This window comes from Streptomyces sp. NPDC101166, assembly GCF_044768125.1.
GTDB lineage: Bacteria > Actinomycetota > Actinomycetes > Streptomycetales > Streptomycetaceae > Streptomyces.
Genome location: NZ_JBIWPF010000031.1, coordinates 1 through 57,088, shown reverse-complemented (window position 1 = coordinate 57,088; position 57,088 = coordinate 1). Strand labels below are relative to the sequence as shown.

Sequence of the window (57,088 nt, the reverse complement as noted above, 5' to 3'; positions counted from 1 at the left end):
CTCTCAGGCTTTCCTCCGGGCGCTTCCCTTCGGTCTTGCGTTTCCGACTCTATCAGATCTTTTCTCGATCCGATTTCCTCGGTGCTTTCCGGTTCTCCGCTCTCGCGGTTTTCCCTTCCGGCGTTTCCGACTCTATCAGATCCTTTCGGCCCTGATTCCCAGTCAGAGGGGGTTTGCCTTCCCGGCTGTTGGGCCGTTCCGACGTCTCAAACCTTAGCGGATCCGCCCCGGCGAGTGCTAATCGAGTCGATCGAACCGATCAAGCTGCCGAATGCCCCATCGAATGGAATTCGGGCGCGCCGAATTAGATCCCGATGGGAGATCTTGCTGTGGTGTGAGGTGTCGCTTCTGCGACGGAGGTGCTACCGAAGAACCGTTACGGCTCCGTGGCAACCCGAAGAACTTTACGGATCGGCCAGGGGGATGTCAAGCGCCCCTGTCAAGGTCTTTTCGGCGAGGTCAGTCGAGGTCGCTGAGACGCCCGCCGGCGTCGGGCTGGGCGTGCTCCACCCGGCGCAGGAGCCTGGTCAGCACCTCGCCGAGGGCGGTGCGGTCCGATGGGGTGAGGTCCTGGAGCAGGTCCTCCTCGAAGACCGTCGCCGATCTCATCGCCTCCAGCCACTTCTCCCGTCCCTCCTGCGTCAGCTCCACGATCACGCGGACCCGGTTGGTCTCGTCCCGTTCCCGGGTCACCAGTCCTTCGGAGACCATGCGGTCGATCCGGTGGGTCATCGCGGCCGGCGTCAGACCGAGCCGCTTGGCGAGGTCGCTGGGGCCGAGGCGGTACGGGGCGCCGGAGAGGACGAGGGCCTTGAGGACCTCCCAGTCCGTGTTGCTCATGCCGAGCGCGGCGGTCTGGCGGCCGTAGGCGACGTTCATACGGCGGTTCAGGCGGGACAACGCCGACACGATCTTCTCGACCTGGGGGTCGAGGTCCTGGAACTCACGCTGGTAGGCGGCGATCTGCTCCTCGAGCGTCGGTTCGCCGTCGAGGTCTGCGCTGCCGTCGGGGGTGTCGCCCATGGCCGTCAGTATCGCACGGGACTCGTTCGCGTCGAAGTTCTTGTGGCTGTACTGTTTAGCTTCGAAATTTATCTTCGAAGTCTTCGGTTGTAAGTCCTTGGGTCAGCCATCTACCGGCTGACCCCTGTCTTGAGAGAGGTGAACGTGACCAGGGCGATGGGCGCAGCGATGCGCCGGATCCACGTGGGCAACGCACTCAGCGCGTTCGGGCTGGGCTTCACGGTCCCGTATCTGTACGTCTATGTGGCGCAGGTGCGGGGCCTGGGGTCCATGACGGCGGGGCTGGTGCTCGCCGTGTTCGCCGTGGCCGCGCTGATCGTGCTGCCGTTCGCCGGTCGGGCGATCGTGCGGCGCGGCCCGCTGCCGGTGCTGATCGCCGCCCTGGTCACCGCCGCCGTGGGCGCGCTGAGCCTGGGGCTCGCGGGCGACGCCGCCGCTGTGCTGGCCGCCGCGGGCGCGCTCGGGGCGGGGCAGGCCGTGATGCAGCCGGCTCTCGCCACGATGATCGTGGACTGTTCGAGCGCGGAGACCCGGTCGCGGGCGTTCGCCATGCAGTTCTTCCTGCAGAACCTCGGGCTGGGCGTCGGCGGGCTGATCGGCGGGCATCTCGTGGACGCCACGCGCGTGTCGTCGTTCACGCTGCTGTTCTCGATCGAGGCGGCGATGTTCCTGCTGCTGGTCGTGGTGATGGCGACGGTGCGGATGCCGCGCGCGCCGCGGGTCGAGGACGCTCCGCGGGGAGCGGCGAAGGGGAGCTGGAAGCAGCTGCTCGGGAACCGGGCCATGGTGCAGCTGTGCGTGCTCGGGTTCGTGCTGTTCTTCGCCTGCTACGGGCAGTTCGAGTCGGGGCTGAGCGCGTACGGCGTGGAGGCCGCCGGGATCTCGACGTCCGCGCTGGGGACGGCCCTGGCCGCCAACACGGCGATGATCGTGGTCGCGCAGTTCGCCGTGCTGAAGTTCGTCGAGCGGCGCAGGCGGTCGCGGGTGATCGCGGGCGTGGGATTGATCTGGGCCGTGGCGTGGGTCACGGCCGGGTTCGCCGGGCTCGGGCACGGCAGCCAGGAGATGGCGACGGCCGCGTTCGTGTCGACGTACGCGCTGTTCGGGCTGGGTGAGGCGATGTTGTCGCCGACCGTCGCGCCACTGGTCGCCGATCTGGCGCCGTCCGGGATGGCGGGTCAGTACAACTCGGCGTTCGCCCTGGTGAAGCAGTTGGCGCTGGCGGTGGGGCCGGCCGTGGGCGGGCCGATGGGCGCCTCGCTGCACGCGCCCTACGTCGTGACGTTTCTGCTGTTCTCGCTGGGGATCAGCGTGCTGGCGCTGCGGTTGGGGCGACGGCTCACCGTGGCGCAGGACCAGCCGTGGCAGGCGCGCAACCGGGTGGTCGCCCGGGGCGGGGCCGCAGCGGAGCCGGTGGCCGCCGAGGCGTGAGGCAGGGCGGCAGCAGGGCAGGGGCGGCCGTCGTCATGGGCGACGGCCGCCCTTTCGTCTGCGCGGCGGCGGTCCGGACGGTATCGGCCGGTGTCGGCATCCGGCGTCAGTCGGCGGCTTTGGGGAGCAGGAACTCGCACCACACCGCCTTGCCCCCGCCCGGGGTACGTCTGCTGCCCCAGTGGGTGGCGATGGCCGCCACGATGGCGATGCCCCGGCCCGTCTCGTCGCCGGGCTCGGCCAGGCGGCGGAGCGGGAGGTGGTCGTCCCCGTCGGTGACCTCGATGATCAGGCGGCGGTCCGTGCGGCGCAGACGCAGGCGCATCGGCGGGGTGCCGTGCTGCAGGGAATTGGCGACCAGTTCGCTGGCGGCGAGGACGCCGAGGTCGTGCAGTTCGGTGGGGAAGCGCCAGCTGGTGAGGACGCCGGAGGCGAAGGCACGCGCGCGTGGGGCCGCTTCGACTCCGCCGAGGAGTTCCAGGGCCGCGTTGCGGAAGAGTTCGCCGTCGGCGCCGGTGCGGTGGGGGTGCTGGAGGACCAGGACGGCGACGTCGTCGTCGTGGTCCGCGGTGACGCCCGCGGAGCGGACCAGACGGTCGCAGACCACCTGGGGGGTGCCGGTGGCGCCGGCCAGGGCGCGCTCCAGAGCCGCGATGCCGTCGTCCAGGTCCTCGTCGCGTCGTTCGACCAGGCCGTCGGTGTAGAGGACGGCGGTGGATCCGGGTCCGAGGGGGACGGTGCCGGAGGCGTGCATCCAGCCGCCGGTGCCGAGCGGGGGGCCGGTGGGTTCGTCGGCGCGCCGGACGGCGCCGTTCTCGTCGCGGACCAGGATGGGCAGATGGCCGGCGGAGGCGTAGAGCAGCCGCCCCTCGTTCGGGTCGTGGACGGCGTAGACGCAGGTGGCGATCTGGTTGGCGTCGATCTCCATGGCGAGGCCGTCGAGGAGCTGGAGGACCTCGTGCGGCGGGAGGTCGAGACGGGCGTAGGCGCGGACGGCGGTGCGGAGCTGGCCCATGACGGCCGCCGCGCGTACTCCTCGGCCCATGACGTCGCCGATGACGAGGGCGGTGCGGCCGCCGCCGAGGGTGATGACGTCGTACCAGTCGCCGCCGACGGCTGCCTCGGTGCCGCCGGGGTGGTAGGTGGCGGCGATGCGCAGGTCGTCCGGTTGTTCGAGTTCCTGGGGGAGGAGGGAGCGCTGGAGGGTGACGGCGGTCTCGCGCTGGCGGCGTTCGCTGGCTCTGAGGCGGTCGGCGGCCTCGGCGTGGTCGGTGACGTCGGTGGCGAAGACGAGTACGGCGGACTTGCCGCCGTCCTGGGTGACGGGGGTGCAGGTGAAGGTGTAATGGCGGCCGTCGGGGGCCTTGCGGGACTTCAGGGTGCGGGGTTTGCCGCTGCGCTGGGCCTGGTCGAGGAGGGGCATGAGGCCGAGGTCGCGCAGTTCGGGGAGGGCTTCGGCGGCCGGTGCGCCGGGGTGGCGTACGCCGAATGCCGCCGCGTAGGCGTCGTTGACGTAGGCGAGGCGGTGGTCGGGGCCGTGGACGAGGGCGACGAGGGCCGGGACGCGGTCGAGGACCTCACGGACCGGGAGTTCGTCGACGGCGGGGGCCGGGGGCGGTTCGTCGGTGAGTCGTTCGGCGCGGGCCGCGGGCACGGAGCCCTCGCCCCGGCGGTCCGGGGTGGTGACCGTGTGCTCGGCTCGCGCGGCGGCGCGGCGCTGCGTTCCGGGGAGCCGGGCGCTCCAGCGCGTGAAGTTCACGAATCCTTGCCTCGTGTAGTCGTCGACGGCCGGCTCCGGGCCCGCCCTGGGCTCCGGGGCCGCGCGGCGGTGCGCGTTGTCGCAGCACCCGGGTGTTGCAGCGGTGAGGACGGCCTGGTGGTCGGGGGGTGGGCGGTGGTCCGCCGGGGCTCGGGAAGCAGGATGCAGTCTGGCAGTGCGGCCGCCGTCCGGGCCGGCATTCGTCAGACGTGGGGGTGGTCGGTGGAGTTCCTGATTCGGCTCAGGACGACCCCTTCGGGTCGCCGGACGACTCGTCGGAAGGCTTTCCCCCGGCAGCGAGTTCGAACTCCGCGCGCGGGTGTTCGAGTGAGCCGAGGGAGACGATCTCCCTCTTGAAGAGTCCCGCCAGCGTCCACTCGGCGAGCACGCGCGCCTTGCGGTTGAAGGTGGGGACGCGGCTGAGGTGGTAGGCGCGGTGCATGAACCAGGCGGGGTAGCCCTTGAGTTTGCGTCCGTAGACGTGGGCGACGCCCTTGTGCAGGCCCAGTGAGGCGACCGAGCCGACGTACTTGTGGGAGTACGTGCGCAGGGGTTCGCCGCGCAGGGAGCGCGCGATGTTCTCGCCGAGGAGCTTGGCCTGCCGCAGGGCGTGCTGGGCGTTGGGGGCGGTGACCTTGCCGGGTTCGGCGGTGACGTCGGGGACGGCGGCGGCGTCTCCCGCGGCCCACGCGTGCGTGACGCCGTCGATCCTCAGCTCGGGGGTGCACTTGAGGCGGCCCTGCGCGTTCAGGGGGAGGTCGGTGGCGGCCAGGAGCGGGGCGGGTTTGACGCCGGCCGTCCACACGACGGTGCGGGTGGGGAAGCGGGCGCCGTCGCTGAGAACGGCGACGCGGTCGGTGCAGGACTCCAGCCGGGTGCCGAGACGGACGTCGATGTTGCGGCGGCGCAGTTCGCTGACCGTGTAGCGGCCCATGTCCTCGCCGACCTCCGGCAGGATCCGGTCGGAGGCCTCGACGAGGATCCACTTCATGTCCTCAGGCGTGACGTTGTGGTAGTAGCGCGTGGTGTAGCGGGCCATGTCCTCCAGTTCGGCGAGCGCCTCGACGCCGGCGTAGCCGCCGCCGACGAAGACGAAGGTGAGGGCGGCGTCGCGGATCGCGGGGTCGCGGGTGGAGGAGGCGATGTCCATCTGTTCGATGACGTGGTTGCGCAGGCCGATGGCTTCTTCGACGGTCTTGAAGCCGATGGCGTGGTCGGCGAGCCCCGGCACGGGGAGCGTGCGGGAGACGGATCCGGGCGCGAGGACGAGCTCGTCGTACGTCAGCCGCAGCGCGCCGGTCCTGTCCTCCTCGCTCGCGAGGGTGCGCACGGTGGCGGTGCGCGCGGCGTGGTCGACGGCGGTGGCCTCGCCGACGATGATCCGGCAGTGCGGCAGGACGCGGCGCAGCGGGACGACGACGTGGCGGGGTGAGACGGCGCCGGCGGCCGCCTCGGGCAGGAACGGCTGGTAGGTCATGTACGGGTCGGGTGTGACGACGGTGATCTCGGCCTCGCCGCGGCCGAGTTCCTGTTTCAGCTTCTGCTGGAGCCGCAGGGCCGTGTACATCCCGACGTAGCCGCCGCCGACAACGAGAATGCGCGCACGTTCCTTCACCATCCCATGACGCACCCGTCGCCGGAGTTTGTCCACAGGCCCGACAATTTGTGTGACCGGTTCCGTGGCGCGCGCCGGGTTGGCCGAAACACCGGCGTCCTCGGAAGATGTGCAGGTCAGCGTGGGTGCGCTGGGGGGCGGGAAAGGGCGCAATCGGGACTTATACGACCCGTGCTCCGATCGGGGGGCGCTCCGTGCGGAACCTGCCCCTTCTGAATTGACTGCCTCTCAACTATGTTCGTGTGTCGACGGGGTGTCAGGGGGAAGCGCTCGTCGGGTCCGCGGCGAGCGGGTCCGCCGGTCGCGGTCCCCTCTTCGCGCACCCCGGCTTTCGATGGCGGGGAGTGTCTCCGGGGGGAGACGTCATTACCGGGGGATCATTCATGCACATTCAGGACACGCATTGGTCGTCCGCGTCCGCCCTTGCACCCGGCGGCGCGGTGAGCGCGGCGGTGGGCAACGGACGCGGGGACGGCCCGCGGACCACGCCGCTGCGCGTGGACGCACAGCGCAATCTCGAGCACGTACTGCGCGCGGCTCGTGAGGTGTTCGGCGAGCTGGGCTACGGCGCGCCGATGGAGGACGTGGCGCGCCGCGCGCGCGTCGGTGTCGGCACGGTCTACCGGCGCTTTCCCAGCAAGGACGTGCTGGTCCGGCGGATAGCCGAGGAGGAGACCTCCCGGCTGACGGACCAGGCGCGGGCGGCGCTGGGGCAGGAGGACGAGCCGTGGTCGGCGCTGTCGCGCTTCCTGCGGACGTCGGTGGCGTCGGGCGCCGGGCGGCTGCTGCCGCCGCAGGTGCTGCGGGTCGGGGTCGCCGAGGACGGCGACGACGCTCCCGCCGCGGATCTGGCGCGGGTGCCGCAGCAGCGGTCCCAGTCGGCCGGCGGCGAGCTGCGGCTGGTGTCCGAGCCGACCGCGTCCTCCGTCCTGGACGACGCCGGGTCGGCGGCGCTGCTCGACGTGGTGGGCCAGCTCGTGGAGCGGGCCCGGGCGGCGGGCGAACTGCGGCCGGACGTGTCGGTGTCGGACGTGCTGCTGGTGATCGCGACGGCGGCGCCCTCGCTGCCGGACGCGGCACAGCAGGCGGCGGCGTCGGCACGGCTGCTGGACATCCTGCTGGAGGGGCTGAGGTCGCGGCCCTCTTCCTGACGGGTTGCTCCGAACGGGTGATTGTGGGGCGGGGACGTTTCGGCGTTCCCGCCCCGACCCGCACTTTCGTGTTTTCGCGCGGCCGGCACGTCGGCTCCGATGTGGCACTCTGACGCCGTGATCGGGACCGGTTGTGCGGGCGGCGGGGGCTGTGCGCGATGAGCGTTGGCGGGCGGGACGCCTCACAGGACGACGGTGAGGTACGGGCCGGGGGCCGGATCTCACCGCAGGCGCCGGGCCGGGGCGGACGTGCGGAGTTTCTCTCCGGCGGTGTACCGCCCCAGCGTGAGCGGCGCGAGGGCGACATTCTGCCGCCGCGGGAGATCCCGTCGGCCGACGGCGACCTGGTCGCCCGGATGAGCTCGGGCGACGACACGGCGTACGAGGAGCTGTACCGGCGTCACGCCGACGCCGTACGCCGTTACGCGCGTACGTGCTGCCGGGACGCCCACACCGCCGACGACCTCACCGCCGAGGTCTTCGCGCGGATGCTCCAGGCGGTGCGCGGCGGTTCGGGCCCCCGGCACGCCGTCCGCGCCTATCTGCTGACCTGCGTCCGGCGCGTCGCCGCGGGGTGGACGCAGTCGGCCAGGCGGGAGCAACTCGTCGACGACTTCGCGGTGTTCGCGGAGCGCGCCGCCCGCTCCGCCGAGACCGCCGGGCACGACACCCTCGACGAGGGCGCCGACGTGAGCGCGATGCACCAGGCGGAGCGGTCCATGGCGATGCATGCCTTCCGCTCGCTGCCGGAGCGCTGGCAGGCCGTGCTGTGGCACACCGAGGTCGAGGACGAGTCGCCGAGCGAGATCGCCACGCTCTTCGGCCTCGACGCCAACGGCACGCGCGTCCTGGCCAGCCGGGCCCGCGAGGGCCTCAAGCAGGCGTATCTCCAGGCCCACGTCAACGCCACCCTCATGGGCGACGAAGAGTGCGCCCGCTACGCCGACCAGCTCGGCGCCTACGCCCGTCGCCGCCTGCGCACCCGGGCCGAACGGGGCCTGCGCAGGCACCTGGACGAGTGCGCGAGGTGCCGGCTGGCGGCCCTGCAGATCGAGGAGGTCGCCGGCACCATCCCCGCGGTCGTCCCCCTGGCCGTACTCGGCTGGCTCGGCGCACCGGGCTACGCCAAGGCGGCGGCGATCCTGGCGGGAGGCTCGGCAGCGGGCGGCGTGGCCACGGGGGCCACGGGGGTGGCAGGCAGCGGGGCGGCCGGCGTCACGGCTGCGGGCACCGGGGCAACGGGAGCCGCAGGGGGCGCGGCTGGCAGCGCGACAGGCGCGGGCACCGCAACTGCCGGTGGGGCGACGGCAACCAGCGGAACGGCCGGAGCCACAAGTGCGGGCATCACGGCAGGCAGCGGCGCCGGCGGCGCTACCGGCGGCGTCAGCGGCGCGGCGGGCGGTGTCAGCGGCGCTGCCAGCGGTGTCAGCGGGACTGCCGGGGCTGCCGGCGGGGCTGCCGTAGGAGGTGGGGGTTCTTCGGTGGCGGGTGTCGGGGGAAGCGGCGGGGCGGCCTGGGACGCGGGGGGCTTCGCGAACGGCGGCGTGGGAGCCGGTGCCTCCGGCGGGGCGGTCAAGGCCGGTGTCGCCGCCGGGGTGGTGGCCGTGGCCGCCGTCGCGGTGGTCGCTCTCGCGCTCGCCGGTGACGACAGTCCCGGTGAGCGGCCCGAGGCAACGCCCTCCGTCTCGGCGCCGGTCGTCCTGCCGGAAGAGGCGACGCCCAGCCCGGCGCAGCCGCCGATCACGCCGTCGCCGGCGTCCGGCCGCCCGTCGGCGGCGCTGGAAGAACCCCTTTCCGGACCTGCGCAGATCCTTCCCGTCCATGCAGTCGAGCCCGCGCCCACGCCGACCGCCGCCGAGCCTTCGGCGGCTCCGGCGGCCGCGCCGGCGTCCTCTGCGCCCGCCCCGGACCCGACGCCCACCCCTGCACCGCCTCCGCCCGCCCCGGCTCCCTCCGTCTTCCGGTTCGGCGAGCTCGACTTCGACGTCGTGGGCGACGGTTCCCGTCCCGAGATCCGGCTCGCCCGGAGCAGCTGGGTGTGGCAGCACGACCGTGCGGCCGTCGCCGACCGGCGCTTCAGCTCAGGCGTGACCGTGCACGGCGACTCCTCGGTCACCGTCGAGCTGAACCGCGCCTGCACGGCGTTCGACGCCCTGGTGGGCGTGGACGGCCTGACGCGAGGACTCGGCGACGTCTCCTTCGTCGTCCACGCCGACGGAGTCCCGCTGTGGACGTCCGGCGCGCTGGAGGGCGGCGACCCCGCCGTGCCCGTCCATGTGGACCTCGCCGGCCGCAGGACCGTCCGGCTGGACGTGGAGGCGCGCGGCCGCCTCGGTACGGTGGCTCTGGCCGACTGGGCGGAGTCGCGGTTCACCTGTTCCTGAGGGTCACCCGCCGGAGGACACCGCCCGCCGCTGCGGAGCGATCCCCGCGGGGACCGCGCGGGAGCGGGCCGGGGTGCCCGTCCAGCAGGTGCCCCTGCGGGCGAGGAGGCGGCGCAGCCACAGTTCGAGGGAGACGAGGTCGGCGAGGCCGTCCAGCGGAAGGGGTTCGCCGGCGGCCGCCCCGCGCAGCGCCTTGCGGACGACGCGGGCCTCCACCAGGCCGGCCTCGGCGAGGAGGGGTGCGTCGAAGAGGGCGAGCAGCGGGTCCGTGGCCATGCGCAGGCCCGCTCGGGCCGCCGCCGCGGTGGAGGCCTGGGAGGGCGCGCCCCAGCCGGTCGGCAGCTCGGCCACGCCGGCCCCCTTCAGCACGGTGCGCAGGATCGCGGCCCGCGCCCCCGGCTGCACGCGCAGCGTCTCCGGCAGGGCGCGGCAGGCGCGGACGACCTGGTTGTCGAGGAACGGGGCGTGCAGCCGCTGGGAGCGGAGCTCGGCGGCCTGCTCCAGGATGCGCAGGTCCGCCGCGTACCGGGCCAGTGCCGCACGCGCGCGATAGTCGCCGGGGCGCTGGCCGGGCCCCACCCCGGCCCGGTGGGCCGTGCCCTGGAGACGAACCGATACTTCAGCGAGCGCCTCGCCGGTCAGCCAGCGTGCGGCGGGCCCCGGCCCGCCCCAGGCGAGGGCCGCCAGCGAGGCCCCGACGGCTCCCGCCGCGTCCCCGGGGTCGTCGAAACGGCGGTGCAGGAGCCGGTCGGCGAGGTTCTCCACGCCCGCCCGGTAGGGCGTGCGGGCGAGTCTTCGGGCGGCGCCGTACACGCGCGCGGGGACCAGCACGGAGCCGTCCGCCTTGGTGAGGGCGGCGACGGGGCGCACGAGGTGGCGTCTCTTGCGGTCCATCAGCAGGTCGGCCAGGCGCGCCGGGTGGGCGTCGAGGACCTGCCGGGCGCCGTACCCGGTGAAGTGGTCGGCGCTGCCCGCGGCGAGACGGGCGCGGTGCCGGGCGGCGGTCACCAGGCTCGCGCCGGGCTCGTCGGTCAGCGGCCCGTCGAGATCGGCGTACGGCAGCGTCTCCTCGCCCCCGGGGACGACGACGTGGTGCAGGCGCGGGCCGGCCGCGAGGGCGCCGGCCCGCTCCAGTTCCGCTTCGTGGCCGCCGACGGCCAGGTCGTTGAAGGTGACGGCCAGCAGGCGTTCACCGGCGCCCGTGCCGTGGCCCAGGACGGTGCCCGGCATGCCGGGCAGGCCGGCGGCGAGCAGCGCGAGGGTGGTGGAGGCTGGGCCGCCGGAGAGGTCGGCGCCGATGCCGGGCACGGGCATCCCGCGCGCGGCCCGGCGTTCGGCGGGCCCCATTCCGGGCACCGGCCCGGGATCGATGTCGGGGACGTGGCGCGGCGCGGACAGACGCGCGCGTACCGCTTCTACGAGCGCGTCGCGTACGGCGTCCACCGCGCTGTCGGGGTCGACGGGGGCCGCAGCCACGGCGAGCGAGGCGACCTGCTCGTACCCGGCGATCTCGCGCGCCCCGGCGCGCAGGATCAGCGCGTGCCCCGGCGGAATCCGTCGCACGCCGTCGTAGGGGGTGGAGTCGTGGACCGCGGCCGGGACGTCGGGGGCGGCGAGCAGGGCGGCCAGGTGGCCGAAGTCGAGGTTGGCCTCGATGAGGTCGGCCAGCGGCAGGGCGGCCGTCGCGTAGGCGGTGCCGCCGGCCCAGGGGGTGTGGAACACCGGGCGCGCGCCCGCCAGATCACCGCAGACGGTGATGCGGCGTCCGACCTGGACGACCGCGGTGTAGCTGCCCGGCCAGGCCGTCAGATGCCGAAGTGCCCCTCCGCGCGCGGCGAACAGGCCCACGCGCAGCTGTTCGTCGGTGGCGCCGCAGGTGCCGAGGACGGCGACGCGGGTCTGGGCGTCGGCGCGGACGACGCGGACCTCGTCGGGGCGCCAGTCGCCGACCGCCCACAGCGGGTCGGGGTCGCCCCACAGGAGCCGGGAGCCCACGGGGTGGAGGGTCTCGCCGTCGTGACCGATCCGTCCGCCGTCCTCGCCGGCGTAGACCTCCGGGCCGCCGTAGCCGTCATGACGTCCCGTTCCGGGGCCGCCGAGGCCGCCCATGCTCCCCGTCCCGGGGGCGCCAGGGCCGGTGACTCCCGTGGCGGCGCTGCTCCATCCCACCAACCACCGCATCGACGCCTCCACAGGCTGTGGACAACCAGTGCACCGTACGAACGGTTCACATGCTGCCACGAAGAGCGCGCCGCAGAAGGAGGTGACGCCGCTTGCGATCCCCGCAGTGCGCCCCTGGAGCGCCCCCACGCCGACCGGGAGCGTTGCGCGAACTCCCGCACGGGGAGCGCCGGCAGTCGCACACGCCCCGGCGTGCGCGACACGAATGCGCCCCCTGTACGCTCCCTCAAACCGCCTCGTGCGCCGTCGATTTCCATGGTGAGAAGCGCGAACGCCAGCGGAACACAGGGTCGATTTTCGGCCAAATCCGGCACGCGCGACGGCCGTTGACGCAGCCTCGCACACGCTCCGTACACAACCGCGCCCTCGGCCGGGCGCGTCGATCCGGGAGGCGGAGAACGCCCCCCGGACCGCTCCGCCGCCCGCGGGGATTGTGGCGGCGGCATCCCCCAGCCCACTGGATCCAGTACAGCGGGCCGACCCACGCCCGACCATGGAACCGCTCTCCCCAGGGCCGCAGAAGAGCGCACGGGCGGGCGCACGGCCACATGGCGGGAGCACGCCGCAACCGTCCGTGCCGACGCCCGCACTCGCGTACGGACCACAATCCCGCCAACCGGAAGAATGCCCCTTAACGCTTGGGATGCGGCGAACTACGCTGGGTTTACGAATGCCGCGTGGTTATGCCAGCGCGGCAGCCGTCTGTGTCGAGGGGTGGCGCAATGTCCAGGGAGCAACGCGGGCCGAACGAAAAGCTCGGCGCCGTTCTCGCCCTCGCGGGAATCAGCAACGCCGGACTCGCCCGACGTGTCAACGATCTCGGAGCTCAGCGCGGGTTGACGCTCCGCTACGACAAGACGTCCGTCGCGCGCTGGGTGTCGAAGGGCATGGTGCCGCAGGGCGCCGCACCGCACCTCATCGCGGCCGCGATCGGGCAGAAACTCGGCCGCCCGGTGCCCCTGCACGAGATCGGCCTCGCGGACGCGGACCCCGCGCCCGAAGTCGGCCTCGCCTTCCCCAGAGACGTCGGCCAGGCGGTGCGCTCGGCGACCGACCTGTACCGCCTCGACCTCGCCGGCCGACGGGCCGGCGCCGGGGGCATCTGGCAGTCACTGGCCGGTTCGTTCGCAGTAAGCGCGTACGCCACGCCCGCCTCACGGTGGCTGATAACCCCGGCCGACAGTTCGGTGGCGCGGGAGGCGAACTCCGGCGACGGCTCCGGCGCACCGCTCAAGGTCGGCCACAGCGACGTGCAGAAACTGCGCGAGGCCGCCGAGGATGCCCGCCGCTGGGACTCCAAGTACGGCGGCGGCGACTGGCGTTCGTCGATGGTGCCGGAGTGCCTGCGGGTGGAGGCGGCCCCGCTGCTGCTCGGTTCCTACTCCGACGAGGTCGGCCGGGCCCTGTTCGGCGCCTCCGCCGAACTCACCCGCCTCGCCGGCTGGATGGCCTTCGACACCGGTCAACAGGAAGCCGCGCAGCGCTACTACATCCAGGCGCTGCGCCTCGCGCGTGCCGCCGCCGACGTCCCCCTCGGGGGCTACGTCCTGGCGTCCATGTCCCTGCAGGCGACCTACCGCGGCTTCGGCGACGAGGGCGTCGACCTCGCGCAGGCCGCTCTGGAGCGCAACCGGGGACTGGCCACGGCCCGCACGATGAGCTTCTTCCGCCTCGTCGAGGCACGCGCCCACGCGCGCGCGGGAGACGCCCTGGCCGCCGGCGCGGCCCTCAAAGCCGCCGAGAGCTGGCTGGAGCGCGCCCGCGACGGCGACCAGGACCCGTCGTGGCTCGGCTTCTACTCCTACGACCGCTTCGCCGCCGACGCCGCCGAGTGCTACCGCGACCTGAAGGCGCCGCGCCAGGTGCGCCGCTTCACCGAGCAGGCGCTGTCGAAGCCGACGGAGGAGTTCGTGCGCTCGCACGGGCTCAGGCTCGTCGTCTCGGCCGTCGCCGAGCTGGAGTCCGGCAACCTCGACGCGGCCTGCGAGCAGGGGGTGCGCGCGGTGGAGGTGGCCGGGCGGATCTCCTCGGCGCGCACCACCGAGTACGTCAAGGACCTCCTGCACCGCCTGGAGCCGTACGGCGACGAACCGCGCGTGGTGGAGCTGCGGGAGAGGGCTCGGCCCCTGCTGATGACTCCGGCATAGCGCCCATCGCGCAGTTCTCCGCGCCCCCTCAAGGCGCTGTACCTCCCGGCGTTTGAAGTGACTGTCAGTGGCGCAGGGCACTATCGGAGGCGGAGGTGGTGCAGGTGGTGGCGTACGACTGCGATGTGCTCGTCATCGGGGGCGGCATCGTCGGGCTGTCGACGGCGCACGCGATCACGCGTGCCGCGCCGGGGACACGGGTGACGGTGCTGGAGAAGGAGCCCGGACCGGCCCGGCACCAGACGGGGCGCAACAGCGGGGTCGTCCACAGCGGGATCTACTACCGGCCCGGCTCGCTCAAGGCACGCTACGCGGTGCGCGGCGCCGCCGAGATGATCAAGTTCTGCGCCGAGTACGGCATTCCGCACGCCGTCACCGGCAAGCTGATCGTCGCCACCGATCGGGCCGAGCTGCCCAGGCTCCACGCGCTCGTGCAGCGCGGCCGGGAGAACGGCATCCCGGTGCGCGAGCTGGGCCCCGCCCAGATCACGGAGTACGAGCCGGAGGTGCGCGGGCTCGCCGCCATCCATGTACGCACGACCGGCGTCTGCGACTACACCGCGGTCGCCCGGCAACTGGGCGAGGCGTCGGAGGCGGAGATCCGCTACGGCGCGCAGGTCGTGCGGATCGACCGCCGTCCGGAGCGGGGCGTCGCCGTGCGCACCTCGCGCGGGGACGTCGTGCGCGGGCGGGTGCTGGTGAACTGCGCCGGCCTGTACTGCGACGAGGTCGCCCGGCTCGCCGGGGACGAGCCCGGAGTGCGGATCGTGCCGTTCCGGGGGGAGTACTACGAGCTGGCGCGGCCCTCTCTGGTGCGGGGGCTGGTGTATCCCGTGCCGGATCCGGCGTTCCCGTTCCTCGGCGTGCACCTCACGCGCGGGATCGACGGCGAGGTGCACGTCGGCCCCAACGCGGTGCCCGCGCTGGCCCGGGAGGGGTACGACTGGGGGGTCGTCCGCCCCCGGGAGGCGGCGGCCACGGCGGCCTGGCCGGGGGTGTGGCGGATGGGCCGGCGGCACTGGCGCTACGGGGTGGGCGAGCTGCGGCGGTCGGTGTCGAAGGGCGCGTTCGTCGACGCGGTACGGCGGCTGCTGCCGGCGGTGGAGGAAGAGGACCTGGTGCGCGCGCCGGCCGGCGTCCGCGCCCAAGCGGTGCTGCGGGACGGCGCCCTGGTCGACGACTTCCTGATCCGCGAGGCCCCCCGCACGATCCACGTGCTGAACGCCCCCTCCCCCGCGGCAACGGCCTCCCTCCCGATCGGCCGCGAGGTGGCCCGCAGAGCACTCGGTGCGCTGGGGGCACTGTGAGGGGGTCCGCTGGAGGCTCGAGGACCGGACCCGCGGAGTCCCCTGTAAGGGGGCCTGCCCGGGGCCTCGGCTGAGCGGGCCTACCGGAGGCCTCGGTGAGCGGGCGGGCCGGAAGCCTCGGTGAGCGGGCCTGCCGGAGGTCTCGGTGCGCCGGCGGGCCGGCCCCTGTAAAGCGGGCCCGCGCTGCCCGGGCGGGCCGCTGCCGCGGCGCGTACCCCGCCGTGCCGCCGCAGGTGGCGCAGTCCCGTCGCCGCCGGGCCGGCCGCCCCCTGAGCGGGCCGCGCTGCCCGGGCGGGCCGCTGCCGCGGCGCGTACCCCGCCGTGCCGCCACGGGTGGCGCGGTCCGGTCGCCGTCGGGCCCCGCCTCCCTCGCGGGGGCACGTAAAATCGACCCACTGTGTCTGATTTCCTGAGCTCCGAGTCCTCCGCCCACGGTCATGCCCCGGGTGAGTCCGTCCGGTACACGCGGGCCAAGGGCGAGCCCCGTTTCCCCGACGGGCCCAAGGCCGATCCCGCCGGTTCGCACTTCGAGCGGCGGATCCGCAGTTTCCAGCCCCGGCGGAGCCGGGTGACCGCCGGTCAGGCCGACGCGCTGCAGCGGCTGTGGTCCAAGTGGGGCCTCGACATCGACGGCCGCCCCCTCGACCTGGCCGAGCTGTTCGGCGACGACGGCCCCGTCGTCCTGGAGATCGGCTTCGGGATGGGCGAGGCCACCGCGCAGATGGCCGCCGCCGACCCGGACACCAACGTCCTCGCGGTGGACGTGCACACCCCGGGCCAGGGAAACCTGCTCGCCCTCGCGGACCGCAACGGCCTGGCCAACGTGCGCGTCGGCAACGGCGACGCGATCATCCTGCTGCGCGAGATGCTCGCCCCGGACTCCCTCGGCGGGCTGCGCGTGTACTTCCCCGACCCGTGGCCCAAGAAGCGGCACCACAAGCGGCGCCTCATCCAGCCGGAGTTCCTCGACCTCGCCGCGACGCGGCTGAGGCCGGGCGCGCTCCTGCACTGCGCGACCGACTGGGAGCCGTACGCGGAGCAGATGCTCGAGGTCCTCACCGCGCACCCCGAGTTCGAGAACACCAGCCCGGACGGTGGTTTCGCGCCACGTCCCGACTTCCGTCCGCTCACCCGTTTCGAGGGACAGGGGCTGGACAAGGGTCATGTGGTGAACGATCTGCTCTTCCGCCGCGTACAGCACGGGGAGCGCGGGGATCACTGACCGGCCGAAATCCCCTACACCGCCGTCCTCTCGCTCGTTAGGGTCGATGCCGTGGCCATCAGTCCGCCGTTTCCGCCGTACCCGCCGGACCCCGGCACCGCAGCCGAGGGCGTTGGGCTCCGGCACGCGCACTGGTGGCAGCACAAGTGGGTCCGCTACGGCGCCCTGATCATGCTGCTCGCGCTGTCCGGACTGGTCATCCTGGCCCTCGTCCGGGAACAGACCGGCACGCAGGGGTTCCTGGTGGGCCTCGGGCTCGCGGTCCTGCCCGTGCCGCTGCTCATAGCCGCGTTCCGCTGGCTGGACCGGGTCGAGCCCGGCCCCTGGCGGAACCTGATCTTCGCGTTCGCGTGGGGGGCGTGCGCGGCGGCGCTGATAGCGATCGTCGCCAACAGCTTCGCGACGAGATGGATCGCGACCTCGACCGCCGACCCCTCCAGCGCGGACACCCTCGGCGCGACGGTGATAGCCCCGGTCGTCGAGGAGTCCGCGAAGGCGGCGGCCGTGCTCCTCGTCTTCCTGTTCCGCAGGCGGGACTTCACCGGGCTGGTGGACGGCGTCGTGATCGCCGGCGTCACCGCCACCGGCTTCGCGTTCACCGAGAACATCCTCTACCTCGGCACCGCGTTCGGCACCGACCAGCTCAGCGGCGACAGCGGCATCGCCTCGGTGACAGCGGCGACCTTCTTCGTACGCGTCATCATGTCGCCGTTCGCGCACCCCCTGTTCACCGTCCTGACCGGCATCGGCTTCGGCATCGCGGCGCTCTCCGGAGAGGGCCGGCGGGTGCGCCGTGTCCTCCTCCCGCTGGGCGGACTGCTGCTCGCTATGGGCATGCACGCCTTCTGGAACGGCTCGTCGGTCCTGGGCGCGTGGGGGTTCTTCGCGGTGTACGGGGCGTTCATGGTGCCCGCGTTCGGCGTGCTGACCTGGCTGGTGGTGTGGACGCGGCAGCGCGAGCTGGGCACGGTCCGCGAGGAGCTGCCCGTGTACGCGGCGGCCGGCTGGATCACCCCGGCGGAGCCGTACGCGCTCGGCTCGATGCGGGCGCGCCTGCTGGCCCGCAAGTACGCCCGGCAGCACCTGGGCAAGCCCGCCGCGCGGACGGTCACGCAGTACGAGGCCTACGCGACGTCGCTGGCGTTCCTGCGGCACCGGGGGCGGCTCGGCCGGGCCGGCGCCGACTTCGTCTCCCGCGAAAGGGAACTGCTCGACGAGCTGTGGCGGCGCAAGGACGTGGCCCGGCCGGCGCTGGAGCACGCGGCCCGTATGACGGCCCCTCCGGTACCGGTGACCGTGCCGCCCTGGCCGGTCCACGGGATGTACGGGCACCCGGCGCCGGGGCCCTTCCCGCAGCCCGGCCCCGGCGGCCCGGGGTCGTACGGGGGCTACGGGGCGCCCGGGGCTTACGGGTCGCACGGGGCACCCGGCGCCTACGGGTCGCATGGCGTGCCCGGCGCCTACGGGTCGTACGGGGGGCACCCGCACGCCGCCGGGCCCACGGGACAGCCGGAGCACGCCGGGCAGCCCGGGTACGCGGGGCAGCCCGCACCCGTGGCCGGACCCGGATACACCGGGCACACGGGGCTTCCGACCTACCCGGGCCACACCCCCTACGGGTGAACCCGAGGAACGGCACCCGCCCTCAGGCGTCCTGACACTCGTGCAAGGCCCACGGCACTCCGGCGCCGCTCACGCGGACGCCTCCGTCAGCCGCGCGACCTCCGCCTCCGTCAGTTCGAGTCCGCCCACCGCGAGCAGCGCCGGCAGCTGGTCCACCGTCCGCGCGGAGGCGATCGGCGCGGCCACCGTCGGCTGGGCGGCGAGCCAGGCCAGGGCCACCGTGGCGACCTCGGCGTCGTGCGCTCGGGCGACCTCGTCCAGGGCGACCAGGACCCGCCGGCCCCGCTCGGTCTGAAGGTGCTTGGCCGCGCCCTCGGCCCGCGCGCTGTCGACCGTCGCGCCGGGCCGGTACTTGCCGGTGAGGAAGCCGGAGGCGAGCGAGAAGTAGGGGACGGCGGCGAGTCCGGCCTCGGCGGCGGCGTCCTGCAGCGCGCCCTCGTAGGTGTCGCGGGAGACCAGGTTGTAGTGCGGCTGGAGGGCCACGTACCGGGCTAGCCCCTCACGGTCGGAGAACTCCAGGGAGGCGCGCAGGCGATCGGGCGAGATGTTGGAGGCGGCGATGTGCCGCACCTTGCCCGCCTTCACCAGCTCGTCGAGCGCGCCGACGATCTCCTCGACGGGGACCTCGGGCTTGTCGAAGTGGGTGTAGTAGAGGTCGATGTGGTCGGTGCCGAGGCGGCGGAGGGAGGCGTCGGCGGCGGCCTTGATGTTGGCGGCGGTCAGCCCCTGGTAGTCGGGGTGCTGACTGACCTTCGTCGCGACGACGACGTCGTCGCGGTTGCCGCGCGCCTTGAGCCACTTGCCGATGAGGGTCTCGGACTCACCGCCGCTGTTGCCCTCGACCCAGGCGGAGTAGGAGTCGGCGGTGTCGACGAAGTTGCCGCCGGCGGCCGTGTAGGCGTCCAGGACGGCGAAGGTGGCCGCCTCGTCGGCGGTCCAGCCGAAGACGTTGCCCCCGAGGGCCAGCGGGAAGACCTCGAGGTCGGAGGAACCTAGCTTGCGCAGAGAAGTCATGCCTCACTTCAACGCGACGGCCGGAGGCGCGCATTCCGCACCTCCGGCCAAGAGTTCGCAAACGTCAGGGCAACCTCAGGGGTTGAGCCCCTTGTCCCGCAGCCAGGCCGCCGGGTCGATGCCGGAGCTGCCGCCGCCGGGGTGCACCTCCAGGTGGAGGTGGGCGCCGGTGACGTTGCCGGTGGCGCCGACGCGGCCGATGACCTCGCCGGTGGTGACCTTCTGGCCGACGCTGACGCTGATGGAGGACTGGTGGGCGAACCAGATCTCGGTGCCGTCGTCCAGGGTGAGCTCGGTCTTGTACCCGTACGACCCGTCCCAGCCGGCCGAGGTGATCGTGCCGCTGTGCACGGCCTTGATCAGGGTGCCGGTGGGGGCGGCGAAGTCGAGCCCGGTGTGGTGCCCGGAGGACCAGTAGGCGCCGGCCTCACCGAACGTCGAGGTGAGGGTGTACGAGGAGGTCGGCAGCGTGTACTGGCCGGCGAGCTTGGCCAGGCGCGCGGCCTCGGCCTTCTCCGCGGCTTCCTCGGCGGCCTTCTCCTTCGCGGCGGCGGCCTTGGCCTCCGCCTCCTGCTTGGCCTTCGCGGCCGCGTCGGCCTCGGCCTTGACGGCGGCCGCCTGGGCTGCCGCGGCCGCCTTGGCCTCGATCTGGGTCTGCTGCGACTCGGCCTGCGCCATGATCCGGCTGCGGAGCACCTCGCCGGCGTCGGTGGTGCTCTCGGCGACGGTCTGGTCCACGGCCGCGGCGGCCACCGGCTCGGCGGCGACGCTGCCGAAGGCGGCGAGGGCCGGCGCGCTCTCCTGGGGGGTGTCATCGTCGGAGATGAGGGAACCCACGGAGGGGAGGTCCGGCATGGAGATGGAGACCGGCGGCTTGCCGGTGTTGGCGCTGGCCATGCCGGCGCCGCCGACGGCGGCTATGACGCCGACGCCGAGAACGGTGGAGCTACGGGCGAGGCCGCCGCGCTGCTTGGCGACACGATGCCGGCCGCGAACCGGGCGAACGGACTCCGCGGTGGGGTTCCATTCCTCCCAGGGGCCCTCGTCGGTGCGGTAGCTGCCATAGCCGAACGTCTGGCTGGGCACGGAGGGGGCTTCTGCGGCAGGCCGGTTGGACGCCACGCGGGCGTACTCCTTTCCTTCCGTCGCCTACCGGGTTAGCTGACGGGTTCGGAGCGGGAAGGTCTCCTACGCGCGTAAACCGGCCGTTGTCATACGGCGGCTACGCGTGATTCACCCCATGGTGGTGGTTCCCCGGTTCCCTTGCGGGATTCGGCGCGTGCGCACGGAGCCGACTCTTGTGTCGGCTGGGACGACCGCGCTGCGTTATCGAACGTTAATAGACTCCGGGGCATGTTTCCAAGCCGTTCTTCTTGATCAACAACATTTCTGGCCTGGACGTTCTCCCCAGGAGCGGTGAAAAACGGGCGAGTTGACCGCCCCCTCCACCCCCACGGGTCACCCCTGAACCGGACACCGCAGGTGACGGGCGCTCAGGCGTCGTGCACAGGGCGCTCGCCCGATCACTGGACGTGATGATGATCAAGGAAGGCCACTCCTCCCGGGCGGTACACGCCGTAGCTCTCCGGAGGGAGACGCACCGAGGGCCGGAACCCAATGGGTTCCGGCCCTCGGCCTTCAGTAGCGGGGACAGGATTTGAACCTGCGACCTCTGGGTTATGAGCCCAGCGAGCTACCGAGCTGCTCCACCCCGCGTCGGTATGACACCAGTGTAGACCATGCGCGGGACCCCGATTGACCACCGGCCTGTCAGGGGCGCTCAGGGCCCCGGACAGGCCGGACACCGGGGTGCGCTCAGGGCGCCGACAGGTGGCTGTTGGGAGCTTTGGCGCGCTCCTCGTACTCGGGCAGCACCAGCACCTCCACACCCGCGGACGCCAGTCGCCCGCTGCCGTCGGCCTCGCGGACGAAGGTGTCCGGCTCCCGCCAGGCCGTCACCACACGGCGGACGCCCGCGTCCAGGATCAGACGGGCGCAGGGGGCCGGCCGGGAGGAGCGCTGGGCGCAGGGCTCCAGGCTGCTGTACACGGTCGCCGTGGCCAGCCGGGGATCTGCGGGGTCGATCTTCGCGAGGGCCGCCTCCTCAGCGTGGACGACCGGATCGCCGGCCTCCCGCGAATGACCGCGCGCCAGCTCCGTCCCGTCGGCGGCCACCACCACCGCGCCGACGCTGAACGCGGTCCGCGACGGCGGGCAGGCGGCCGCCAGCTCGCAGGCGAGGGCCAGCCAGTGCCGGTCGGCTGCGACGGGCAGCGGGCCGGCGCCGGGCGCGGTGGGCTCGTAGCGGGTGAGGACGACGTCCTCGATGCGCCGCGTCTCGACCAGCCGCAGCCGTCCGCCCTGGTAGCCGCCGGGGCCGAAGAGGCGGGGCGCGTCGGCGTCGCCCACGAAGAGGGGGGCCAGGACGAGCTGGATCTCGTCGGCGAGGCCTTGCTGGAGGAGCTGGGTGTGGATCGTCCCGCCGCCCTCGACCATGAGGCGCCGCACACCCCGGACGTCATGCAGGTGTTCGAGGAGCCGGCGCCAGTCCAGGGCCGGGCCGAGCGGGACGACGTCGGAGGCGATGCCGAGCGAGCGGGCGCGCCCGGTGCCCTCGTCGGTGGTGTAGACGACCTTCTCGCCGCCCGTGTGCCAGAAGTTCGCCGCCGGGTCCAGCTCGCCGGTGCCGCTGACCGTGACCTTGAGCGGGTACTCCGGGCGGCCCGCGGCGACCCGGGAGGCCCTGCGGTCCGGGGAGTTGACCAGGAGCCGGGGGTTGTCCGCGCGGATGGTGCCGGCGCCGACCAGGATGGCGTCCACCGAGGCGCGCACCTCGTCGACCCGGTCGAAGTCGGCGGGGCTGGAGAGCAGCAGGCGGTCGGGGCCGGTGTCGTCCAGGTAGCCGTCGAGGGAGACGGCGGCGGACAGCAGGACGTACGGGTACGGCATCGCGCGACCTCTCCCTTGGTTCAAGTTTGAAACAAACTTACACTGGTGGCATGACGACCCGCTGGCTCACCCCCGAGGAGCAGCGCGCCTGGCGCGCTTACGTCGCCGGCTACCTCCTCCTGGAGGACGCCATCGACCGGCAGCTCCAGCAGGAGGCCGGCATGCCGCATCTCTACTACTCCATCCTCGCGAACCTCTCCGAGTCGCCGAAACGCCGGCTGCGGATGACGGACCTCGCCGAGCGGCTGAAGATCACCCGCAGCCGGCTGACGTACGCGGTCACGCGACTGGAGAAGGACGGGCTGCTGCGGCGCGAGGACTGCCGCTGGGACCGGCGGGGGAGCGTCGCGGTCCTGACCGACGAGGGCATGACGGTCCTGGAGAACACGGCGCCCGGCCATGTCGACACGGTCCGGGCCTTCCTGTTCGACCGGCTCACCCCCGAGCAGGTGGGGCAACTGGAGGAGATTTTCACGCAGGTCACGCGGGGACTCCAGGGCGACGGCGCAGAGAGCGCGCCGGAGGACCTCCCCTGGCGTCGCCGGTCGTCGCCGTGCTCCGGGAACGAGTGAGGCCGGCCGCCCGCACCCGCGCGCCGCATGGCCCACGTCACAACCGACGGCAGTTGCTTCAAACTTAAAGCATGGGATAGCGTCAGGCTCGGTCGATCTGCTTCAAAACTGAAGCATCCGTTCCCGGACCGGGAGGACCCTCATGCCCGACACCCCTGCCGCCACCCCGCGAGCCCGAGTCCGGGTGCCGCTGCGCTTCGGCGACGGATACTCCGTCGACGCCGAACTGGTCACCTTCCACGGCCTGGCCGACGGCCAGGAGCACGTCGCCGTGGTCCTCGGCGACCCCGGCCCCGTCCCCCTGGTCCGACTGCACTCCGAGTGCCTGACCGGCGACGTCTTCGGCTCCGCCCGCTGCGACTGCGGTCCCCAGCTGCGCGAGGCGGTCGAACGCATCGCCGACCGCGGTGGCGTGCTGCTCTATCTGCGCCAGGAGGGCCGCGGCATCGGCCTCTACAACAAGCTCGACGCGTACGCCCTCCAGGACCAGGGCCTGGACACCTACGAGGCGAACGCCGCGCTCGGCCTGCCGGAGGACGACCGCGACTACACGGCCGCCGCCCAGATGCTGCGCGCCCTGGGCATCTCCGGGCTCGACCTGCTCTCCAACAACCCTGACAAGGCAGGCCAGTTGCGGGCGCTGGGCATCGACGTCCTCGACCGGGTGCCGACGGGCGTCTTCACCACCGAGCACAACGTCCGCTACCTGCGGGCGAAGGTCCTCCAGACCCAGCACACGCTGCCGCTGGCGAGTCTCACCGAACTGAGCGTCGGCTGAACCCCCCTGACGCCGCGGGACTAGACCGTCTCCACGACCCGGAACGCCAGGCACACCACGGGCGTGTCGTCCTCCACCGGCGCACCCTCGGAATCCCAGAAGCGGCGGTGTCCCGCCCGCCACTCCTCCAGGTCGGCGTCGCCTTCCCCCTCGGCCGCCGCGTGCGCCCAGGTCACCTCGGCGAAGGCGGTCCGCTCGACGCCGGTGACCTCGACGGTCGCGACGCGCACACCGTCGACGTCGACCAGAGCGAGACGCTCACCGACGTACTCCAGCCCCTCGGTCTCCTCCACGTACTCCGCGAGCAGCCCGGTCGTGGCCCTCTTCGCCCCGTCGAGGACGAGGGAGTTGAGCCTCACCCGCATCTCGTCCGGGCTGCCGAGCTCCAACGCCCGCATACCGTCGACCCGTGGCCACATCGTCGTCTCCTTGCCCGTAGGGGTCCGGCTCAGGGCCCGCCTGCACCGGCCGGCGGGCCGCCGAACGCGGCCACCCGAGCAGCATGATGGTCCCCGCACCGACGATCACACCACTGCATATCGCCTACACGCCGTGCGCCCGCGCCACCAGATAAGGGTCACGCCCCAGCGCCTCCCGACTGCCGAGCAGAGTGCCGACCGCGAGCCCGAGGGCGGGCAGCACCAGAGCGGACGCGGCCCAGCCGATCCCCGGCAGAGCGTCGAGGGGGGCGATGGGGAGCCCCAGCAGGCCGCTGAGCGGACGAGCCAGCGCCGACGACGTCCCGGCCCCGACGAGCACACCGGCAAAGCCTGCCGCCCCGCCGGTCAGCACGGCCTCACCGAGCAGGATCCACCGCAGCTCGCCCCGCCCGGATCCGAGAATCCGCAACACAGCGAACTGCCCGATCCGCCCCCGGACGCTGTCCCCGGCCCGCACCGCGCCCAGCACCACGGCGCCCACCGCGAGAACCAGCACGCCGGCGCGCATGGCGAGGTCCGCTGCCCCGAAGAGCCCCGGCAGGTGCCGCACCCTGTCGGACACGGGAGACGCCGAGAACCCGTCCCGCCGCAGGGCCGCGACGGCGGCCGCCACATCCCGCTGGTGACGGACCACGACGACGGCGGACCGCGCCCCCTCCGTGTCCCGGAAGACCTCCGCCGTCTGCCCGGCCCGCGCGGCCGCCAGGAAGGCCGCCGTTCCCTCGGTGAGATAGGCCGTCCCCGGCCCGTCGACCTGCCAGCCGGGGTCGTACAGCCCGACGACCTTCAGCCGCAGCACCTCCGTCTCTCCGGAGGCGCTCCCGGTCGCCCTGGTGTATCCGAAGGCGAGGGACCGTCCGAGGAACGGCCGGAAGTCGGTCCCCTGCGCGGACGCGGGCAGGACCACCTCTCCCTCCGAGAGCGGTCCGGAGGGCGCCGCGCCCTCGACGTAGGGCAGATCATCGCCCGGCGTCAGCGTGTGACTGGGCAGGTCGTAGGTGCCGTCTTCCTCGGCGTACAGCACGGAGACATAGTCGGCGACGACCTCGCGGACGCCGGACACGCCTTCGGCGTCCCGCAGGGCGGAGGCGGTCAGGGGCCGCACCGACGCATCCCCCTCGAACGCGGACAGCTCGATCTGCGTCAGGCCGCCCGACCCCAGCACGTCCCGCTCCACTGCCCCTGCGGCGCCGCCGGCCACACCGGCGGCCGTGGTCAGGAGGGCGGCGAGCACGGCGAGGGCGGGCAGCCCCCGACGCAGGGACCGCGGCTCACGCACCCATGTGTACAGACACCACCGACTCATCCCAGAGCTCCCTCGTCCGCCGTCCCATGTGCACCGGCACCGGTTTCGGCGCCGACCTTGTCGAGCACACCGGCGTCGAGCACATAGCGCTCGTCGCACGCCTGCGCGACGGCGCCCGCGTGCGTGACGAGCAGCACCGCGGCGCCCCGCTCGGCGCAGGCGCGGAGGGCACGCATGACGGAGTCCGCGTTGTCGGGATCCAGTCCGGAGGTCGGCTCGTCGGCCAGTACGAGCGCCGGCTTCTTCACGGCGGCGCGTGCGACGGCGACCCGCTGCCGCTGCCCCCCGGACAGCTCGGCCACCGGCGAGCCGGTCAACTCCCCCATCCCCAGGTCGGCGAGCAGCTGTTGGGCCACGGCCCGGTGCCGGCCCAACCGGGGCCCGAAGGCGGCGGCGACGTTCTCCCACGCGTTGAGGAAACCGAGCAGCCCCAGATCCTGGAGAACGATGCCGACCGAACGCCGCCGCAGCAGATCCCGCTCGATCCCGGCAAGGCGCGCGGTGTCCGTCCCGGCGATGCGCAAAGTCCCGGCGTCCGGCGAGAGGATCAGCCCGAGCAGAGCCAGCAGCGTGCTCTTCCCCGACCCCGAGGGCCCTTCGACGGCTGCCATGACCCCGGCGTCGAGCCGTAGATCCGCGGATACGAGACCGCCGCCCGACCCGCCGTACCGGAAGGCGAGGCCTTCGGCCAGGACGGGTGGAGCTGAGTCGGTGCACATGGGGGAGGCGTCCTTCCGAGAGGGGCCCCGGGCGTGGGGCCGGAGTTCGGCGTCAGGCGAGGAGGTAGTAAGCGGCTCGGGTCGCCTCGGCGGACGCGGCACCGCCCGGCGCGTCGGCGTACAGATCGGGGTACTTCGCGTCGCGGTAGCGGTCGAGCAGACGGGGGAGCCCGTCCCACCACGTTTGCGGGATGCTCCGGTCGGAGGCGAGCGCCGCCTGGACCGCGTCGGAGGCGGTCGCCAACTTCCCCTCACGCAGGGCCCGCTGGGCCTGCCCGATGAGATCGGCGTGCGCGGAGAGCTGCCGCGCCCGGCTCGCGCAGCCCGCGTCGGCGAGGACGACCACGATGCGCAGCGAGGCGTCGGACAGTACGGCGTCCTCGCCGGCGGGCAGGTCGACGGCGGTGCGCGGGCATCCCAGCCCGAACTCCGCACGCGCCGCCATGGTTCCGTACCAACTCCGCTGGTTCGCCTCGGTGAGGCGGGTCGGAACCGCCAGCGCGGCGGCCTCCTTCACGCCCTTGTCCGCCTGCGGTCCGCAGGCCAGGGACAGCCGGTGGCACGTCATCGCCAGCAGAAGCCGGTCCGAGGCCTCGAGTGCGGGATCGGAACCCATCTGCCGGAGACGCTTCTTGAGCCAGTGTGGGGTGTGCGCCTGCCGGGCGCTGGCGGTGAGGGCACGGGCGGCTTCGTAGGTGGCGGTGAGGGTGCCGAGCTGCGTCGGCGCCTTGGCGACGAGGCCGTCGGGACGGACGTCGCCGACAGCGGTGGGCAGCGAGGACGCCGGGCGGTCGGCCGCCAGCATGAGCGCACGCCTGGCCAGCCACCGGGTCTGCGTGTCCGGATCATGCAGGACCGGCAGCAGACAGGTCTGCGTCTGCCGCGTCACCTGCCGACGCAACAGAGCCAGCGCGGCACGCTGAACAGGTTCTACGGCCGTGCAGTCGGCTGCCGCGGCGGTGTCGGCGTCCCTCAGTGCCCGCGTGGCACGGGCCTTCACTCCTACGTCCCGCAACGCCTCGACGGCGTAGAGCGCCGGCGCAGGCTGCTCGGCCCGAGCGGTGTCGGCCGCGAGGCGGTCGAGCGTCGCGCGGGGCACCTCGTCGTCGACGCCCAGACAGGTCACCGTACGGAGGAAGGCGGCACGGGTGGCGAGCGAAGTCAGGGCGTCGTCCCCGCGGTCCGGTGCCCGCAGGTAGGCGAGAGCCTCGCTCACCGCCCGGCGCCGGAGCCCGGCCCGCTCCAGAACCTCTCCCACACCCAGGCTGTTCGAATCCGCCAGCGCCAGGCACACGTAGTGCGCCTGCCACGCGGGAGTGTCCAGCATGTCGGTGCGGACGAGGTCCGCCAACGCCTCCCCGTCGAGCGCCGGGACCTCACCGCCGGCGAGGGCCGCCTCCAGCCGTCCGAACGCGGTCGGATACAGGGCGGGGTCCCGCCCCACGTCGGTACGGCCCGCGCGCACCAGATCGTTGGCGCCGCGCAGCGCGTCGAGCTGCGCGGCCAGGTGGCTGCCCGGAGGTTCCGGACGTTCGACCACTCCGCCGCCGGTCATCGAGACGGCGAGCGCCCCGGCGGCCACCGCCATCGCTCCCGCGGCGAGCGCATGACGACGGCTCGGACGGCGCGCCCCGCCCGGAAGAAGACTGCTCCTCACGCGGCCGCTCCGCTTCACCTCGTCGCTCAGTCGTTGGCGCAAGCGGAAGCGAACGCTTTGACACCGGATTTGAAGGCGCCGCCGTCGGAGCAGGTGGTGATGCTCGTGTTCAACGAACCGCCCGGGTCGGCGATGCCGTTGATGTCGGCGATCCAGGTGTTCTCGTTGGTCCAGCTGACCTGCCGGGTGTTCTCACTCACCTGCGTCCCGCTGGGACTCAGCGCAAGGGTGGCCTGCCAGCCGTTCGCCTTGACGGTGGCCATGTTGGTGATCTTGCTGACGTTGTACTTCACGCCGCCCTTCTTGGCCTTGGTGGAGGTCTTGAAGGAGCACTTGTCGGCGTAGGCGCTGCACTGCCAGGCGTTCACCTCAAGCTTGGCGCCGGTGCCGGGCAGAGCCGTCGAGGCGGAGTCGGAGATGGCCACGCTCGGCGTGACGTACCCCATGACCAGCGCCGAGACGAGCCCCGTGGTCAGCAACGTCCTCTTCATCGTCGATCCCCCGTGTTCATGCGTCACCGTCCACACGTCCTTGATTCAGACGCCGCACAGTACATGCCGCACATTCCAGAACATGTGCCTGAAAACGGCACAGCAACGCGCCCGTCCCCGACACCGCCAACCCGGCGACGAGAGCACCCCACCCGAGGCCAGGGCGCGTTTCCGGCCCGAAAGACAGCACCACGCCCAGCCACCCCGAACCCCCGGCATCGACCGCCGAAGGCCGGCGCTGATTCACCCGCGAGAGGTAAGCCGACTGACGAAGCGGTCGTGGCGCTGTCTCACCTGCCCGCGGACCTCGGCCCAGCCGTCCAGGGAGCAGCGGAGGAGATGACGCATACGACGAACTCAGTGCCGTCCCAAGGGCACAGGCCCGGAAACGAAGCGGCGCCCGGATCAGCCGAGGCTGGTCCGGGCGCCGCTTGGCAGGTCGGGGAGAGTGCCCCTCTCCCCTGCGTCCGTAGGCCCTGTGGGACTCGAACCCACAACCAATGGATTAAAAGTCCACTGCTCTGCCAATTGAGCTAAGGGCCCAGGCGATGTTGCCTCCCCGAGCATAGCGGGACGTGGCCGTGTCTCCGATCGGGTATCGGGGACACGGCCCTGTCAGCGGTCGGGAAGGGGAAGGAAACGGGCGCTTCGGGCGTCGTTTTCGCGCGTGGTGAATGCGGAAGGGCCCCGTGACATCTCGTGTCACGGGGCCCTTCGCTGCCTCAGCCGGCCTCAGTCGGCCTCAGCGCTGCTCAGCCGTTGCGCTTCCAGCGCGGCTTGTCCTCGCGGCGGCCGATGGAGCCGCCCCCGCGGTGGTCGTCGCGGCGGCCGTACGGGCGGTCGTGGCCGCCGGTGCGGAAGCCCGGGCGGTCGTCGCGGCGGTCGCGGTTGAACGGACGGTCGCTGCCACGGTGCCCGCCGCGCTCGTCCCGCCCGCGGAAGCCACCACGGTCGTCACGGCGCTCGAAGGAACGGCCGCCACGGTCACCGCTGCGGTCGCGGTCGCGGTTGAAGCCACCACGGTCGTCACGACGCTCGAAGGAACGGCCACCGCGGTCGTCCCGACGGTCGTCACGACGCTCGAACGAACGGCCGCCACGGTCACCGCCGCGGTCGCGGTCGCGGTTGAAGCCACCACGGTCGTCACGACGCTCGAAGGAGCGACCACCGCGGTCGTCCCGACGGTCGTCACGACGCTCGAACGAACGGCCGCCACGGTCACCGCTGCGGTCGATGTCCCGCGCGGCCGGCTGCTCCGGCACGGACACCTCGGCCACCGCCGGCGCCTCGACGGCCTCGACGGCCGCCGCCTGCGCCTCGGCCACCGCCGCCTCGGGGTCCTCGCCCCGCTCGCGCGCGACCCGGGCGACCAGCCGGTCGGCCTCCTCGCGCAGCTCGGTCGCACGACGCTGCGCGCGCTCCAGCTGCTTGGTGAGCTGAGAGACCTCGCGCTCGGCCTGCTGCGCGGCGTTACCCGCGGACTCGGCCTGGACCTCCGTCATCGAGCGGGCGCCGGTGATCTCGGCGACCTCCGGGTCGAAGGCGGCCCCGCCCTGGATGATGTGACGCCCGGCGTCGACGCCCGCGTCCTCCATCAGGCGGAAGATCTGGCGCCGCTGGTGCGGCAGGGAGAGGGAGACGACCGTGCCGGTGCGGCCCGCGCGGGCGGTGCGGCCGGCTCGGTGCAGGTAGTCCTTGTGGTCGCCGGCCGGGTCGACGTTCAGCACCAGGTCGATGCCGTCGACGTGGATGCCGCGGGCCGCCACGTCCGTCGCGACCAGCACGTTGACGTAGCCGTCCTTGAAGTCGGCCAGCGTCCGGGTGCGCGCGCCCTGGGTCATGCCGCCGTGCAGCGCGTCCGCCTTCACGCCCGCCTCGCACAGCTGCTCCGCGACGCGGTCCGCGCCGAGCTGGGTGCGGACGAAGATGATGGTGCGGCCCTTGCGGGAGGCGATCGCGGCCGTGACCGGCGCCTTGTCCTTGGGCTTCACGATCAGGATGTGGTGCGACATGGTCGTGACGTTGCCCTGGGCACTGTCGACCTCGTGCGTGACGGGGTTGCTCAGGTAGCGCTTGACCAGCGTGGAGATCTCGTTCTCCATCGTCGCGGAGAACAGCATCCGCTGACCGCCGGCCGGGACCTGGTCGAGCAGCTCCGTCACCTCGGGCAGGAAGCCCAGGTCGGACATCTGGTCGGCCTCGTCGAGGACGGAGATCTGCACGTCCTCCAGCGAGCAGGCGCCGCGGTTGATGATGTCGCGCAGGCGGCCGGGCGTGGCGACCAGGATGTCGACGCCGCGTTCGAGGGCGTAGATCTGGTTGCCCATCGACGTACCGCCGCAGACGACCTTCATCTTGAGGCCGAGGACGTCGCCGTACGGCTGGAGCGCGTCGGCGACCTGCATGGCCAGCTCGCGCGTCGGGGTCAGGATGACCGCGCGCGGCTTCTTCTTCTCGGTGCGGCCGCCGGCCAGCGTGGCCAGGGTCGGCAGACCGAAGGAGAGGGTCTTGCCGGAGCCGGTGCGGCCACGGCCGAGGATGTCCTTGCCGGCCAGGGCGTCCGGAATGGTCGCCGCCTGGATCGGGAAGGGGGTGGTCACGCCGTTCTGCGCCAGCTTGCGCACCACGCCCTCGGGCAGGCCGAGGTCCGCGAAGGTGAGCTCGGGCGTCTCGTCGACCTGAGTGTCGGCGGCCTCGTCGTTCACGAGGTCGGCCTCGACGTTCTCGGGCACGACGGCGTGATCAGTACTGGAAATGGACATGCGAATGCGAAACCTTCCGGAGTCTCGTCGGCACGCGCCCGTCAACTCCGTGTTCGCATTACGACCGCCTCTATGCGGTCCGCCGCCACGGCAAGGGAGAGTACGCGCCACACGGCGCGCTCTGCGGTGGCGCCGGGCAAATGGGATCAAACGATCTACCACCATACGCACCCTGCATCCCCTAAGGCAAACCGAGTCCTGTAGACGTACGTCACATCGGGCACAGCCGACCTCGCGCCGCGGCGCACCCCGCTCGAAGGCGAACGAGCCGCCGCCGCAACGCCCTTGAGCCGGAGCTCCTACACCGGCACCCCCGCCACCGGCGCCGGCTCCCGCTCGACCAGCTGCGGCGCCGGCTCCTCGTGCGCCGACGACGACGGCTCGGCGACCGTCGGCTCCGGCACGGAGGGCAGGGGCGGGTCCGGCTGCGGGATCGGCGTCTGCGGTTCGGCGGGGCGTGTGGGCGCCGGTTCCTCCTTGGGCGGTTCCGGCGCCCCCGGCTTCTCGCTCTGCCCGGGCTTGCCCGGCTGCGTCCTCGCCGACGGCGCCGCGCTCACCTTCGGCGAGGCGGATTCCGACGGGGCAGCCGACGCGCCCGGCTCGCCCTTCTTGCCGCCCTTGCCCCGCCCGTGCCGGCTCTCGCCGCCCGCCGTGGCGAAGCCGTGCCCACCGGCCGAGCCTCCGCCCCCGTGGTCAGCCGCCTCACCGCCCCGATGCCCGGCCGAGTGCGAGGGCCGGACCCGGCCGCCCTCGTCGTCGCCCACGCTCATGCAACCGGCGGCCGCTGCGACGACCAGGACCGTGGCGGCCAGGCGAACGGGTAGGTACAAGGGGCGCACGGGCCACCTCCGGTGACGAAGCGGGAGTCAACCACTTCAACTCCCGCCACCCGCAGGAGGACACGCGTCCCGAAGGCCCGGCCCGCCCGCACCCCCTCAGCCGCATCCGGACACCAGCGGCTCAGCGGCCCGAGCGACTCAGCCGTACCCAGCGGCTCAGCGGCTCAGCGGCTCAGCGGCCCGAGCTACTCAGCCGTACCCCAGCGCGTGCAGCCGCGCGTCGTCGATCCCGAAGTGATGGGCGATCTCATGCACCACCGTCACCTCGGTCTCCGCGACGACCTCCTCACGCGTGGCGCACATCCGCAGCGTCGGCCCCCGGTAGATCGTGATCCGGTCCGGCAGCACCCCCGCGTACCACTCGCCGCGATCGGTCAGCGGAGTCCCCTCGTACAGCCCGAGCAGCTCGGGATCGTCCGCGGGCGGTTCGTCCTCGACGAACACCGCGACGTTGTCCATCAGCCGCGTCAATTCCGGCGGAATCCGGTCCAGCGCCTCGGCGACCAGTTCCTCGAACTCCTCGCGCGTCATCTCCAGCACACGCCCATTCTCCGGTACGACACCGACGTACGAGGGGTGCGAACGGCCCGCATATCCGGTCGCACGCTTGGGCATACGCGACGAATGGTCCGCGTCCGCGTCCCCCTCCGCGCCTCCGCCGCCGCCCTGAACCCCATGAAGCACCGCAAGCACCCGGGCGAGCCCGGCTCCCGCGCCGCCGCTCCCCGCACCGTCCCCGAACTCGCCGCCCGGCCCCGCCCGTGGACCCGCGCTCTCGGTCTCACCGCCGTCGTCCTGCTCGGCGCCTGGCTCGGGCTGCTGATCGTCGGCAACGTCCGCGCCCCCGTCGGACCGATGAACACGACGATGACCCTGCGCCCCTCCACCACCGGCGGCACCAAGATCAACGTCTCCCCGCTGGGCGCCCTCCAACTGGACAGCCACACCGGACCCGTCCGGCTGGACGTCAACGTCGACCAGCTCGACCCCGTTCGCGCACAGGCCCTGGTCGACCACCCCGAGCGCCTCTCCGGCCTCCAGGACGAGATCGCCCGCGACGTCGAGCACGGCACCCTCGACCTCGCCGTCCGCTCCTGCGTCGCCGTCGTCACCGGCGCCACCGCGCTCGGCCTCGCCGTCTACCGCCGCCCCCGCCGCGCCCTCGCCGCCGGCGGCCTCGCCCTCGGCCTCCTCGCCGCCTCGGGCGCGACCGCCTGGGCCACCTGGAACCCCAAGTCGGTCCTCGAACCGCGCTTCTCGGGCCTGCTCTCCTCGGCCCCCTCCCTGGTCGGCAACGCCCGCAGCATCGTCACCGAGTTCGACGTCTACCAGAAGGAACTGGCCCGGCTGGTCACCAATGTGACCAAGCTCTACGACGTCACCTCGACCCTCCCGGCCTACCAGCCGGACCCCACCACCGTCCGCGTGCTGCACGTGTCGGACATCCATCTCAACCCCGCGAGCTGGAAGATCATCTCCTCGCTCGTCGACCAGTACGACGTGGACGTCATCGTCGACTCCGGCGACACCATGGACCACGGATCGGCGGCGGAGAACGGCTTCCTGGACCCCATCGCCGACCTCGGCGCGCCCTACGTCTGGGTCCGGGGCAACCACGACTCGGCGACCACCCAGCGCTACCTGGAGGGCGTCCGCAACGTCCACGTGCTCGACGACGGGCGCGCCGTGACCCTCGCCGGCCTGCGCTTCGCCGGCATCGGCGACCCGCAGTTCACCCCCGACCGCTCGACCGAGCAGAGCGGCGAGGGCGTTCAGGAGGCGGCCGGCGCCCGGCTCGCGGACGCGCTCCGCGCCCAGCGGGCCGTCGGCACGCCCGTCGACGTGGCCGTCGCCCACGAGCCCGCCGCCGCCCGCCGGACCGACGGCGAGGTGCCCCTCGCACTGGCCGGCCATGTCCATCACGAGGACATGGAGATCCTGAAGAACGGCACCCGGCTGCGCGTCGAGGGGTCCACGGGCGGCAGCGGCCTGCGTGCCGTCGAGGGCAAGTACCCCGATCCCATCCAGGCCTCGATCCTCTACTTCGACCGCGACACCCGACGCCTCCAGGCCTGGGACGAGATCAAGCTGGGCGGCCTGGGCCTGACGACGGCCGAGGTCAGCCGCCACCTCCCGAAGGAGAACCAACCGGGCGCCACCACCCCGCCCAGCCCTTCCGGAACGCCGGCCGCCCCCTCCGGATCGCCGGCGGGCGCACCGCCCACGGCCCCGACGGACACCGCTCCCACCGGGGCTCCCGGCACCCCGTCCCCGACCCCCTCCGCTCCCGCCCGGTAAACCGTTTTGGCGATCCCTCCCGCCATCCCATATGCTTCTCACGTCCCCGACGCGCTGAGAAGCGCCCAGGCGGGCCGATAGCCCTCATCGTCTAGCGGCCTAGGACGCCGCCCTTTCAAGGCGGTAGCACGGGTTCGAATCCCGTTGGGGGCACGCAACACCGTGTGCGACACTGTCGTACACAACGCTTGGTCCTGTGGAGCAGTTTGGAGTGCTCGCCACCCTGTCAAGGTGGAGGCCGCGGGTTCAAATCCCGTCAGGACCGCTGAGGTTTCACGTGAAACCTCGTGGCTGGGTAGCTCAGTTGGTACGAGCGTCCGCCTGAAAAGCGGAAGGTCGCCGGTTCGACCCCGGCCCCAGCCACAGCCCGGAAGCCCTGTCCTCGCGGACAGGGCTTCCGCTTTTTCGCGGCGCCGGTCCGGGCATGCCAGAGGCTCCCGGGTATGTGCGCGCCTCCGGGCGGGGCGGGTCCAGGCAGTACAAAGCCAAGACATTTCCTCCTGGTCCTTACAACCCTTTCATCGGTACGCCAGTCAGACTGTCAGGCTGGCTCAGCGGGCCCACAGACCACACCTAAGAACGGTAGAGGGATGACGACGACGCACGGGACGGGACAGGTCGACGCGACCACGGACCCAGGGAGTGAGGGAGCAGCGGCCCGGAAGACACTGCCGACGCAGGCCGCGCCCGCCTCCGGACGCGTGATCGTGTCCCGCTCGGGTGCCGGTGCCGGCGGGGGACGGCTGGCCGCGCTGGACGGGCTGCGGTTCCTGGCGGCGCTGGCGGTGGTGCTCTTCCACTTCATCGGCCAGAAGCCGAAGACGATGGTCCACCTCTGGGGCCGTACGCCGGAGAACATCTTCCCGGACGCCCACCCCGTCTTCGCCTTCGGACGGCTCGGGGTCGACCTGTTCTTCCTGATCAGCGGCTTCGTCATCTGTATGAGCGCCTGGGGCCGGACCCCGCGTGAGTTCTTCATATCCCGCGTCACCCGCCTCTACCCGATGTACTGGATCGGGGTCGTGGTCTCGGCGATATGCATCAAGTTCGCCGGTGCGCCGTTCGGGAGCACCGATCCGCGGGTGATCCTCACCAACCTCACGATGCTCCAGAAGCCGCTGGGCGTGGATCACCTGGACTCGGTGTACTGGACGCTCTGGCCCGAGCTGTGCTTCTACCTGACCTTCGCGGTGGTGGTGTGGAAGGGCCTCACCTACCAGCGGGTGCTGGTCTTCGCCGGGCTGTGGACGGTGGCCGCCGTGCTCGCGCCGGCGGCGGACTTGCCGCTGCTGACGCTGGTGGTCAACCCGCCGTCCGCGCCGTACTTCATCGCCGGCATGGCCTTCTACCTCATGTACCGCTTCCGTCCGACGCCGCTGCTGTGGGGCGTGGTCGGCATGTCGTGGCTGCTGGCGCTGCACTTCCTGCTGACGCCGGGCGGGGGCCGGATCAGCTGGAACGAGTGGTCGCCGTGGCGCGGCTGGCTGATCCTGGTGATCACGGCGTTCTTCTTCATGATCGCCGCGATCGCGCTGGGCTGGACGCACCGGATCCGCTGGCGGTGGCTGAGCGTCGCCGGCACGCTCACCTTCCCGCTGTACCTGCTGCACAGCCCCATCGGCCTGACCATCGCCTACCGCTTCGGCGACCGGGTCGACCCCCGGCTGCTGATCGTAGGCACGGTGATCGGCCTGGTGCTGCTCTGCTACGTCGTGCACCGCTTCGTCGAACGCCCCATGGCCACGGCCATGCGCCGCTGGCTCAAGACGGCCCGCTTCCGTCCGGCGAAGCCGGTCCCGGCGTCGACGGACCCCTCGGCCGCGTCGTCGTCGGCGTCGTCCGACGCGGGGCCGCGCCAGGGCTGAGCCGGGCGTCGGGCGTTCGGTGGTGCGCGGACCGCGGGCGTCCGGCGCACCACCCCCGCAAAAGGGTTCGCCAGGTTTTTCCCCGGGATGAGATCCTGGACCGCGTATGTCTACGCATCCCGCCCCCGCCCTCGGCGCCCTCGCCCCCCGTCTGACCGAGTTGTCGTTGCGCGACGCGCACCGGCTCGGGCGCAGGCTCGAAGGTGCGCGCAAGATCCGCAAGCCGGAGGCGCGGGCCGCCGTGCTCGCCGAGATCGAGGCCGAGGTCGTACGGGCCGAGGAACATATGGGGGCACGGCGCGCCCGCGTTCCCGCCGTCTCCTATCCCGAGCAGCTGCCGGTCAGCCAGAAGAAGGACGAGATCGCGGCCGCCATCCGTGATCACCAGGTCGTCATCGTGGCCGGTGAGACGGGGTCCGGCAAGACCACGCAGATCCCGAAGATCTGCATGGAGCTGGGGCGCGGCGTCCGCGGGATGATCGGGCACACCCAGCCCCGCCGGATCGCCGCCCGCACGGTGGCCGAGCGGGTCGCGGAGGAGCTCAGGACCCCGCTGGGCGAAGCCGTCGGCTGGAAGGTGCGGTTCACCGACCAGGTGAATCCGGACGCCACCTTCGTCAAGCTGATGACGGACGGCATCCTGCTCGCGGAGATCCAGACCGACCGCGAGCTGCGCGCCTACGACACGATCATCATCGACGAGGCCCACGAGCGGTCCCTCAACATCGACTTCCTGCTGGGCTACCTCGCCCAGCTGCTCCCCCGCCGCCCCGACCTCAAGGTCGTCATCACCTCGGCGACCATCGACCCCGAGCGGTTCTCCCGCCACTTCGGGGACGCCCCGATCATCGAGGTCAGCGGGCGGACGTATCCCGTGGAGGTGCGGTACCGGCCGCTCCTGGAGGAGGATGCCGAGGACGCCGACCGGGACCAGATCACCGCGATCTGCGACGCCGTCGAGGAGCTGATGGGCGAGGGGCGGGGGGACATCCTCGTCTTCCTCTCCGGTGAGCGGGAGATCCGCGACACCGCGGACGCGCTGGAGAAGAAGAGATACCGGTTCACCGAGGTCCTGCCCCTCTACGCCCGGCTGTCCCACGCCGAGCAGCACCGCGTCTTCCAGGCGCACACCGGACGCAGGATCGTGCTGGCGACGAACGTCGCCGAGACCTCCCTCACCGTCCCCGGCATCAAGTACGTCATCGACCCCGGCTTCGCCCGCATCAGCCGCTACAGCCACCGCACCAAGGTGCAGCGGCTGCCCATCGAGCCGATCTCGCAGGCCAGCGCCAACCAGCGCAAGGGCCGCTGCGGACGGACCAGCGACGGCATCTGCATCCGGCTGTACAGCGAGGACGACTTCGACGCCCGCCCGGAGTTCACGGACGCGGAGATCCTGCGCACCAACCTGGCCTCCGTCATCCTGCAGATGACCGCGGCCGGCCTCGGCGACATCGAGAAGTTCCCGTTCATCGACCCGCCGGACCACCGCAACATCCGCGACGGCGTGCAGCTGCTGCAGGAGCTGAACGCGCTGGACCCGGCCGAGAAGGACCCGCGCAAGCGGCTCACCCAGACCGGCCGCAAGCTCGCCCAGCTGCCGGTCGACCCGCGCCTGGCCCGTATGGTCCTCGAGGCCGACAAGAACGGCTGCGCACGCGAGGTCATGGTCATAGCCGCCGCGCTGTCCATCCAGGACCCGCGTGAGCGCCCGGCCGACAAGCAGACGCAGGCCGACCAGCAGCACGCCCGCTTCCGGGACGAGACCAGCGACTTCCTCGCCTACCTCAACCTGTGGCGGTACGTACGGGAGCAGCAGCGCGAGCGCGGCTCGTCCTCGTTCCGCCGCATGTGCAAGCAGGAGTACCTCAACTTCCTGCGCATCCGCGAATGGCAGGACATCTACACCCAGCTGCGCACGGTCGCCAAACAGATGGGCATCCACCTCAACGAGCAGGACGCCGCCGGCGACAGCGTCCATGTCTCCCTCCTCGCCGGCCTTCTCTCCCACGTCGGGATGAAGGACGTGAAGGACGGCAACAAGAACGAGTACCTGGGCGCCCGCAACGCCAAGTTCGCGATCTTCCCGGGTTCGTCGCTGTTCAAGAAGCAGCCGCGGTTCGTGATGTCGGCGGAGCTGGTGGAGACGAGCCGGCTGTGGGCCCGCGTCAACGCGAAGATCGAGCCCGAGTGGGTCGAGCCGCTCGCCGGCCATCTGCTGAAGCGGACGTACAGCGAGCCGCACTGGGAGAAGGACCAGGCGGCGGTGATGGCGTACGAGAAGGTCACGCTGTACGGCGTGCCGATCGTCGCCCAGCGGAAGGTCAACTACGGCCGTGTCGACCCGGAGACGAGCCGCGAGCTTTTCATTCGCAACGCGCTCGTGGAGGGCGACTGGCGCACGCACCACAAGTTCTACGCCGACAACCGCAAGCTCCTCAGCGAGGTCGAGGAGTTGGAGCACCGGGCCCGGCGGCGGGACATCGTGGTCGACGACGACACCCTGTTCGACTTCTACGACCAGCGGGTGCCCGAGCACGTGGTGTCCGGGGCGCACTTCGACTCCTGGTGGAAGCACAAGCGGCACGAGCAGCCCGACTTCCTGGACTTCGAGCGGGAGATGCTCATCCGGGAGTCGGCGGAGGCGGTCACCAGGGCCGACTACCCGGACTCCTGGCGGCAGGGGCAGCTGAAGTTCCGGGTCACGTACCAGTTCGAGCCGGGCGCGGACGCGGACGGCGTGACCGTCCACATCCCGCTCCAGGTGCTCAACCAAGTCACCGACGAGGGCTTCGACTGGCAGATCCCGGGGCTGCGGGAGGAGATCGTCACCGAGCTGATCCGCTCCCTGCCCAAGCCGATCCGCCGCAACTACGTCCCGGCGCCGAACTTCGCCAGGCGGTTCCTGGAGCAGGCGGCGCCCTTTGGAGAGCCGCTCACCGTCGCCATGAACCGTGAGCTCAAGCGGATGGTCGGCGTGCCCTTCGAGGCCGAGGACTTCGACTGGGCGAAGGTCCCCGACCACCTGAAGATCACGTTCCGGATCGTCGACGAGCGGCGGCGCAAGCTCGCCGAGGACAAAGACCTCCAGGCGCTGAAGCTCCGGCTGAAGCCGAAGGCCCGCCAGGCCCTCTCCCAGGCCGCCGCGGCCACCGCCGAGCGGCAGGGCGGCGAGTCCCTGGAGCGGTCGGGGCTGACGGACTGGACGATCGGCGCGCTGACCCCCGTCTTCGAGACCCGCCGCGCCGGACAGCCGGTGAAGGCGTACCCGGCTCTGGTCGACGACGGCCCGGCGAAGAACACCGTCTCCGTACGGCTGTTCGACACGGAGGCGGAGCAGGCGGAGGCGATGTGGAAGGGCACGCGCCGTCTCATCCTGCGCTCCATCCCGGTCAATCCGGCGAAGTTCGCGTCCGAGAAGATGACGAACGCTCAGAAGCTTGCGCTGTCGGCGAATCCGCACGGTTCGATCCAGGCGCTGTTCGACGACTGCGCGATGGCGGCGGCGGACAAGCTGATCGGCGACTTCGGCGGGCCGGCGTGGGACGAGGAGTCGTACCGGAAGCTGTACGACAAGGTGCGCGCCGAGATCGTGGACACGACCGTGCGGGCGGTGGGGCAGGTGCAGCAGGTGCTGGCCGCCTGGCAGGCCTGCGAGCGCCGGCTGAAGGGCGTACGCAGCTCCGCGCTGCTCCAGAACCTGGCGGACGTGCGCAAGCAGCTGGACGCGCTCGTGCGGCCCGGCTTCGTGACGCAGACGGGTCTGCGCCGGCTGCCGGACCTGATGCGGTATCTCATCGCCGTGGACCGGCGGCTCCAGCAGATGCCGACCAACGCCCAGCGGGACACCACCCGCATGGAGAAGGTCCACGAGATGCAGGACGAGTACGCCTGGCTGCTGGAGCAGCTGCCCGAGGGCCGGCCGGTACCGTCCTCGGTCCTGGACATCCGCTGGATGATCGAGGAGCTCCGGGTCAGCTATTTCGCCCACGCGTTGGGCACGGCCTACGCCGTCTCGGACAAGCGGATCGTGAAGGCGATCGACGCCGCCGCGCCGTGACGGGCACTGCACGGAGGGTGAGTTCGACCAGGCGGGCCACCCTCCTGTAGAGTCTCGTCTCGCAGCACGGCGCAGCGAGAAGGCGCCGGAAAGCCTGGTCCTGTGGAGCAGTTTGGAGTGCTCGCCACCCTGTCAAGGTGGAGGCCGCGGGTTCAAATCCCGTCAGGACCGCACAGATCGAAAAGAGCCCGGGTCTTCGGACCCGGGCTCTTTTCGCGTGGCCGTGGAGGCCCGTACGCACCGCACCCTTGACGGCGTCACGTTCCGTCGGTACCCCGGAGTTCAGGACACCGCCGTCGGCGTGGTCCCGCTGGAGGTGGCGTATGGCGGCATCGGCCGGGCACGAGACGCGGGCGCTGCTCCGCGCGCACCTGTCGGCCGCGTCGTCCTACCGCCACGTCACCCGCCACTGCCCCATCTGCCACCGCCTCCTGCGCCTCGCCGAGAGCGACCCGCCACCGCCCACGCGCACACTGCCTCTCGGGGAGGAGCAGGCAGGCCGAAGGGCCGGGGAGAGCCAAGAGTCCCGGGAAGCCGGCGCCTTCGGAGAGACCCGCGAGGCACGAGCGGTCCCGGCGGACCGGAACGGCCGGGAAGCCGACGGGCACACGGAGGCCGACAGGGCTCCGGAAGCCGATGGGAGCCGGCCGGAACCGCCACGCGAAGCCGAGGACCTCCACGGCACCCAGCAGCCCCCTCGAACACCCGGACGACCACCGGAGCCACAGCAGGACCGCCGCCCGCCCGCAGCCCCTCCGAGCCGCCAAGCCGAACAGCCCCGCGGAACCCCTCCCAGCGGGCGGCCGGAACCGCCACGCGGAACCCCGCAGCCGCGCCGAACCGAACCGCCACACGAAGCCCCGCAGCCGCACCGGGCCGAGCAAGCGAACGAGACCCCACAGCCCCGCCGAGCCGAACCCCCGCACGACCGCTCGCAGCGCCGCCGGGCCGAGCCGTCACGAGAGGTCCCGACACAGCGCCGCCAGGCCGGGCCGCCGTGAGAGATCGCGCAAGCCCGCCTCCCCCTCGCCACCGCCCGCAGGCACACCCGTCGAGCCTGCCGGCCCACCCCGCTTCACCGGGGCGAGCCCGACGAGGCCACACAACAAGCGCTTCCACTAGCGCACTTGAGACGACGCCTACAAGGTCAGCGGCATGTGACGGGTGTCACCGCATGAGTTTCCGAAACCCCGGTTCTTACCAGTCTCCTACAACTGGTCAATTTAATATGTGCAATTGCACCACCCTGTAGGGCCGCCCGCGCAACCCTCCACGAACCTTCCCAGAGACTCCCCAGACTCCGACAAGGCCGCTCACCGCCCCCGCTCACAGCACCGCAAGCCACGCCCCGCCGGACCTCTGAAACCCCCCGTGACCCCTTCGCAGGACACCCGCAAGACACCCGCGATCCGCCCATGAGCACCGGCGGCCGGCGGTCCGGAGGGCAAAAAAGAATCGCGCTGGACCCGGCGGAGTCCAGCGCGATCGACGACGCACCGTGTGGGTGACGGGCCTGTTGGGGCAGGACCCGCGTCGTTTGGAGCTATGGTTCGGGCACCTCGACAGATTGGGGGACCTGCCGTTTTGCCCGGTTATTCAGTTGTTCAGGCCTCGCTGCGCTGCTGCGGGATGCCCGCCAGCAGGGCGCGGACCTCAGCCTCGCGGTAACGGCGATGCCCGCCGAGCGTGCGGATCGACGTGAGCTTGCCGGCCTTCGCCCACCGCGTGACCGTCTTCGGGTCCACGCGGAACATGGTGGCGACCTCAGCCGGGGTCAGCAGCGGCTCAGCATCAGGGGTGCGAGCGGTCATGAGCGGCCTCCTCGGGAGAACCGAACCTTCTCGGTTCTTTCCTCTAAATTCTGCACCTTGACCCGCGTTGCCCGAAATGGCGGACGCGAGTCGAGTCGGTTATAGGACGAACGGCTTGTCCTCGGCACTACAACTACACCATCTGTCCAGCCGCGTCGGCCAAACCGATGGAATTGCCCCCCAGGTGTTCATCGGCGACGGAAGCCGATGGACCATGCCATAGCGGACAGTCACGCCGGTGTGACGATCAGTCACATGGCGATCAGGAGTCACCAGACCCCCCAAAGCGTGCAATGCTGAGATTCCCCCCACGATGGAACACAAGTGGACGGACGGAGCCCTCCCCGGACTCCTTGTCCTATTTTGGCACGAGGAGGGGCAAGCGACGCAAGGGCCCCGTACGTGCGGTCCGTCACCCTTGAGACATAAGCCCGGATCGGGATCTACGTCCCGTCCGTTCCGTGAAGTGCGGTTGACCGTACGCTGATCGCCCGCTTATGGCCGTGACCCACATCACTCAGCGGACAGATCATCGGAAAAGGGCGCGTTGTCGCCCCTGCCGCGCCGCCACCCCTGCGCGCCGCCACCCCTGCCGCGCCGTCAGTTCGCGGAGCGCCGGTCCCGCACCGACCGCCACCGCTCGACGAGCCTGCCGTACGCCTCGCCCGCCGCCGCGCCGTCCCCCTGGCGCAGCGCGTCGACGCCGGCGGCCACGTCCGCCGCCGAGTGGTCGCCCTCCAGATCGCCGGCCGGCAGCGCGTGGACCAGCCCGCCGTAGTCCAGCTCGACCAGCGAGCGCGGGTGGAACTCTTCCAGCCAGCGCCCCACGTCCACCAGACCCTCGATCAACGGCCCCTCGTCGAGGGCGTCCTTCAACGCGCGCAGGGACCGGGCGACGCGCCGCCGGGCCTGGACCATCGGCGTGCGGTAGCGCAGCACCGGGGCCAGCCCTGCGGTGCCCTCGTCGTACTCGCGCTCCTCGTCGGAGACGAGGGCGAACCAGTTCAGCGGGACCTGCCAGGTCGCGGTGCGGATCCAGGGGCGAGCGTCGGGGTTGCGGGTCAGCCAGCGCTCGTAGTCCTGCGCGGCCTGGAGCCGGACCACCGGGGGCAGGACCGCGTCCAGCACCGGCGCGGGCAGTTCGTCGCCCAGTTCCCCCAGGGCCTGCCAGCCGCGCAGCCGGGTGCGCCAGGGGCACACGCACACCACGCCCTCCACCTCCAGCACGAAGGCGTCCGCGCTCTCCCGCACCGGCACCGCGATCGGCGGGGTGGCCAGCAGGTCGGCCAGGGAGCGGCGCAGTTCGTCCTGGTAGGAGGGCCGGTCGGTACGGCGGGCGTAGCGCGCCCAGTGGCCGCGCTCCGGCTCGGGGAAGGCGGCCAGCGGCTCGTACACGCGCAGATAGGCCGCGTACGGAACGATCACCGAGGACACCTGGGGCACGCCTCCTTCCCTCCCCGTCAGACCGACCGGGAAACCTTCCGGCCCGTCCGCGGGCCGGGCCGCAAACATGGAAATCGTCCCGCGTGCTTACTCCGGGAGAAGGGGATCGCCGCCCCGCGGGAAAGTGATCGCGCACAGCAGGCGATCAGCGGACCGTCCAGGCTCTACGCTCATCCCACGGGCCCCGCCACCTCTACGGGGCCCCCGTCCCCACCCGCCGCTAGTTACCCAGGAGTCACCACAGTGACCGACGTATCCGGCGCGCACGCTGATGTACTGCACACCCTGTTCCACTCGGACCAGGGGGGTCATGAGCAAGTCGTGCTCTGTCAGGACCGCGCGAGCGGCCTCAAGGCCGTCATCGCCCTCCACTCCACCGCCCTGGGCCCCGCCCTCGGCGGCACCCGCTTCTATCCCTACGCGACCGAGGCCGAGGCCGTCGCCGACGCGCTGAACCTCGCGCGGGGGATGTCGTACAAGAACGCCATGGCCGGACTCGACCACGGCGGCGGCAAGGCCGTGATCATCGGCGATCCCGACACGATCAAGACCGAACAGCTGCTGCTCGCGTACGGCCGTTTCGTGGCATCGCTCGGGGGGCGGTACGTGACCGCCTGCGACGTCGGCACCTATGTCGCCGACATGGACGTCGTGGCGCGCGAGTGCCGCTGGACGACCGGACGCTCCCCGGAGAACGGCGGCGCGGGCGACTCCTCCGTCCTGACCGCGTTCGGCGTCTACCAGGGCATGCGGGCGAGTGCTCAGCACCTGTGGGGCGACCCCACCCTGCGCGGCCGCCGGGTCGGCGTCGCAGGCGTCGGCAAGGTCGGCCATCACCTGGTGCGCCACCTGCGCGACGAGGGCGCGGAGGTCGTCGTCACGGACGTGCGCGAGGACGCCGTACGCCGGATCCTCGACCGGCATCCGCAGGGCGTGACGGCCGTCGCGGACACCGAGGAGCTGATCCGCGTCGAGGGCCTGGACATCTACGCCCCCTGCGCCCTCGGCGGGGCGCTCGACGACGGTTCCGTCCCGGTGCTCACCGCCAAGGTGGTCTGCGGCGCGGCCAACAACCAGCTCGCCCACCCCGGTGTGGAGAAGGACCTCGCCGACCGCGGGATCCTCTACGCGCCGGACTACGTGGTGAACGCCGGCGGGGTCATCCAGGTCGCCGACGAACTGCACGGGTTCGACTTCGACCGGTGCAAGGCGAAGGCCGCGAAGATCTACGACACCACGCTCGCAATCTTCGCACGTGCGAAGGAAGACGGGATTCCGCCGGCCGCGGCGGCCGACCGGATCGCCGAGCAGCGGATGCACGACGCGGCCCGGGCGCGCGGCTGGTGAGCCGGGCGACCGGGCGGACGAAGGGCCGGGCGGCGAGCCCGGCGGCCGACCGGAGCGCAAGGTTCCGATGAGACCGCGGGGTCGCTCCGAAGGCTTTCGCCGGTACCGCCGGGGGGAAAGTTGGAGAGAACTCTCACTCTTCCCGGCGGGTCGGCCGCGGATAAGTGGTTAAAATCGCCACTGACCAGCGAGGACGGGGCGCCTCGAAGGCTCTGTGCACACGCGCGTGCCACGGGCGACGTACCGTATGGGTGCGGGCTCAGGTACCGTGGAAGCCCTACGGACCGGCCTCTCTGCGGAGAGTCCGTTCCGGATCATGAACGCGTGTCAAGACTCTGGGGCCGTCGAGCCCCGTCGTTGAGGGGGTCGAGCCATGGGGCGCGGCCGGGCCAAGGCCAAGCAAGCGAAGGTCGCCCGCCAGCTGAAGTACAACAGCGGCGGGACGGATCTCTCACGCCTGGCCGAAGAGCTGGGCGCATCGCCATCGAACATGCCGCCGAATGGCGAGCCGTTCGAGGACGATGAGCAGGACGACGACCCGTACGCCCGGTACGCCGAGCTGTACGGGGACGACGACGATGGCGAGGACGAGGAGTCCCCGCACCAACACCGTCGCGGCGCTTGACCCTGCATTCGAGCACTCACCCGGTCGGTGACTTCGGTCACCGACCGGGTCTTGTGCTGCGCGCGGGGTCCGGCGCCCGAAGACGTCAGACCGCGTAGTCCCCGACGAGCTCCGCGCCCGTGGTGTGCTCGCCGCGCTCGGTGATCTCGCCGGCGACCCAGGCGTCGACCCCGCGGTCGGCCAGCGTCGCCAGGGCCACGTCGGTGGAGTCCGCCGGGACCACCGCGATCATGCCCACGCCCATGTTCAGCGTCTTCTCCAGCTCCAGCCGCTCGACCCGGCCGGTCCTGCCGACGAGGTCGAACACCGGGTCGGGCGTCCAGGTGGAGCGGTCGACGACGGCGTGCAGCCCGTCCGGCACGACCCGGGCCAGGTTGGCCGCGAGACCGCCGCCGGTGATGTGCGAGAAGGCGTGCACGTCGGTGGTGCGGGTGAGCGCCAGGCAGTCGAGCGAGTAGATCTTCGTCGGCACCAGGAGCTCCTCGCCCAGGGTGCGGCCGAACTCCTCGACGTGCGCGTCGAGGGAGAGGCCGGCCCGGTCCAGCAGGACGTGCCGGACGAGGGAGTAGCCGTTGGAGTGAAGGCCGGAGGCCGCCATGGCGATCACCGTGTCACCCGTGCGGATGCGGTCGGGGCCCAGCAGGCGGTCGGCCTCCACGACGCCCGTACCGGCGCCGGCGACGTCGAAGTCGTCCTCTCCGAGCAGGCCCGGGTGCTCGGCCGTCTCACCGCCCACCAGGGCGCAGCCGGCCAGCACACAGCCCTCGGCGATGCCCTTGACGATGGCGGCGACCCGCTCGGGGTGGACCTTGCCGACACAGATGTAGTCGGTCATGAACAGCGGCTCCGCGCCGCACACCACGATGTCGTCCATCACCATGGCGACCAGGTCGTGGCCGATGGTGTCGTAGACGCCGAGCCGGCGCGCGACGTCCACCTTGGTGCCGACGCCGTCCGTGGCGGAGGCGAGCAGCGGGCGCTCGTAGCGCTTGAGGGCGGAGGCGTCGAAGAGGCCGGCGAAGCCGCCGAGGCCGCCGAGGACCTCGGGGCGCTGCGTCTTCTTCACCCACTCCTTCATCAGCTCCACGGCGCGGTCGCCCGCGTCGATGTCGACGCCCGCGGCTGCGTAGCTGGCGCCGCCCTCGGCGATGGGGGTCTCAGACATGGCTAGGAGAACCTTCGTGTCGTACGGCGGGTGTTACGGACCGTCTACGGGCGGCGGATCGCGTCGGCGGCGGCCGTGGCGGCGGGGCCGGCGGCCAGCTCCGTCTCCAACAGCTGCTTGCCGAGCAGCTCGGGGTCCGGGAGCTCCATCGGGTACTCACCGTCGAAGCAGGCGCGGCACAGGTTCGGCTTGGCGATGGTCGTCGCCTCGATCATGCCGTCGATGGAGATGTACGCCAGGGAGTCGGCGCCGAGCGAGGTGCCGATCTCGTCGATGGTCATGCCGTTGGCGATCAGCTCCGCGCGCGTGGCGAAGTCGATGCCGAAGAAGCAGGGCCACTTCACCGGCGGCGAGGAGATCCTGATGTGGACCTCGGCGGCGCCCGCCTCACGCAGCATGCGGACCAGGGCCCGCTGGGTGTTGCCGCGCACGATGGAGTCGTCGACGACGACCAGGCGCTTGCCCTTGATGACTTCCTTCAGCGGGTTCAGCTTCAGGCGGATGCCGAGCTGCCGGATGGTCTGCGAGGGCTGGATGAAGGTCCGGCCGACGTAGGCGTTCTTGACCAGGCCGGAGCCGAAGGGGATTCCGGAGGCCTCCGCGTAGCCGATGGCGGCCGGGGTGCCGGACTCCGGGGTCGCTATCACCAGGTCGGCCTCGGCCGGCGCTTCCTTGGCGAGCTTGCGGCCCATCTCCACGCGGGAGAGGTACACGTTGCGGCCGGCGATGTCGGTGTCCGGGCGGGCCAGGTACACGTACTCGAAGACACAGCCCTTGGGCTTCGCTTCCGCGAATCGGGAGGTGCGCAGACCGTTCTCGTCGATCGCCACGAACTCGCCCGGCTCTATCTCGCGGACGAAGCTGGCGCCCGTGATGTCGAGGGCGGCGGTCTCGGAGGCGACGACCCAGCCGCGCTCCAGCCGGCCGAGGACCAGCGGGCGGATGCCCTGCGGGTCGCGGCCGGCGTAGAGGGTGTGCTCGTCCATGAAGACGAGGGAGAAGGCGCCGCGGACCTTCGGCAGGACCGCGTGGGCGGCCTCCTCGATGGTCAGGGGCTTGCCGTCCTCGTCGACCTGGGCCGCGAGGAGCGCGGTGAGCAGGTCGGTGTCGTTGGTGGCCGCCACGCGCTGGGTGCGCCCCTCCTGCTTGGGCAGGTCGGCGACCATCTCGGCGAGCTGGGCGGTGTTGACGAGATTGCCGTTGTGGCCGAGCGCGATCGATCCGTGCGCGGTGGCGCGGAACGTCGGCTGGGCGTTCTCCCACACGGAGGCCCCGGTGGTCGAGTAGCGGGCGTGTCCGACCGCGATGTGACCCTGGAGCGAACCGAGCGAGGTCTCGTCGAAGACCTGGGACACGAGGCCCATGTCCTTGAAGACGAGGATCTGGGAGCCGTTGCTGACCGCGATTCCCGCGGATTCCTGACCCCGATGCTGGAGGGCGTAGAGCCCGAAGTAAGTGAGCTTGGCGACCTCTTCACCCGGAGCCCAGACACCGAAGACGCCGCAAGCGTCCTGGGGGCCCTTCTCGCCGGGGAGCAGATCATGACTGAGTCGACCGTCACCACGTGGCACGTCATCGAGTGTAGGCGAGGTCGTCCACTGGTCCGAATTGGGGATACCCGCCGGTAACTCGATCTTGTGCCGCCGCGGCCTCCTCCCCTGGGCGCGTTTACGCAGCTCAGGGCCGCATTTCGCCGCCCCTTCGAGGTGCCGGGAGCGCTCCCGCGGGGCCCGCCCCGGAGCCCTTCGGAAGGGCGCGAGTGAGGTGTCGCACACCGATCGGCGTCGGTGTCAGGACATCAGCGGCAGCAGCGACGCGAGGTCGGCGCGCTCGCCGCTCGCACTCACCTTCGCTTCGGCGACCGCGTCCGCCCAGGCGAGCCGTCCGGTCGCCAGCCGGATCCAGGTCAGCGGGTCGGTCTCGACGACGTTGGGCGGGGTGCCCCGCGTGTGCTTGGGCCCCTCGACGCACTGCACGACGGCGAACGGCGGCACCCGCACCTCGGTCGCGCCGCCGGGCGCCCTGACCGCGAGGGCGTCGGCGAGGAGCCGGGTGGTGGCGGCGAGGGCCTGGCGGTCGTAGGGGACGTCCAGACCCGGGACGGCGGCGTTGAGATCGTCGGTGTGGACGACGAGTTCGACGGCGCGCGTGACCAGGTAGTCGCCGAGCGGCATGGCCCCGGCGCCGGTCTGCAGCAGCCTGTCGCCGGGGTGGGCGTCGAGCTGCTCGGCGAGCTGCCGGGCCACGCCGGTGAGGTGGACGTCCAGGTCGGGGGTGCTCTCGGCGAGCCCGCGGGTGAACTCGTCGATGGCCGCGGCGTTCGCCGCGGTCGCGAACGGCCAGTCGAGGACCGTCGCGTCCTGTCGCGCCGGCTCCGGGAGAGCGAGGGCCCGGCCGACCGCCGTGAGGGCTGTCCCGACGTGCGCGACCAGAGCCCGCACGTTCCATCCGTCCAGCCGTGTGGGGAGGGCCAGTTGCTCGGGGGTGAGCCGGCGGACGGCCAGATGGACGTGCCCGAACTGGCCTAGGACGGCCGCGCGGATCTTGGCGGGGTCGTAGCTCCTGGTGCGCTTCTTCGCCGGGGACATGCCCATGAGCCTATGCGGCGGCACATCCGGGGACGGCCGAAGGCCCCGCCCGCCGAGAATCATCTCGACGGGCGGGGCCTTCGGCGTCGTACGACGGCTCAGGAGGCCGTCCAGGGTCCTTACGCCAGCAGCGCCGGGATCGTCTCCTCGTGCGCCGTGCGCAGTTCGGCCAGGGAGAGCGCGAACTCGCCCTGGACGTCCACGGTGTCCCCGTCGACCACACCGATGCGGGTGGCCGGCAGGCCCCGGGCGCCGCACATGTCGTTGAAGCGGACCTCCTCCGAGCGCGGGACGGCGACGACCGCGCGGCCCGCCGACTCGGAGAACAGGAAGGTGAACGCGTCCAGCCCGTCCGGCACGATCAGCCGCGCGCCCTTGCCGCCGAGCAGCGCCGACTCGACGACCGCCTGGATCAGGCCGCCGTCGGACAGGTCGTGCGCGGAGTCGATCATGCCGTCGCGGGAGGCGGAGATCAGGATCTCGGCGAGGAGCCGCTCCCGCTCCAGGTCCACCTTGGGCGGCAGACCGCCGAGGTGGTCGTGGACGACCTGGGACCAGGCCGAGCCGCCGAACTCCTCATGGGTGTCGCCGAGGAGGTAGAGCAGCTGGCCCTCCTCCTGGAAGGCGACCGGGGTGCGGCGGGCCACGTCGTCGATGACGCCGAGGACGGCCACGACCGGGGTGGGGTGGATGGCCACCTCGCCCGTCTGGTTGTAGAGGGAGACGTTGCCGCCGGTCACCGGGGTACCGAGTTGCCGGCAGGCGTCCGCCAGGCCGCGGATGGCCTCCGCGAACTGCCACATGACGGCCGGGTCCTCGGGCGAGCCGAAGTTCAGGCAGTCGGAGACGGCGAGCGGCTTGGCGCCGGTGGTGGCGACGTTGCGGTACGCCTCCGCGAGGGCCAGCTGGGCGCCGTGGTACGGGTCCAGCTTGGCGTAGCGGCCGTTGCCGTCGGTGGCGATGGCGACGCCGAGGCCGGTCTCCTCGTCGATGCGGATCATGCCGGAGTCCTCGGGCTGGGCGAGGACGGTGTTGCCCTGTACGAAGTGGTCGTACTGGGAGGTGATCCACTGCTTGGAGGCCTGGTTGGGGGAGCCGACCAGCTTCAGGACCTGGTCCCGCAGCTCCTCGGACGTCCCCGGCCGGGGCAGCTTGTTCGCGTCGTCGGCCTGGAGGGCGTCCTGCCAGTCCGGACGGGCGTAGGGGCGCTCGTAGACCGGGCCGTCGTGCGCGACGGTGCGCGGGTCGACGTCGACGATCTTGCCGCCGTGCCAGTAGATCTCCAGGCGGTCGCCGTCGGTCACCTCACCGATGACGGTGGCGATGACGTCCCACTTGTCGCAGATCTCCAGGAAGCGGTCGACCTTCTCCGGCTCGACGACCGCGCACATGCGTTCCTGCGACTCGCTCATGAGGATCTCCTCGGGCGAGAGCGTGGAGTCGCGCAGAGGTACGTCGTCCAGCGTCACGCGCATGCCGCCGGAGCCGTTCGACGCCAGCTCGCTCGTCGCGCAGGACAGGCCGGCCGCGCCGAGGTCCTGGATGCCGACGACCAGCTTCTCCTTGAACGCCTCCAGGGTGCACTCGATGAGGAGCTTCTCCTGGAAGGGGTCGCCGACCTGGACGGCGGGGCGCTTGGACGGCTTGGCGTCGTCGAAGGTCTCGGAGGCGAGGATCGAGGCGCCGCCGATGCCGTCGCCGCCGGTCCGGGCCCCGTAGAGGATGACCTTGTTGCCCGCGCCGGACGCCTTCGCGAGGTGGATGTCCTCGTGCCGCATGACGCCGATGGCGCCGGCGTTGACCAGCGGGTTGCCCTGGTAGCAGGCGTCGAAGACGACCTCGCCGCCGATGTTGGGCAGGCCCAGGCAGTTGCCGTAGCCGCCGATGCCGGCGACGACGCCCGGCAGGACGCGCTTGGTGTCGGGGTGGTCGGCCGCGCCGAATCGCAGCGGGTCGACGACGGCGACCGGGCGGGCGCCCATCGCGATGATGTCGCGCACGATGCCGCCGACGCCCGTGGCCGCGCCCTGGTAGGGCTCGACGTAGGAGGGGTGGTTGTGCGACTCCACCTTGAAGGTGACCGCGTAGCCCTGGCCGACGTCGACGACACCGGCGTTCTCGCCGATGCCGACCAGCAGCGCATCGCTCTGCGAGGCCTTCTCGCCGAACTGGCGGAGGTGGACCTTGGAGGACTTGTACGAGCAGTGCTCGGACCACATGACGGAGTACATGGCGAGCTCAGCGCCGGTCGGGCGGCGGCCGAGGATCTCCACCACCCGCTCGTACTCGTCCTTCTTCAGGCCGAGTTCGGCCCAGGGCAGCTCGACGTCGGGGGTCGCGGCCGCGTGCTCGACCGTGTCCAGAGGCGTCCGGCTCATGCGTTGACCAGCTTCTTGAGGATCGAGGTGAAGAAGGGGAGGCCGTCGGTGCGGCCGGTGCCGATGAGCGACTCCACGGCGTGCTCGGGGTGCGGCATCAGGCCCACGACGTTGCCGGCCTCGTTGGTGACGCCGGCGATGTCCCGCTGTGATCCGTTGGGGTTGAAGTCGAGGTACCGGAAGGCGACACGGCCCTCGGCCTCCAGCTTGTCGAGCGTGTACGCGTCGGCGACGTACTGCCCGTCGTTGTTCTTCAGCGGGATGTGGATCTCCTGGCCGGCCGAGTAGTCGGTGGTCCAGGCGGTCTCCGCGTTCTCCACCCGCAGCTTCTGGTCACGGCAGATGAAGTGCAGGTGGTCGTTGCGCAGCATCGTGCCGGGCAGCAGGTGCGCCTCGGTGAGGATCTGGAAGCCGTTGCAGATGCCGAGCACCGGCAGTCCGGCCCTGGCCTGCTCCAGCAGGGGCTCCATCACCGGCGAGAAACGCGCGATGGCGCCGGCGCGCAGATAGTCGCCGTAGGAGAAACCGCCGCACAGCACCACGGCGTCGACCTGGTGGAGGTTCTTGTCCTTGTGCCACAGGGCGACCGGCTCGGCGCCCGCGAGGCGGATCGCGCGCTGGGTGTCCCGGTCGTCGAGGCTGCCCGGGAAAGTGACGACGCCAATACGAGCGGTCACTTCGCGGCCTCCGCGACTTCCTCCACCTTGACGGTGAAGTCCTCGATCACGGTGTTGGCGAGGAAGGATTCCGCAAGATCGTGGATGCGGGCGAGCGCGGCCTCGTCGACGGGGCCGTCAACTTCCAGTTCGAATCGCTTTCCCTGACGTACGTCGGAGATCCCCTCGAAACCGAGCCGCGGCAGTGCGCGCTGCACCGCCTGGCCCTGGGGGTCGAGGATCTCCGGCTTGAGCATGACGTCGACTACGACGCGTGCCACTGGCACTCCCGGTGTTGTGGTGCTGAGCAGGTGCCCGCAGATGTCTCCAACAGGTGTCTTCAGACTACCCGCACAAAATTTCTACGCGAGTAGAGTTGTAGGAAGCTACGTGACAGCCATCACGATCCGGTACCAGAAGGGGACGTACGTGAAAAGTTACGGGAAAGATCCCCGATGAACCCCGGATACCTATTGCACTCGGACACGCGGACAGATTTAGTCGGGCTTCCCATTGCATTGCCGCGCACTGTACAAATGAATTGGAAATAGCCGAGACTCGGCACGTCGCACGCAGCTGAGCTGTATGCCGCGCCGAACGAAGGGACCGATATTCGTGGCGCAGAAGGTCGTGGTCACTCTCTTTGACGACATCGACGGCTCGGAAGCGGCGGAAACGATCGCCTTCGGACTCGACGGCAAGTCGTACGAGATCGACCTGAATGAAGCCAATGCCAGGAAACTGCGTAAGGCGCTCGCGCCCTACGTGGAGGCCGGCCGCAAGCGGTCCAGGTCCGGCAAGGCGTACAAGCAGACGGAGGTCGCCCCGGACCCGGCGGCGGTCCGGGCCTGGGCCCAGGCCAACAAGCTGGAGGTCCCCGCGCGCGGGCGGATCCCGAAGAAGGTCTACGAGGCGTTCGCCGACGCCCGCTGAGCCGCCCGCGCCCGCCCTGCGCCGGCGTCCTCCCGGGGCCCTCAGCGGGCCCCGGGGGCAACCGACTTGCGCTACCCCCCACATGGTCGGCTAATGTCTGGAGCACGCCGCCGGGCAGGGCCGAAAAGCCCAGCTCACGGAGGCCACGCGGGTGTAGTTCAGTAGTAGAACATCCCCCTTCCAGGGGGAAGGCGCAGTGTGCGATCCCTGTCACCCGCTCTGCATCACCGTCCCGATCAAGCTGTTCGATCGGGTAGGCTGGTGCTCGCGCCGATCGGTGAGAGCCGGTCGGAGGCAATGCGGACGTAGCTCAGTTGGTAGAGCGCAACCTTGCCAAGGTTGAGGTCGCGAGTTCGAACCTCGTCGTCCGCTCGGGAATCAGACCCCGGTCCATCGGACCGGGGTCTTTTCGTGTGCCCTCACCGCGCTGTCCGATCACACCCCGCCCGTCGGCTGCTGACATTTGTCATAGGGAGTGGTGACAGCGCGCACTGCCGACGGAGTCCGACTGCCGGGACGCTGAAGTCATGGAAGCCAGGGACACGAAAGAGCACGTGATCGAGGTCACCGACCTCCGGCGTGTGTACGGGGGCGGGTTCGAGGCGGTGCGCGGGATCTCTTTCCACGTGGGCCGCGGCGAAATCTTCGCGCTGCTGGGCACGAACGGGGCCGGCAAGACGTCGACGGTCGAACTGCTGGAGGGGCTGGCGCGGCCCGACGGCGGACGGGTGCGGGTGCTCGGCCACGACCCCTACGCCGACCGCGCCGCCGTACGGCCGCGCACCGGGATGATGCTGCAGGAAGGCGGCTTCCCCTCGGAGCTGACCGTCAGGGAGACCGCGCGGATGTGGGCGGGCTGCGTCAGCGGCGCCCGCCCGGTCGACGAGGCGCTGGGCCTCGTCGGACTCGCCGGGAAGGCCGGCGTACGGGTGAAGCAGCTGTCCGGCGGTGAGCGGCGGCGGCTCGACCTGGCGCTCGCGCTGCTCGGCGAGCCGGAGGTGCTGTTCCTCGACGAGCCGACCACCGGCCTGGACGCCGAGGGCCGCCGCGACACCTGGAACCTGGTCCGCGCGCTGCGCGACGCAGGGACGACGGTGCTGCTGACCACGCACTACCTGGAGGAGGCGGAGGGCCTCGCCGACCGGCTGGCCATCCTGCACCAGGGACGCATCGCGGCCGCCGGCACCCCCGCCGAGGTGACCGCCGCCCAGCCCTCCCGGATCTCCTTCCGGCTGCCCGAGGGGTACTTCGTCGGCGACCTGCCGCCGCTGGGCGAGCTGGGGGTGTGCGACCACGAGGTCGACGACCGGGTCGTACTGCTGCGGACACGGGAGTTGCAGCGGGCGGCCACCGGGCTGCTGGTCTGGGCCGAACGGGCCGGGGTCGAGCTGCGGGGGCTGGACGTGCGGTCGGCGTCGCTGGAGGAGGCGTTCCTCGGGATCGCCCGGGACGCGGCGGCAGCGGTGGGTACGGCGGGCGCCGTGGGCGCGTCCGGTACGGCGGGTGCGGTGGAGACGTCTTCGGAGCGGGAGGTCGCGGCATGAGCGGCGCCATGGTCAAGGGTTCGGACGCGGTGTCGACGGGGGCGCGCCGGGGGGCAGTCACCACGCCTGCCAGTCGGATGGCGGCTCTCGGCCGCGCCGAGCTGGCGTTGCTCGGGCGGAGCAAGGCCACGATCCTCACGGGCGTGCTGGTGCCGTTCGGCCTGCCGTTCAGTCTGCGGCCGTTCCTCGAGGACATGGACATCAAGGACGCCGGGCTCACCGTCGGGCTGGTGCTGCTGCCCGCCGCGATCGGGTTCTCGCTGCTGTTCGGCGTGTACGCGGCGCTCACCGCGATCTACACCGCCCGGCGCGAGGAGCTCGTGCTGAAGCGGCTGCGCACCGGTGAGCTGCGGGACGTCGAGGTCATCGCCGGATCGGCGCTGCCGGTGGTGCTCCTGGGGCTGATCCAGTGTCTGGTGATGGCGGTCGGCTGCGTCGCCTTCCTCGACGTCCCCGCGCCCGAGTCACCCCAACTCGTCGTGCCAGGGGTGCTGCTGGGCCTGGTGATGTGCGCGGCGCTGGCGGCTCTCACGTCGAGCCTGACCCGCACCGTGGAGAGCGCTCAGGTCACCACGCTGCCGTTCCTGCTGCTCTCGATGGTGGCCTCCGGCGTCAGCGTGCCCTTGGAAATGCTGCCCGACCGGGCCGCCTCCATGCTCGAACTGCTGCCGCTCAGCCCGGTCATCACCCTCGTCCGCAGTGGCTGGAGCGGTGACCTCTCGGCGTACGAGGCGCTGGGCTGCCTGGCGACCGCGCTGGCCTGGACCGTGCTGGCGGTGTTTGCTGTAGGGCGGTGGTTCCGGTGGGAGCCCCGGCGCTGACGGTCCGGGGGACGGGGGAGATGCACGGATGACGGTCGGGGGAGACGCACGGGTGGGCGAGGCAGGCGTACGGGTGGGCGGGGCGGGCGGCTGGTGGGGGCGCAAAAGCACGCCCGCGAAGGTGGAGACGTACACGCGGTGGACGTTCCACTTCTTCGCGCTGGCAGAACTCAGCACGGCGGCCCTGCCGTTCGGCGGCGGACTGTGGACGGGGGCCGCGCTGTGGCTGCCGCTCCTGGTGGTCGGACACTGCGTGCTCTGCGCGGTGATGGCCTCGCGGGCGCTGGACTGGACGCGTGGACGCCGCCCCCGGCCCGTCCGGCTGATGTGGGCGCTCGCCGCGGCCACGGCGGCGGTCGGCGTCCTCGCGCTGTGGGTCGCCGAGCACGACGGGGGCCGCGACGGCGTAGAACCCGCGGCCGGCGGGGTCTACGGAGTCACCCTGGTCTTCGCCGCGGGCAACTCCACGCTGTGCGTGCGCGGCTGGCGGCGCGTGAGCGCGGTCGTCGTCGGCTACACCCTGGGCAGCGGCGCCCTGATGCTCGCCTTCGGAGCGCCCGTGCCGGCCGTCCTGGGGTCGACGACGGCGGTGCTGCTCGGCGGCGCGTTCCTCGCCGCCACGTTCGTCTTCTCCGTCTGGCTCCTGAACGCCGTGTACGAGCTCGACGAGGCCCGCGAGACCCGGGCCCGGCTGGCCGTCGCCGAGGAACGGCTGCGGTTCGGGCGGGACCTGCACGACGTGATGGGACGGAACCTGGCCGTGATCGCGCTGAAGAGCGAGCTGGCGGTGCAGCTGGCCCGGCGGGGGCGGCCCGAGGCCGTGGAGCAGATGATCGAGGTCCAGCGGATCGCGCAGGAGTCGCAGCGGGAGGTGCGGGATGTCGTACGCGGCTATCGGGAGGCCGACCTCGGGGTCGAACTCACCGGGGCTCAAGGGGTGTTGACGGCCGCCGGGATCGACTGCGAGGTACGCGGGGAGGCGGCGGGGCTGCCCGCGGAGGTGCAGTCGGCGCTCGGCTGGGTGGTGCGGGAGAGCACCACCAATGTGCTGCGGCACGGCGACGCCGCGCGGTGTTCGGTGGAACTACGGGTGACTGAGGGGCTTGTGGTGCTGACGGTGGAGAACGACGGGGCCGGCGGGGCAGGCTCCGGCGGTGGTGGGGGTGGGGGCCGGGGCGGGGGATCGGGGCTCGCCGGGTTGCGGGAGCGCCTGCGGCTGGTCGACGGGACGCTGGAGGCCGGGTTCGCTCAGGCCGGGACGTTCCGGGTGGTGGCCGAGGTGCCGCTGAGCGGGACCGCCGCACTGAGCGAGGTCGCCTCGTGACGATGCGGGTGCTGCTCGCCGACGACGAGCATCTGATCCGGGGCGCGCTGGCCGCGCTCCTGTCGCTGGAGGACGACCTCCTGATCGTCGCCGAGGCGGCCACCGGCCCGGAGGCGCTGGCGATGGCGCGGGCGCACCGGCCGGACGTCGCCGTCCTGGACCTGCAGATGCCGGGCGCGGACGGTGTGAAGGTCGCCACATCGCTGCGGACCGAGCTGCCCGACTGCCGGGTGCTGATCGTGACCAGCCACGGCCGGCCGGGGCATCTGAAGCGGGCGCTCGCGGCCGGTGTGCGCGGGTTCGTCCCCAAGACGGTGAGCGCGCAGCGTCTCGCGGAGATCATCCGGACCGTGCACGCAGGGAACCGGTACGTCGACCCCGAGTTGGCCGCCGACGCGATCGCCTCCGGGGACTCGCCGCTGACCGCCCGGGAGACGGAGGTGCTGGAACTCGCCGCCGACGGCGCGCCCGTGGCGGAGATCGCGGAGCGGGCCACGCTGTCGCCGGGGACCGTGCGGAACTACCTCTCGTCGGCCGTGTCCAAGCTGGGGGCGGAGAACCGGCACGCGGCGGTGCGTCTCGCACGTGAGCGCGGTTGGGTATAGTTGCTCTCGCGCCACGGCGCACTGCGGACGTAGCTCAGTTGGTAGAGCGCAACCTTGCCAAGGTTGAGGTCGCGAGTTCGAACCTCGTCGTCCGCTCCATTGCGAAGACCCCGGTCCACTGGACCGGGGTCTTCGTCGTTTCGGTCCTGCCGGGGCACTGGGGCGTGTTTCGAAAGTCCCTCCCCCACTGCCCTAAGGGCGTGGGAGGTGCCCCCAGGCTCGCGACGCCTGGCACGCGCGCTCGCCGCGTTGTCG

At 71.9% G+C, this 57,088-nt stretch carries 43 protein-coding genes, 9 tRNA genes and 1 riboswitch; of the genes, 27 read left to right on the top strand and 25 right to left on the bottom strand.

Annotation, left to right across the window (positions count from 1 at the left end; translation table 11 throughout):
• Window positions 1-459: 459 nt before the first annotated feature.
• Window positions 460-1,023, bottom strand: coding sequence for a MarR family winged helix-turn-helix transcriptional regulator (locus ACIRS4_RS34115; protein WP_404203449.1), 564 nt, complete (start codon window positions 1,021-1,023; stop codon window positions 460-462).
• A gap of 144 nt (window positions 1,024-1,167) precedes the next feature.
• Here ACIRS4_RS34115 and ACIRS4_RS34110 point away from each other — a divergent pair, with 144 nt between their 5' ends.
• Window positions 1,168-2,454, top strand: coding sequence for an MFS transporter (locus ACIRS4_RS34110; RefSeq protein WP_404203447.1), 1,287 nt, complete (start codon window positions 1,168-1,170; stop codon window positions 2,452-2,454).
• 106 nt (window positions 2,455-2,560) lie between these two features.
• Here ACIRS4_RS34110 and ACIRS4_RS34105 read toward each other — a convergent pair whose 3' ends face one another.
• Together ACIRS4_RS34105 and ACIRS4_RS34100 are read right to left on the bottom strand one after the other, a co-directional pair.
• Window positions 2,561-4,213, bottom strand: a complete 1,653-nt coding sequence (locus ACIRS4_RS34105; RefSeq protein WP_404203445.1) for a SpoIIE family protein phosphatase — start codon at window positions 4,211-4,213, stop codon at window positions 2,561-2,563.
• A 241-nt stretch (window positions 4,214-4,454) separates the two neighbouring features.
• Entirely contained in the window at window positions 4,455-5,831 is a 1,377-nt protein-coding gene (locus ACIRS4_RS34100) for an NAD(P)/FAD-dependent oxidoreductase (RefSeq protein WP_404203443.1), read from the bottom strand.
• Window positions 5,832-6,211: 380 nt separating this feature from the next.
• Between ACIRS4_RS34100 and ACIRS4_RS34095 the strand changes: the two genes are divergently transcribed.
• Window positions 6,212-6,979, top strand: coding sequence for a TetR/AcrR family transcriptional regulator (locus ACIRS4_RS34095; protein ID WP_404203441.1), 768 nt, complete (start codon window positions 6,212-6,214; stop codon window positions 6,977-6,979).
• Window positions 6,980-7,137: 158 nt separating this feature from the next.
• Entirely contained in the window at window positions 7,138-9,363 is a 2,226-nt protein-coding gene (locus ACIRS4_RS34090) for a sigma-70 family RNA polymerase sigma factor (protein WP_404203439.1), read from the top strand.
• 3 nt (window positions 9,364-9,366) lie between these two features.
• On the opposite strand, the gene ACIRS4_RS34085 is transcribed toward ACIRS4_RS34090, so the two are convergent.
• Window positions 9,367-11,544 carry an asparagine synthase-related protein gene (locus tag ACIRS4_RS34085; RefSeq protein WP_404203438.1) on the bottom strand — a complete coding sequence of 726 codons (2,178 nt, stop codon included), beginning with the start codon at window positions 11,542-11,544 and terminating at the stop codon, window positions 9,367-9,369.
• Between the two features lie 722 nt (window positions 11,545-12,266).
• Between ACIRS4_RS34085 and ACIRS4_RS34080 the strand changes: the two genes are divergently transcribed.
• The 4 genes from ACIRS4_RS34080 (at window position 12,267) to ACIRS4_RS34065 (ending at window position 17,843) form a co-directional block, all read left to right on the top strand.
• Complete coding sequence (locus ACIRS4_RS34080) at window positions 12,267-13,691, top strand: MFS transporter (RefSeq protein WP_404203437.1); 1,425 nt, start codon at window positions 12,267-12,269, stop codon at window positions 13,689-13,691.
• 98 nt (window positions 13,692-13,789) lie between these two features.
• Window positions 13,790-14,998 (top strand): L-2-hydroxyglutarate oxidase, encoded by a 1,209-nt coding sequence (gene lhgO, locus ACIRS4_RS34075; RefSeq protein WP_404203453.1) that lies wholly within the window; start codon window positions 13,790-13,792, stop codon window positions 14,996-14,998.
• A gap of 397 nt (window positions 14,999-15,395) precedes the next feature.
• Window positions 15,396-16,220 carry a tRNA (guanosine(46)-N7)-methyltransferase TrmB gene (gene trmB / locus ACIRS4_RS34070; protein WP_404203435.1) on the top strand — a complete coding sequence of 275 codons (825 nt, stop codon included), beginning with the start codon at window positions 15,396-15,398 and terminating at the stop codon, window positions 16,218-16,220.
• A gap of 51 nt (window positions 16,221-16,271) precedes the next feature.
• Complete coding sequence (locus ACIRS4_RS34065; RefSeq protein WP_404203433.1) at window positions 16,272-17,843, top strand: PrsW family glutamic-type intramembrane protease; 1,572 nt, start codon at window positions 16,272-16,274, stop codon at window positions 17,841-17,843.
• Between the two features lie 69 nt (window positions 17,844-17,912).
• On the opposite strand, the gene ACIRS4_RS34060 is transcribed toward ACIRS4_RS34065, so the two are convergent.
• The 4 genes from ACIRS4_RS34060 to ACIRS4_RS34045 form a co-directional block, all read right to left on the bottom strand.
• Complete coding sequence (locus ACIRS4_RS34060) at window positions 17,913-18,857, bottom strand: aldo/keto reductase (protein ID WP_404203431.1); 945 nt, start codon at window positions 18,855-18,857, stop codon at window positions 17,913-17,915.
• Window positions 18,858-18,932: 75 nt separating this feature from the next.
• Window positions 18,933-19,979: a M23 family metallopeptidase gene (locus ACIRS4_RS34055; protein ID WP_404203429.1), complete on the bottom strand. Its 1,047-nt coding sequence runs from the start codon at window positions 19,977-19,979 to the stop codon at window positions 18,933-18,935.
• 7 nt (window positions 19,980-19,986) lie between these two features.
• A riboswitch (cyclic di-AMP (ydaO/yuaA leader) is annotated at window positions 19,987-20,145 on the bottom strand.
• Between the two features lie 354 nt (window positions 20,146-20,499).
• Window positions 20,500-20,573 (bottom strand) — tRNA-Met (locus tag ACIRS4_RS34050).
• A 99-nt stretch (window positions 20,574-20,672) separates the two neighbouring features.
• Window positions 20,673-21,806 (bottom strand): dihydrofolate reductase family protein, encoded by a 1,134-nt coding sequence (locus ACIRS4_RS34045; protein ID WP_404203426.1) that lies wholly within the window; start codon window positions 21,804-21,806, stop codon window positions 20,673-20,675.
• A 50-nt stretch (window positions 21,807-21,856) separates the two neighbouring features.
• On the opposite strand from ACIRS4_RS34045, the gene ACIRS4_RS34040 reads away from it, so the two are divergent.
• Together ACIRS4_RS34040 and ribA are read left to right on the top strand one after the other, a co-directional pair.
• Window positions 21,857-22,378: a MarR family winged helix-turn-helix transcriptional regulator gene (locus ACIRS4_RS34040; protein WP_404203424.1), complete on the top strand. Its 522-nt coding sequence runs from the start codon at window positions 21,857-21,859 to the stop codon at window positions 22,376-22,378.
• Between the two features lie 142 nt (window positions 22,379-22,520).
• Window positions 22,521-23,156: a GTP cyclohydrolase II gene (ribA, locus tag ACIRS4_RS34035; RefSeq protein ID WP_351094449.1), complete on the top strand. Its 636-nt coding sequence runs from the start codon at window positions 22,521-22,523 to the stop codon at window positions 23,154-23,156.
• Window positions 23,157-23,176: 20 nt separating this feature from the next.
• On the opposite strand, the gene ACIRS4_RS34030 is transcribed toward ribA, so the two are convergent.
• From ACIRS4_RS34030 to ACIRS4_RS33990, 9 genes are all read right to left on the bottom strand, one after another.
• On the bottom strand, window positions 23,177-23,575 hold the full coding sequence (locus ACIRS4_RS34030) for an ASCH domain-containing protein (protein WP_404203422.1): 399 nt from the start codon (window positions 23,573-23,575) through the stop codon (window positions 23,177-23,179).
• Between the two features lie 124 nt (window positions 23,576-23,699).
• On the bottom strand, window positions 23,700-24,902 hold the full coding sequence (locus ACIRS4_RS34025) for an FtsX-like permease family protein (protein ID WP_404203420.1): 1,203 nt from the start codon (window positions 24,900-24,902) through the stop codon (window positions 23,700-23,702).
• Entirely contained in the window at window positions 24,899-25,621 is a 723-nt protein-coding gene (locus ACIRS4_RS34020; protein ID WP_404203418.1) for an ATP-binding cassette domain-containing protein, read from the bottom strand. Before ACIRS4_RS34020 ends, ACIRS4_RS34025 begins: the two co-directional genes overlap by 4 nt.
• A gap of 52 nt (window positions 25,622-25,673) precedes the next feature.
• Window positions 25,674-27,278: a hypothetical protein gene (locus ACIRS4_RS34015; protein WP_404203416.1), complete on the bottom strand. Its 1,605-nt coding sequence runs from the start codon at window positions 27,276-27,278 to the stop codon at window positions 25,674-25,676.
• A 26-nt stretch (window positions 27,279-27,304) separates the two neighbouring features.
• Window positions 27,305-27,769 (bottom strand): hypothetical protein, encoded by a 465-nt coding sequence (locus ACIRS4_RS34010; RefSeq protein ID WP_404203414.1) that lies wholly within the window; start codon window positions 27,767-27,769, stop codon window positions 27,305-27,307.
• A 470-nt stretch (window positions 27,770-28,239) separates the two neighbouring features.
• Window positions 28,240-28,312 (bottom strand) — tRNA-Lys (locus ACIRS4_RS34005).
• 209 nt (window positions 28,313-28,521) lie between these two features.
• The gene (locus ACIRS4_RS34000) at window positions 28,522-30,531 is read right to left on the bottom strand and encodes a DEAD/DEAH box helicase (protein WP_404203412.1); all 2,010 of its coding nucleotides are present in this window, start codon (window positions 30,529-30,531) and stop codon (window positions 28,522-28,524) included.
• A 299-nt stretch (window positions 30,532-30,830) separates the two neighbouring features.
• Window positions 30,831-31,370 (bottom strand): hypothetical protein, encoded by a 540-nt coding sequence (locus ACIRS4_RS33995; protein ID WP_404203410.1) that lies wholly within the window; start codon window positions 31,368-31,370, stop codon window positions 30,831-30,833.
• Between the two features lie 189 nt (window positions 31,371-31,559).
• A complete protein-coding gene (locus tag ACIRS4_RS33990) occupies window positions 31,560-31,910 on the bottom strand; it encodes a metallopeptidase family protein (RefSeq protein ID WP_055637702.1) in 351 nt (116 codons plus the stop codon).
• A gap of 84 nt (window positions 31,911-31,994) precedes the next feature.
• On the opposite strand from ACIRS4_RS33990, the gene ACIRS4_RS33985 reads away from it, so the two are divergent.
• From ACIRS4_RS33985 to ACIRS4_RS33950, 8 genes are all read left to right on the top strand, one after another.
• Window positions 31,995-33,668: a metallophosphoesterase gene (locus ACIRS4_RS33985; protein WP_404203408.1), complete on the top strand. Its 1,674-nt coding sequence runs from the start codon at window positions 31,995-31,997 to the stop codon at window positions 33,666-33,668.
• 80 nt (window positions 33,669-33,748) lie between these two features.
• Window positions 33,749-33,821, top strand: a tRNA-Glu gene (locus ACIRS4_RS33980).
• A 37-nt stretch (window positions 33,822-33,858) separates the two neighbouring features.
• A tRNA-Asp gene (locus ACIRS4_RS33975) sits at window positions 33,859-33,933 on the top strand.
• A gap of 24 nt (window positions 33,934-33,957) precedes the next feature.
• Window positions 33,958-34,031, top strand: a tRNA-Phe gene (locus tag ACIRS4_RS33970).
• A 227-nt stretch (window positions 34,032-34,258) separates the two neighbouring features.
• Complete coding sequence (locus tag ACIRS4_RS33965; RefSeq protein ID WP_404203405.1) at window positions 34,259-35,533, top strand: acyltransferase family protein; 1,275 nt, start codon at window positions 34,259-34,261, stop codon at window positions 35,531-35,533.
• A gap of 106 nt (window positions 35,534-35,639) precedes the next feature.
• Window positions 35,640-39,593 (top strand): ATP-dependent RNA helicase HrpA, encoded by a 3,954-nt coding sequence (gene hrpA, locus ACIRS4_RS33960; protein WP_404203403.1) that lies wholly within the window; start codon window positions 35,640-35,642, stop codon window positions 39,591-39,593.
• Window positions 39,594-39,689: 96 nt separating this feature from the next.
• A tRNA-Asp gene (locus ACIRS4_RS33955) sits at window positions 39,690-39,764 on the top strand.
• Window positions 39,765-39,916: 152 nt separating this feature from the next.
• Window positions 39,917-40,594, top strand: a complete 678-nt coding sequence (locus tag ACIRS4_RS33950; protein WP_404203401.1) for a DUF6274 family protein — start codon at window positions 39,917-39,919, stop codon at window positions 40,592-40,594.
• Window positions 40,595-41,197: 603 nt separating this feature from the next.
• On the opposite strand, the gene bldC is transcribed toward ACIRS4_RS33950, so the two are convergent.
• Together bldC and ACIRS4_RS33940 are read right to left on the bottom strand one after the other, a co-directional pair.
• A complete protein-coding gene (gene bldC / locus ACIRS4_RS33945) occupies window positions 41,198-41,404 on the bottom strand; it encodes a developmental transcriptional regulator BldC (protein ID WP_003949541.1) in 207 nt (68 codons plus the stop codon).
• Between the two features lie 600 nt (window positions 41,405-42,004).
• The gene (locus ACIRS4_RS33940; RefSeq protein ID WP_404203399.1) at window positions 42,005-42,847 is read right to left on the bottom strand and encodes a hypothetical protein; all 843 of its coding nucleotides are present in this window, start codon (window positions 42,845-42,847) and stop codon (window positions 42,005-42,007) included.
• Window positions 42,848-43,090: 243 nt separating this feature from the next.
• Here ACIRS4_RS33940 and ACIRS4_RS33935 point away from each other — a divergent pair, with 243 nt between their 5' ends.
• Window positions 43,091-44,194, top strand: a complete 1,104-nt coding sequence (locus tag ACIRS4_RS33935; RefSeq protein WP_404203397.1) for a Leu/Phe/Val dehydrogenase — start codon at window positions 43,091-43,093, stop codon at window positions 44,192-44,194.
• A 373-nt stretch (window positions 44,195-44,567) separates the two neighbouring features.
• On the top strand, window positions 44,568-44,819 hold the full coding sequence (locus ACIRS4_RS33930) for a DUF3073 domain-containing protein (protein ID WP_130439428.1): 252 nt from the start codon (window positions 44,568-44,570) through the stop codon (window positions 44,817-44,819).
• A gap of 85 nt (window positions 44,820-44,904) precedes the next feature.
• Here the strand turns inward: ACIRS4_RS33930 and purM are convergent, their stop codons facing one another.
• The 6 genes from purM to purS all read right to left on the bottom strand — a co-directional run bounded on the left by purM (window position 44,905) and on the right by purS (window position 51,887).
• A complete protein-coding gene (gene purM / locus ACIRS4_RS33925) occupies window positions 44,905-45,984 on the bottom strand; it encodes a phosphoribosylformylglycinamidine cyclo-ligase (protein WP_404203395.1) in 1,080 nt (359 codons plus the stop codon).
• 44 nt (window positions 45,985-46,028) lie between these two features.
• The gene (gene purF / locus ACIRS4_RS33920) at window positions 46,029-47,555 is read right to left on the bottom strand and encodes an amidophosphoribosyltransferase (protein ID WP_130439424.1); all 1,527 of its coding nucleotides are present in this window, start codon (window positions 47,553-47,555) and stop codon (window positions 46,029-46,031) included.
• 219 nt (window positions 47,556-47,774) lie between these two features.
• Window positions 47,775-48,572 (bottom strand): sterol carrier family protein, encoded by a 798-nt coding sequence (locus ACIRS4_RS33915; RefSeq protein WP_404203391.1) that lies wholly within the window; start codon window positions 48,570-48,572, stop codon window positions 47,775-47,777.
• A 119-nt stretch (window positions 48,573-48,691) separates the two neighbouring features.
• Window positions 48,692-50,950: a phosphoribosylformylglycinamidine synthase subunit PurL gene (gene purL, locus ACIRS4_RS33910; protein WP_404203389.1), complete on the bottom strand. Its 2,259-nt coding sequence runs from the start codon at window positions 50,948-50,950 to the stop codon at window positions 48,692-48,694.
• Window positions 50,947-51,627, bottom strand: coding sequence for a phosphoribosylformylglycinamidine synthase subunit PurQ (gene purQ / locus ACIRS4_RS33905; RefSeq protein ID WP_404203387.1), 681 nt, complete (start codon window positions 51,625-51,627; stop codon window positions 50,947-50,949). The genes purL and purQ overlap by 4 nt, the downstream gene beginning before the upstream one ends.
• Window positions 51,624-51,887, bottom strand: coding sequence for a phosphoribosylformylglycinamidine synthase subunit PurS (gene purS / locus ACIRS4_RS33900; RefSeq protein WP_015659417.1), 264 nt, complete (start codon window positions 51,885-51,887; stop codon window positions 51,624-51,626). The genes purQ and purS overlap by 4 nt, the downstream gene beginning before the upstream one ends.
• Before the next feature lie 334 nt (window positions 51,888-52,221).
• On the opposite strand from purS, the gene ACIRS4_RS33895 reads away from it, so the two are divergent.
• From ACIRS4_RS33895 to ACIRS4_RS33860, 8 genes are all read left to right on the top strand, one after another.
• On the top strand, window positions 52,222-52,539 hold the full coding sequence (locus ACIRS4_RS33895) for an Lsr2 family protein (protein ID WP_404203384.1): 318 nt from the start codon (window positions 52,222-52,224) through the stop codon (window positions 52,537-52,539).
• Between the two features lie 147 nt (window positions 52,540-52,686).
• Window positions 52,687-52,758 (top strand) — tRNA-Gly (locus ACIRS4_RS33890).
• Window positions 52,759-52,838: 80 nt separating this feature from the next.
• A tRNA-Gly gene (locus ACIRS4_RS33885) sits at window positions 52,839-52,911 on the top strand.
• A gap of 155 nt (window positions 52,912-53,066) precedes the next feature.
• Window positions 53,067-54,083, top strand: a complete 1,017-nt coding sequence (locus ACIRS4_RS33880) for an ABC transporter ATP-binding protein (RefSeq protein ID WP_404203382.1) — start codon at window positions 53,067-53,069, stop codon at window positions 54,081-54,083.
• Window positions 54,080-54,904 carry an ABC transporter permease gene (locus tag ACIRS4_RS33875; RefSeq protein WP_404203380.1) on the top strand — a complete coding sequence of 275 codons (825 nt, stop codon included), beginning with the start codon at window positions 54,080-54,082 and terminating at the stop codon, window positions 54,902-54,904. Before ACIRS4_RS33880 ends, ACIRS4_RS33875 begins: the two co-directional genes overlap by 4 nt.
• 28 nt (window positions 54,905-54,932) lie before the next feature.
• Window positions 54,933-56,228: a sensor histidine kinase gene (locus tag ACIRS4_RS33870; RefSeq protein ID WP_404203378.1), complete on the top strand. Its 1,296-nt coding sequence runs from the start codon at window positions 54,933-54,935 to the stop codon at window positions 56,226-56,228.
• Between the two features lie 2 nt (window positions 56,229-56,230).
• Window positions 56,231-56,833, top strand: coding sequence for a response regulator (locus tag ACIRS4_RS33865; protein ID WP_404203451.1), 603 nt, complete (start codon window positions 56,231-56,233; stop codon window positions 56,831-56,833).
• Between the two features lie 23 nt (window positions 56,834-56,856).
• A tRNA-Gly gene (locus tag ACIRS4_RS33860) sits at window positions 56,857-56,932 on the top strand.
• Window positions 56,933-57,088 lie beyond the last annotated feature (156 nt).

What these genes read in the sequence shown, in the direction of transcription:
- ACIRS4_RS33870 (WP_404203378.1), top strand. Translation starts at nt 54,933, where the DNA reads ATGACGGTCGGGGGAGACGCACGGGTGGGCGAGGCAGGCGTACGGGTG.
- ACIRS4_RS34115 (WP_404203449.1), bottom strand. Translation starts at nt 1,023, where the DNA reads ATGGGCGACACCCCCGACGGCAGCGCAGACCTCGACGGCGAACCGACG.
- ACIRS4_RS34010 (WP_404203414.1), bottom strand. Translation starts at nt 27,769, where the DNA reads ATGAAGAGGACGTTGCTGACCACGGGGCTCGTCTCGGCGCTGGTCATG.
- ACIRS4_RS34000 (WP_404203412.1), bottom strand. Translation starts at nt 30,531, where the DNA reads ATGTCCATTTCCAGTACTGATCACGCCGTCGTGCCCGAGAACGTCGAG.
- ACIRS4_RS33965 (WP_404203405.1), top strand. Translation starts at nt 34,259, where the DNA reads ATGACGACGACGCACGGGACGGGACAGGTCGACGCGACCACGGACCCA.
- ACIRS4_RS33950 (WP_404203401.1), top strand. Translation starts at nt 39,917, where the DNA reads ATGGCGGCATCGGCCGGGCACGAGACGCGGGCGCTGCTCCGCGCGCAC.
- ACIRS4_RS34040 (WP_404203424.1), top strand. Translation starts at nt 21,857, where the DNA reads ATGACGACCCGCTGGCTCACCCCCGAGGAGCAGCGCGCCTGGCGCGCT.
- ACIRS4_RS34080 (WP_404203437.1), top strand. Translation starts at nt 12,267, where the DNA reads ATGTCCAGGGAGCAACGCGGGCCGAACGAAAAGCTCGGCGCCGTTCTC.
- ACIRS4_RS34100 (WP_404203443.1), bottom strand. Translation starts at nt 5,831, where the DNA reads ATGGTGAAGGAACGTGCGCGCATTCTCGTTGTCGGCGGCGGCTACGTC.
- ACIRS4_RS34090 (WP_404203439.1), top strand. Translation starts at nt 7,138, where the DNA reads ATGAGCGTTGGCGGGCGGGACGCCTCACAGGACGACGGTGAGGTACGG.
- hrpA (WP_404203403.1), top strand. Translation starts at nt 35,640, where the DNA reads ATGTCTACGCATCCCGCCCCCGCCCTCGGCGCCCTCGCCCCCCGTCTG.
- ACIRS4_RS34030 (WP_404203422.1), bottom strand. Translation starts at nt 23,575, where the DNA reads ATGTGGCCACGGGTCGACGGTATGCGGGCGTTGGAGCTCGGCAGCCCG.
- ACIRS4_RS33930 (WP_130439428.1), top strand. Translation starts at nt 44,568, where the DNA reads ATGGGGCGCGGCCGGGCCAAGGCCAAGCAAGCGAAGGTCGCCCGCCAG.
- ACIRS4_RS34045 (WP_404203426.1), bottom strand. Translation starts at nt 21,806, where the DNA reads ATGCCGTACCCGTACGTCCTGCTGTCCGCCGCCGTCTCCCTCGACGGC.
- ACIRS4_RS34025 (WP_404203420.1), bottom strand. Translation starts at nt 24,902, where the DNA reads ATGAGTCGGTGGTGTCTGTACACATGGGTGCGTGAGCCGCGGTCCCTG.
- bldC (WP_003949541.1), bottom strand. Translation starts at nt 41,404, where the DNA reads ATGACCGCTCGCACCCCTGATGCTGAGCCGCTGCTGACCCCGGCTGAG.
- ACIRS4_RS33880 (WP_404203382.1), top strand. Translation starts at nt 53,067, where the DNA reads ATGGAAGCCAGGGACACGAAAGAGCACGTGATCGAGGTCACCGACCTC.
- purM (WP_404203395.1), bottom strand. Translation starts at nt 45,984, where the DNA reads ATGTCTGAGACCCCCATCGCCGAGGGCGGCGCCAGCTACGCAGCCGCG.
- purL (WP_404203389.1), bottom strand. Translation starts at nt 50,950, where the DNA reads ATGAGCCGGACGCCTCTGGACACGGTCGAGCACGCGGCCGCGACCCCC.
- ACIRS4_RS33875 (WP_404203380.1), top strand. Translation starts at nt 54,080, where the DNA reads ATGAGCGGCGCCATGGTCAAGGGTTCGGACGCGGTGTCGACGGGGGCG.
- ribA (WP_351094449.1), top strand. Translation starts at nt 22,521, where the DNA reads ATGCCCGACACCCCTGCCGCCACCCCGCGAGCCCGAGTCCGGGTGCCG.
- ACIRS4_RS33915 (WP_404203391.1), bottom strand. Translation starts at nt 48,572, where the DNA reads ATGTCCCCGGCGAAGAAGCGCACCAGGAGCTACGACCCCGCCAAGATC.
- ACIRS4_RS34095 (WP_404203441.1), top strand. Translation starts at nt 6,212, where the DNA reads ATGCACATTCAGGACACGCATTGGTCGTCCGCGTCCGCCCTTGCACCC.
- ACIRS4_RS34020 (WP_404203418.1), bottom strand. Translation starts at nt 25,621, where the DNA reads ATGTGCACCGACTCAGCTCCACCCGTCCTGGCCGAAGGCCTCGCCTTC.
- ACIRS4_RS34085 (WP_404203438.1), bottom strand. Translation starts at nt 11,544, where the DNA reads ATGCGGTGGTTGGTGGGATGGAGCAGCGCCGCCACGGGAGTCACCGGC.
- ACIRS4_RS34060 (WP_404203431.1), bottom strand. Translation starts at nt 18,857, where the DNA reads ATGACTTCTCTGCGCAAGCTAGGTTCCTCCGACCTCGAGGTCTTCCCG.
- ACIRS4_RS33985 (WP_404203408.1), top strand. Translation starts at nt 31,995, where the DNA reads ATGGTCCGCGTCCGCGTCCCCCTCCGCGCCTCCGCCGCCGCCCTGAAC.
- ACIRS4_RS33865 (WP_404203451.1), top strand. Translation starts at nt 56,231, where the DNA reads ATGCGGGTGCTGCTCGCCGACGACGAGCATCTGATCCGGGGCGCGCTG.